The organism is Bacillus swezeyi (assembly GCF_030908325.1).
Classification (GTDB): Bacteria; Bacillota; Bacilli; order Bacillales; family Bacillaceae; genus Bacillus; species Bacillus swezeyi.
Window position 1 is genome coordinate 3385697 of sequence record NZ_CP133085.1, and the last position, 56783, is coordinate 3442479.

Here is a 56783-nt window from a genome sequence, read left to right on the forward strand (position 1 = left end):
CTTTAAATGTCTCGCTTTCGGTTTTCCCACGCCTGTCGCCGAAAGCCCAGTGGTCAATGGCAAGTGCAGCAAATCCCAAGGATGTCAGCTCATCCGCAAATGGCGGCGATTGCAAGTACTCCGCTCCTTCTACAAGCTCTTTCTTTCCCCTTTCATAATGCCCGCCGTGGGAATGGCAATAAAGTACGGCAGGGAGTCTGCCTTTTGCACTTTTCGGCTTTGCCAAATAAGCCGGCACAGGTTCAATCCCGTTTAATTCGAGAAGAAGTGTTTCAACAATGAATGACTCCTTTTCCTCCATTTTAAGGATATTCGCTTGAATATTGCTTTTTTCCGGCAAATCGCCGAGCAGCTTGAAAAGTTGGTCGCGCATAGTGTGCTCCTTTCTTTTTTCGTTTGATTCATTAATACGATTTGAAAGGGCCTTTTACCTTTTTCCAGCTGAAAACATGAGACTTGTTCAAAACAAAACATACGGTCATAAACAAGATCAACAGCAATACCCATGGTGAGGAAAACAAAAGAAGCAGCGAAAAACAGCACATTAAAAACAGGCAGGCCATTCGATAAACGGGGCCGGCTAACAGCCTGTAAGCAGCGGCCAGACCGCACAGCGCATTGCAGATGAAAAAGGCGTTTGCAATCGCAACCAGTGTCTCAACATTGAGAACATGAAAAAATAGACAGATGAAAACCATTGTATGGACGGTGAAAATCAGACCAAGCGCTGCCAGCGGCTGATTGCCCTTTGACCTGTATGCAAGAAATCCGCGGGCCGCCTGTGATGATATCAATCTGGCAGCTCCGCCGGACACCTGAAAATAGGCGCTCATGCATAGGACAGCAGTCAATGCCGCAATTACCGGCAATGCAAAAGATCCGAACAGCGGTGTCAGCATCATCGTCAGCTTCAATTGTCCGCCTTCAAAGCGCCCCGGATCAATCCATTGAGCGGCTCCGGCTGTCGCCAGGTAAATCGCCGTTACCGTCAGACTGCTGATCATGACGGCCCGGGGAATGGTTTTTTTCCGGTCTTTCACTTCCATGCTGTAATTGCCGACGATTTCCCAACCGACCAGCGCCCAGAACAGCAGAAGCAATCCCCAGCCAAAATCGGCAAACTGAAATGTCCCTTCCACGAGCGGCCCCTCCCTGAAATAAGGAACAGATGCCACACTGCTTCCAAACAGAACAAGAGCCGCCGCAGTTGAAAAGATGAAGGAAACCATCCCTACAAATGAAATATTAAAACACAGGACAATCATGCAAATAATGAAAAGCAGAAAACCATACACTTCGGCAGAGACTGCAAAATCGCCTGTAAGCGAATGAATATATTCGCTTGCCGTCATTAACACTGCGGCGGGGCCGAAGCTGGCGGCAATGATAAAATAAAAGACTGAAAGATTTCTTATCCGAGTGCCGAACGCTTTTTCAGCCGCATAGGCGACACCTGCATCATTCGGGTACTTGACGCTTAATCTTGCAAAGACCCAGGCAAATAAAAAACCGATTCCCATCATCAACAGCCACGCAAAAATCGCGTAATCCCCCGCTATCTTATGAATCATCGGCGGCAAAAGGATGATTCCCGACCCTAAAATAGGCCCTGTCATTAAACCGCTTAACAATAAAGGCCCAAGCTTTTTCTTTTTCATACAAGTACAATCCTTTCCAGAAACAATATAAAATGATTGTAATCTTGTTTGTTTAATCAGTAAAATAGATATTATTGATCCAGAACTTCGGATTTTTCGATTTAAAATAAAAAAGGAGATGGATTGAGATGGAGATCCGGAACTTGAAAACATTCAAAACCATTGTAGAAATCGGCGGCTATACCCGGGCAGCCGATTATTTGGGATATGCGCAGTCAACCGTGACATCGCATATCCAGGCGATTGAACAAGAATTAAGAAAGCCTTTATTCTACCGGCTGGGGAAAAAGATGCTGCTGACAGAAGCGGGGAAACACCTTCTCCCTTATGCAACAGAAATGATAGAACTGTATGAAAAAGCGCGGCACATTCCCGAAAACGACCAAGAGCCGTCAGGAAACCTTATCATCGGTGCATCCGAATCTTTAACCGTGTACAGACTGCCTACTATTCTTCATGAATTCACGAACAAGTATCCTCAGGTTACGGTGACCTTAAAGTCTTCGACATGCTGGCAGCTGAGGGATGAATTGAAGCAGGGCAAAATTGATGTCGCTTTTTTATTGGACAAGGAACGGAAGGAAGATGACCTTCATATTGAAAAGCTAGTTACAGAACCAATGGTGTTCGTCTTTCCAAAGGAGCATCCATCTGGGCAGACAGGCTTTGATGATTTGGCTTTTACCGCAAACGAAACGTTTTTATACACGGAACACGGCTGCAGCTACCGTGATTTTTTTGAAGACTTTCTGCATCAACAGGGTGTCATCACCGATCATACGATGGAGTTTTGGAGTGTAGAAGCGATAAAACAATGCGTGATGTGCGGTTTGGGTGTCTCACTTCTCCCTCTGATCACAACGCGTTCTGAAATCAGCGAAGGGAAGCTCCAAGGCACCATGGTCCGGGATGCCCTTTTTTCAACACAAATGTCTTATCATAAAAACAAATGGCTTTCTCCTGCAATGACAGCTTTCGTAGAGATTGTCCGCAGGCAGGCGAAGGAATGGGAACAGGCGGCATAAAGGGAATATTATATTCCCGCGGTATTCATCAGAACGATCCGCCATCCGTCAGGATCTTCGATCGTTGCCCCTTTGTCTTTCCAATACGGATTTTCCGGCGGCACCTCTTGGCAGCCCATATCAGCAAGCCGCTTCAAAATAGCCTTGATTTCATTCAGATCAGGCATGTAAAACACGAGCAAATTGTCTTTTGTCGGGGCGGGGCAAGGGTTCCCGCTGATATGGGAAGTAAACTCAAGATGGTACTCGGCATTCGGCAGGCCGAACATCACACCATCATACCCGTCATGCCCGGAAAATTCGCCAATCCTTTTCAATCCCAGACCATTTTCATAAAAAGCAATGATGTCGCCAAGACGGTTTGTAGGACGTGCGATTCTGATCTGCACGGCGGAAAAATCGGAAAAATTCATCATGATCAGCTCCTTTATCGATATTTTAATGCCGGAGAAAGCGGCTGACACCGGCAAAATGCCTGAAAAGACCTCAGACTTTTGATGGAAACAAGCAAAAACCCCTTCAATGGATGAAGGGGTTTTCGCTTTAATTTGCGACAATATTCACTAGTTTGCCCGGAACGGCGATTACTTTTCTGACTGTCTTTCCTTCGAGCTGCTCTTTTACTTTTTCATTGTTTTTGGCCAGCTCTTCAAGCTCTTCTTTTGTTGCATCAGCCGGTACGTTTAACTTTGCTTTTACTTTTCCGTTCAGCTGAACAACGATTTCTACTTCATCATCAACAAGCTTCTCTTCATCATAGGCAGGCCATGCTTCATATGCAATCGTGCCCTCATGGCCAAGGCGGCTCCAAAGCTCTTCAGCCAGATGAGGAGCGACAGGAGAAAGCAGCTTCACAAAGCCTTCCATGTATTCTTTCGGAAGCTCGTCAGCTTTATACGCTTCATTGATAAAGACCATCAGCTGAGAGATGCCTGTATTAAAACGCAAGCCTTCGAAATGGTCTGTCACTTTCATGACCGTTTCATGGTAGACGCGCTCAAGCGTTTCACCGGCTCCTTCTGTCATCTTGCTGTTTAATTGATCATTGTCATCGATAAACAGACGCCATACACGGTCAAGGAAGCGGCGGGCTCCGTCAAGACCTGTCGTTGACCAGGCGATCGATGCATCCAGCGGCCCCATGAACATTTCATACAAACGGAGAGTGTCCGCACCATGTGTCTCAACAATTTCGTCCGGATTGACGACATTGCCTTTCGATTTACTCATTTTTTCGTTGTTTTCACCAAGAATCATGCCTTGGTTGTAAAGCTGCTGAAACGGTTCTTTCGTCGGCACGACCCCGATATCATAAAGGAATTTATGCCAGAAGCGCGCATACAATAAATGGAGAACCGCATGTTCGGCGCCTCCGATATACATGTCAACAGGGAGCCATTCCTTTAATTTTTCCGGTGAGGCGAGCTCATTCGGATTTTTCGGGTCGATATAGCGCAGGAAGTACCAGCAGCTGCCGGCCCACTGCGGCATTGTATTCGTTTCCCGTCTTCCTTTTTTGCCTGTTTCAGGATCTGTCACTTCAACCCACTCTTTAATATTGGCAAGCGGTGATTCACCTGTGCCGCTCGGCTTGATTTCAGACGTTTTCGGCAGAATAAGCGGAAGCTCCTCTTCAGGAACAGGAGTCGATGTGCCGTCCTCCCAATGAATGATCGGAATCGGCTCGCCCCAGTAGCGCTGGCGGCTGAACAGCCAGTCGCGAAGGCGGTATGTCACTTTTTTCTCGCCTTTTCCGTTTTCCTCAAGCCACTGAATCATTTTTTCAATCGCCGCTGCTTTGTCAAGGCCGTTCAGGAAATCGGAATTGATATGTTCACCGTCTCCTGTATACGCTTCTTTTTCAATGTTTCCGCCTTTGACGACTTCTTTGATCGGCAGACCGAAAGCGGCAGCGAATTCATGGTCGCGCTCATCATGGGCAGGAACAGCCATTACTGCTCCGGTTCCATATGTTGCCAAAACGTAGTCTGCAATCCAGACCGGAATCTTTTCTCCGTTTGCCGGATTGACCGCATATGCCCCGGTAAATACGCCGGTCTTTGTTTTGGCAAGATCCGTGCGCTCCAGATCGCTCTTTGATTGAACTTCGTCGATATAAGCGTTGACTGCTTCTTTTTGTTCAGGCGCCGTGATTTTTTGTACCAAATCATGTTCAGGAGCAAGTACGGCATATGTAGCGCCAAACAGTGTGTCCGGACGTGTCGTGAAAACGGTAAACGTTTCTTCGCTGCCGTCGATTGCAAAATGGACATGTGCACCTTCTGAGCGGCCGATCCAATTGCGCTGCATTTCTTTAATGCTTTCAGGCCAGTCAAGATCTTCAAGATCTTCAAGAAGACGGTCGGCATAAGCCGTGATTTTCAGCATCCATTGCTTCATCGGGCGGCGTTCAACAGGATGGCCGCCGCGTTCGCTTTTGCCATCGATGACTTCTTCATTGGCAAGAACTGTTCCGAGTGCAGGACACCAGTTGACAGGCACTTCATCTACATAAGCGAGACCTTTTTCATAAAGCTTTAAGAAAATCCACTGTGTCCATTTATAGTAGCCGGGGTCTGTTGTATTCACTTCGCGGTCCCAGTCGTACGAAAAACCGAGAGCCCTGATCTGGCGGCGGAAATTATCGATATTCTGTTTTGTAAAGACGGCGGGATCGTTTCCCGTATCAAGCGCATATTGCTCAGCCGGAAGCCCGAATGCATCCCAGCCCATCGGATGCAGGACATCATACCCTTGCATCCGCTTCATGCGGGACAGGATATCTGTCGCTGTATAGCCTTCTGGATGGCCGACGTGCAAACCTGCACCGGACGGGTACGGGAACATGTCCAATGCATAAAACTTCGGTTTGGATTTATCTTCAAGCGTGGCAAACGATTTATGATTCAGCCAATAGTCCTGCCACTTTTTTTCGATTTTCTGATGATCAAAACTCAATTGTAAAAACCTCCTTTGAATATGCGTACGGCTTCTTTGTTTTCAAGTATGGACGGGACTGGCATGCTTATATTCAGATTATTCTAAAATCAAAAAAACTCTCCCATCCCTGAAAAGGGACGAGAGATTCGATTTCCCGCGGTACCACCCTTGTTAGTGTGCAAGCTGCACACTCACTTGATATCTTTAACGCAGATACGCGGCAGCAGCTCATCACTGCTGCAACTCTGAGGCGAGTTCGGAAGCGCATTTGATTGACTTTCACCAGCCGTCAACTCTCTTTAAACAAAATGGGCTTCTTACTGCTCCTCTTCACTGTTCTTGCCGTAACCGTAATCTTATTTGTATTTTATAGAATTCTGTTCATAAGTGCAAGCAGGTTTGTATACAATGGGAATGTGCTGAAAAAAGGGTAAGAGTGAGGATCTTAATCGTGTGGAGATTTGTTTTGCCGTTCGGAGTTCTGTACATTTGCCTGCTGTTCTCTGACAAAGTCAAAGCTTCTCAATACAGCTTCACCGCCATAGCCTGCAATAATCGATAACACCACAAGCTGAACTCCCGAGTCAGGTTCCGCAGATAACACAAGCAAAATAGAAGCAACCATACCGACAAGGATATCTTCAAAAAAACCAAGGTAAATGAATCGTTTCGTCGTTCTCGGTTTCTCAAGGCGCCCTCTTTTTTTAATGTGCCCGAGAACCCCCATAATCCCTCCAATCAAACAAGCAACCAAAACTTGATGCAGCATCTTCATCACCTTCCTAAAGCCCTTAGTTTAGTCAAGCGACTTCAGGCCATCGAGCAGCCCCCCTAGACCCCTTGCGATGATATTCGATACTACCATACAGAAAATGTGTTCTGTCTGAGAAGAAAAAAAGCTTGTTTCTTCCATTATATGTGAAGATTTAGGTAATAATCTTGATTCATTTGATTCATTTTTACGTAATTACAATTACCTATTTTTTCTATGTCAGTCTTGGTGCTGCTGGATGGGGAGCTGCTTCTCTTTCCTGCTGTATAAAAATGCCGTCCCGATACCGATCATCAATAAAACGATCAGTACCGCCAGCAAAGCCTGCATGCTGAAAAAATCAACAAGCATCCCGCCAAAAAGAGGCCCGACCATTCTTCCTCCGGTGGCCATACTGTTGACAATCCCTTGATAAAAACCTTCTTTTCCCTGTGGAGCGAGACGGTTTGCTATTGTAGGGACAGCCGGCCATACAAGCATTTCACCGATCGTCAGCACGATCATCGCAGCAAGGAATGCCTGAAATTGTTCTGCCGCAAACAGAATACCGTAGGCGAACATAAAAATAACAAAGCCGATCACGATCTGTTTTAACAGCGATTCGGCAAATCGTTTGACAAAGAAGCCGATAAGCGGCTGCCCAAAGACGATAAGCGCGCCGTTCACAGTCCATAACAGGCTGTACTGGCCAAGAGATACACCAAGCTCCTGAGTATGTGAAGCGATGGTGGAAGACCATTGAGAATAAGCGATCCAGCCCAGAAGATACCCCGTACATATGATCATGAGGGCGTGAAACCTCGGCTTCACGCTAACCGAATCGGCGTGATCCAAAACGGATGACTGAACGGTCTTTTCCGTCCGAATATGTTTAAATCCGAAAAATGCAATCAAGAAAAACACCGCGTAAAGCATCGCATTCGCAAGAAATACATAAGTGAAGGAAAAGGAAGCGACAAGTCCTCCGAGCGCCGAACCAACTGCAACCCCCGCATTTTGCGCCACATACACTGCATTAAATGCTTTTCTTCCGCCCTTAGGCCAAACCGAACCGGCCATTGCATAACAGGCCGGAAAAACAATGCCGGAGCCAAAGCCGGCTGCTGTCAACAAAAGAATGTAAGCGGTCCAGTCGTGAAAAAAGACAAGCCCTGACAGGCATGCAAACGTCATGACGATTCCTAAAAGAACCGTTTTAAAACCGCCGATCTTATCAAATAGAAATCCACCGCACAAGTTGCCGATGACATTTGCACCTGAGTTCAGCATTAACACGAATCCGGCAGCCGTTAATGACTTGCCCAAATGCTGATGGATATAGATGGTATTCAGCGGCCACAAAAAAGAAGCTCCTGTTACATTGATAAACATCCCGATGACCAAAAGCCATAACGTTCGCGGCATTGTGTTTCCTTCTTTCTGATTTTAGTTCCTCCTAGATTCTATTCGTTTCGGGCGGATTTTTCAATTGACAGGTTTTGATTTTCGGCCGCAAAAAATCCCCTTTTTGCTAAAGGAGATTTTTTGCACTTTGCTATTCCGTCATCCATTTCGGCTTTCCAAAACCCGCAAATGCTTGATCAATGGTTTCTTCAAAAGCCTTGGATTTGATCACTTCTTTTAAATCTTCGGCAAACTGCTTATCTTTGTTTTTTCCATCCACAACGACTTGATTGCGGTAGCGGTCAGGCATATTTTCAAGCGCCAGTGCATCCTGCAGCTTCATATTGGCCGACAGGGCGAAATTTCCGGGCACAGCGGCGATATCCAGATCTTCCACAGCCCGCGGCAGGTTCGCAGATTCAAGCTGTTTAAATGTCAATTTTTTTGGATTTTCCGCAATATCGTGAACCGAGGCCTTTAATGTATCGATATTATTTTTAAGCTTAATCAGCCCCTGATCCTTTAATGTTAAAAATGCCCTGGCGGCGTTAGCCGGATCATTCGGAATGGCCACTTCCGCACCGGCCTCAACATCTTTCAAATCCTGATATTTTTCTGAATAAAGCCCCATCGGCGCCGTCGGCACTGTCATCAGGCCGGTGAGGTTTTTATGATTTTCCCGATTGTATGCCTTCATAAAGACTTCATGCTGAAACAGATTGGCGTCAAGTTCGCCCTCGCTTAATGCTGTATTCGGCTGAACATAATCGGTAAATTCAATGGTCTCTACTTTATAGCCCTTTTTCTCAAGTTCAGGCTGAATCGCCTTTGTGACCATATCATAATACGGACCTGCGGTTGCGCCGATCCTGATCGTCTTGCCTCCGCTTTCCGCGCCGTTTCCGCATGCGGCAAGGAGTGTGATGATGCTCGTTAATACAAGTGCAGACGCCCATTTTACATATTTCTTCATGTTATTCTCCTCCTCCATCATAAAAAAAACTCTTTCAGCTAATCTGAAAGAGTTGTTCTTCAACTTATCTTTCAGAATGCATCTGACATTCTGCTGGATTTAGCACCTTGCATATGCAGGTTGCTGAGATTTCACAGGGCCAGTCCCTCCATCTCTCTTCATAAGCTCAATATTAATTTTTAAATGATTTCTCCATTTTACGTTTGAATATTTAGATTTGCAAGAAGTTTTTCATTGTAAACATTTTTTTCATAATGAGTTAAAATATGAATATCAAAACAGAAAGGAGAGGAATAATGGCATTCTTAATGATGATCGGGTTTTTATCTCTTATTTTTTCGATCGGCTATTTTGCATTTCATTTTATACGAAAGCTCTTTTCAAAAGATAAAAGGTTTTCCAGAAAAATCTTCTATCCTTGTTTTATCGGCGGGCTCCTCCTTCTCATCATCACAGCACCATTTAACGATCAAGAGACATATGCCGATACGAAAAAACCGGAAAATCTGACAGCACAAGTGAAAGAATTAACCTCTGAAAAGTCAAATTTACAAAAAGAACAAAAAGCATTAAAACAGCAGCTCAAACAAGCAAAAGAAAAACTAACAGCCACCCAAACAGAGAATGAAACGCTGAAAAAAGAAAACGAAAAACTCAACAAAGAAAAAGACGAGCTGACGAAAGACAAAACATCCCTGACTGAAAAACTGGAAAAAGCAGAAGTGAAAAGCGGGAATGCAAAAGCGGCGTCAAAAGAGAAGAGCGCTTCTGCTACAGCCCCGTCAAACAACAGCGGCGAATCTTCGGAAAACACCGCTCAAAGCAATCAAGAGTGCAAAATTAAGGGAAGCGTCAACCACATCTATCATACACCGGGAAGTACATACTACAACCGCACGAAAAACGTCGTCCAATGGTTCTGCTCAGAAAAAGAAGCCAGGGCAGCTGGATACAGTCCGCCTAAACGATAAAAAAGCCGGCATAGCGCCGGCTTTTCACCTTATAATTCTCTTCTTAATGCCGTCAGCACGTTCGTTTTTGTCGCTTTGACGGCCGGATTGAGGCCGGAAAGCATCGCGACGCCCGCGCTGATGGCGGTTGCGATGATGACAAGGCTCAACGGAATATAAGAGAATGTAATGTTGAACTCTTCCCCTCCGCCTTGAGTCATGGACGCCAGAATCGGCGGAACAATTTTGTTCACTAGAAAGCTGACGCCGTAAGAAATAACCACGCCGAAAACAGATCCGATGATGCCGATATAGGCGCTCTCCATCAAAAACATTTTCCGAATCACATTCGGGCTCGCACCGATCGCTTTCATAATACCGATCTCCTGCGTGCGCTCTTTGACGGCCATCGTCATCGTGTTGAAAATTCCGATCGCGGAAATGAGTACGGCAATGACGCCGACGAAAATCAGGCCGATTTTAAAAGCCATGAAAAACACATTGATACTATCAAGCTTTTTTGTCACTGAATCAACGTAAAACCCTTTGTCTTCCAAATCGCTTGTCAGCTGTCCAACATGCTCAAAGCTGTCCGCAAAAACAGACAACGTTTTTTGAATGGCACCATCATCTTTGTCCGTCTTCAAAAAACCGGTGAATTGTTTTGCCATTTCATCGCTGACATACACATGCGCATCGGTTGCCCAATCATATGAAGGCTTTTTTGTCACTCCGACAACTTTAAAATCGTACGTTTTTTCTTTGCCTTTTTCTCCTGTTTTCTGATCAATTCTTGAGACCTTTAATTCAATCGTTTTGCCGAGAATATCCTTTGTATAGCCTTTTGGCTCTTTTACATCTTCCGCATTACTGCTGAGCTGCTTTTCATATTCCTTCGCTTCTTTTTTCGTCCAGAATGTCTCTCCAAAATGATAGCCGACAACAATTTCATTCGGTGATTTCGCTACCCGTCCGCGGTCCAGGTCAATATTGGCCTTTTGCTCCGCTGCCATATCGGTAATCGTAACATATGGAATTTGCTGATTGGCCCGGCCGCCTAATTTGGCTTCAACAGGAACATTCACTTGTGTACGCTCAATGATGGCCGCTACATCATCTCGGTCTGCAAACTCATTTAAATCTTTCTTTTGAAGGGGTTTTTCACTTTGCCCCTCTTTACCGACAATATCGATTTTCGTCACAACCTGTTCCTTCATCAGCTGATCGGTCAATGATTTTTGCAGTCCGAATCCGACGGAAGAAAGCACGATTAAAAACGCGCAGGCCACTGTTGTCGCAAGGATTGTCATAAACACACGAAGGCGGTTTTTCTTCATATTTCTTCTGATGAATTTCAGCTGATCCTTAAACTTCAACAGTCTCTTCCCCTTTCTCTAACACACCGTCAGATAAATGAAATTTCGTATTGGCAATCGATGCCACCTCATCATCATGAGTGATGATGATGAATGTAATGCCGCGCTCTCTATTCAACTGCTGAATGAATCCGAGGATTTCCTTCTCTGTTTCCGAGTCCAAGCTTCCGGTCGGCTCGTCCGCCAAGATGATCGAAGGATTTAAAATCAGCGCCCGGGCGATACTGACGCGCTGCTGCTGCCCTCCTGACAGCTCGTTCGGATAATGGCCGGCATGGTTTTCAAGTCCGACGCGGCGCAGCATTTCATTCACCTTTTGTTTGCGCTCTGCTGGATGAACGCCTTTTAATGTGAGAGGCAGCTCAATATTTTCAAAAGTCGTCAAACTTGGTATCAGCTGAAAGCTTTGAAAAATAAAACCGAAATGTTCAAGACGAAACACTGCCCATTCTTTTTCACTGTATCCCGTTACATCCGTACCGTCGATGACAATCTTTCCTTTTGTCGGCGCAATATAGCCGGAGATCAAGTTTAAAAGCGTCGATTTTCCGGAACCGCTCCGCCCGACGATGCAGGCGATATCGCCTTTTTTGACAGTGAGCGAGACATCCTTCAATACTTTAATTTCATTTTCCCTTCCTTTTTTGCCAACTTTAAATGAATGGTGAATATGCTCTACATTGATCATATTTGTAAATTTCCTCCCCTTTAATGATTACAGCTGCTTTATTTTTTTGAAAATCAAGAAGTAACTGATTAAAAATCCGACAGCCGATCCGATGATCATGCCGAAAATATAGCTTAAGATGCTTGAAGATGCGGCCATGCCAAACCCAAAGATTCCAAATAAAATCACGAGGATTTGTATCGGCCGCTCTAATTGCTTCCAAAGGAAAAAGTGTCCGTTCCGCTCGATAGGCTGGTTGACAAAACAAAAGGATCCGATGATATAAAACAAGATGCCCATGACAAGCGGGATCAGCGTTATAAGCATGTTGCCCTCTTTGACACCGAAACCATCGAGATAAGCAACCGGTGTTATATAATTCATCATATTGCTTTCAAGAAAAAGGAAAGATTCATCGTTGCCTAAAAAGTGTAGAATAATTTGCACATTGGCTACCGGCAGCCCGATCAGCAAATACGGAAGAATCGATGCTGAAAAAGCTACGATCAGCTGTGCCAATGGATTGCCTGTCATCGCGCCCGCTGCCATGACGAGCGAGTAAACCATAAAGCAGAAAATCACAGACCCGATAAAATATGCATGAAAATGAATGACTTCTGCCTTTAATACAACAATCAAGGCATATGATAAAAAGTAAGATAATAGCTGTGCCGTCAAAAGGATTGACGTGCCAAAGAAATACTTTGTATTGAAAATGAGGCCGCGCTTATAAGGGAGGCCGAGTGTGAATTCAAGCGTTCCTCTGCTTCGTTCAAACCCGATCTGGCTCAGCGCAAGCGCGATTCCGCCAACCCAGAACATTCTCATAACACCGCTCATCTCATAATCTCTATAAAAAACGCATTCCAAATCAGGAAATTTTTTCTGATCAGCAAGGCAGCTTTGATACTGAAAATAATCATTCAAAATCGACAGCGGTTCACTCAGCATAACAGCTGCAAACACAACCAAAATGATCCAAAAATGCTGTTTCCATTCTTGATATAGCAGTCCGCGGTCTACCATCTTCGCTTCCCTCCAAACTTCGCGATAAATACTTCTTCTAGGCTGACCGGAAGCTCGTTCCAAACCTTTGGAGACAAACTTTTAAGAAATTGTTTGCTCACATCGTCTTCTTTCGGAATAAGCACTGTATAAAATACTCCTGTATGATCCAGGACAGGTATTTTTCTTTCCCTGATTTTCAAATGAACATCTTCTTCGAAAGCCATTTGAATTTTGATAAAATCGCCTTTCATATCATCAAGATCCATGACATTCGACAATGTATTGTCTTCAAGAAATCCGATTCGGCTGCACATCCGCTCAATATCTTCGAGACGGTGGGAGGTAATCAGGATCGTTGTATGGTGTTCGGCCACTTCATCAACCATCAGCTGGAGGACATCATGTCTTGTAACCGCATCAATGCCGTCTGTCGGTTCATCAAGCAATATGACGGCCGGACGGATGGCGAAAGAAAGAATGAGTGACATTTGTTTTTTCAGTCCTGTAGACAATTCCCTGTACTTTTTTGTTTCCGGAATATCGTATCTATTCATTAATTCATTTGCGTATGTAACATCAAAGTCCGGATAAATGTTACGCAAAATATTGACGAGCTGCTTGTAATTGTATTTGTCGAAGTACGTATTTTGCACCGGCATGTACACGATGTTGCGTTTTACAAGCGGGTGATCCTTTATTTTGACGCTGTCAAAATAGATGTCTCCCTGATCAGGCAGAAGGATTTGCTGGATGAGCCTGAGAAGCGTCGTTTTTCCGGAGCCGTTTCTGCCGAGCAGCCCGAAAATCTCTCCTTGTTCAAGCTTTAAAGAGATGTCTTTGAGCACTTCTTTTCCATCAATTGTTTTTGACACATGCTTTAACTCAATCATTCATTTCGCCTCCTTTCACTTCATCGCTGATTTCCGTCATCCACTCCTGCAGCTTTTTAATGTCAACACCGGCGTAATGCGCATCGATGATCAGCTGTTTTAACTGCTCTTTAATCATCGCGATCTTCCCTTCATCAAGCGTGACTTTTGCATTTTCTGAAATGTACGTCCCTCTTCCCCGCAATGTTTCAATAATCCCTTCGCGCTCAAGTTCTTTATAGGCTTTGCTGACCGTATTCGGATTTGCAATGATAATGGTTGCAAGTTCTCGGACAGAAGGAAGTTTATCTCCAGGCTTGATCATCCCTTTTAAACAAAGCTCTTTCATCTGCTGAATGATCTGCTCATAGATTGGGGTTGAGCTTCTCGGATCGATTTGAATCATCTATCTCCCTTCTTTCTCGTTCAATCTCATCAACTTTTCATAAAAAACACATTTCCTATGTTTTCTTGAATCGCAAAACCGAGGGATGCAAGAACAAACAGGAAGGAACAGGCGATGATAAACGCCAGTACCAGCATATGTGCATTTTCTTTTTTATTTTGTTTACTCATTAGAGATAGCTCCTTCTGATATGTGTATATATTGTATTACTTCAAATAGTACACCTAATACATTATAGACAACTGGCTCTATTGTCAACTGCTTTTTTAAAAATGCAAAGCAAAAAAAGACCCCCTTTAAAGGGGCCTTTCATACGATCTCTGCAGGATCATATTATTTTGAAGGGTTTGCAGCTGAAGCCTTTTGCGGTAAATTTCTTCCCTCTGCTGTTCATTGGAAAATAATGAAAGCTTATTTAAATCATTGACTGCGTCTTCAAGCATCAGCTGCGCATCGCTGTACTCTGTCTCATTGAAATGCTCCTGCTTGCTTGCTGTTTCAAATTGAGATAAAGCATACTCATAAGCATCTTCGCTTCTTTGGATGTGTTCTCCGACGGATTGCCTTGTAGCCAAAGAAAACCCCTCCTTAATGGAAAAATTCCATCGCATATAGTTTGGCCAGACGAGACGCTGATCAATAATGAAAATAATGGAGAAATTGATTTGTTCTCATCGTTTTTATTTGCTACAATTTTAGGATGGCATCTACTAAAAGGAGGATCTGCTAAATTTGCATCAGAACAACCCTTTTCCATATACGAACAGTGAAAAACGATATCATACATGGAATTATCATTTAAGAAATCATTTCGGACATAAAGTCTTTAAAGTGGCTCTTGACGGCGGCTTTGACTGCCCGAACCGCGACGGCACGGTCGCGCACGGAGGATGCACATTTTGCAGTGCCGCAGGCAGCGGCGATTTTGCAGGGAACCGTGCTGATGACCTCATCACTCAATTTAATGAAATTCGCGACAGAATGCATGAAAAATGGAAAGACGGCAAATATATGGCCTATTTTCAGGCATTTACAAACACGCATGCCCCTGTCGACGTTCTGCGCGAAAAATATGAAACCGTACTCGGCCTCGACGGTGTAGTTGGCCTTTCGATCGCCACACGGCCGGATTGCCTGCCTGATGATGTCGTCGAATATCTTGCAGAGCTGAATGAACGGACATACCTTTGGGTGGAGCTCGGGCTGCAAACCGTTCATGAACGGACGGCTGACTTGATCAATCGCGCCCATGATTTCCAATGTTATGTCGAAGGCGTCAATAAGTTGAGAAAACACGGTATACGCGTCTGCTCTCACATTATTAACGGCCTTCCGCAGGAAGACTACGGCATGATGATGGAAACGGCAAAAGCGGTTGCCGATTTGGACGTCCAGGGCATTAAAATTCATTTATTGCACCTTTTAAAAGGGACTCCAATGGTGAAGCAATATGAAAAAGGCAAATTGGCGTTTCTTTCTCAAGAAGAGTATGTCCAGCTTGTCTGCGACCAGCTTGAAATTCTGCCACCGGACATGATCATCCACAGAATAACTGGCGACGGACCGATTGAATTAATGGTCGGACCGATGTGGAGCGTCAATAAATGGGAAGTATTAAATGCGATTAACGGTGAGCTTGAAAAGCGCGGCAGCTATCAGGGCAGACGGTTCAACAAAATAAAAGAGGAAGCCGCAAGATGAAGCTAAAAAAAATTCTGCCATACTCAAAAGAACTGCTGAAAACAGCCGCCGGAGAAGGAGACATTGTCGTGGACGCGACAATGGGGAATGGTCATGACACCTATTTTCTGGCTGAACTCATCGGAGAAAGCGGACATGTCTATGCCTTTGACATCCAAGCGTCTGCTCTGGCAATGACCGCGGAAAGGCTTGGTGAAAAATACCGGGACAGGGTCACCTTGTTCCAAAAAAGCCATGATGAGCTGATCTCTTCGCTCCCGGCTGAGGTCACGGGTAAAGTGGCGGCAGCAATCTTTAACCTGGGATATCTGCCTGGGGGCGACAAAGCGGTGACGACGAGAAGCGAGTCAACCATCTCAAGCATCAAACAGCTTTTAGAGGTTCTAAAAGAGGAGGGGCTGATCGTTTTGGTCGTTTATCACGGCCACCCGGAAGGAAAGCGGGAAAAGAATGACCTCCTTGAGTTTTGTGCATCAATCGACCAGGACACGGCCCGCGTCCTTTCTTATCAATATTTAAATCAGCGAAATGACCCGCCGTTTATCATTGCCATTGAAAAGAAAGCTCAAATCAGCAAATGATTTGAGCTTTTTCTTTGCAGCCCGGGAACTTATGAGCTTTTAATCCAGGGCATTTTTTGAATTTTACGATAGGCTCTTCCATTGATATAGAAGAAGAAAGATGTTTTGCCGCTCGCTTTGATCAGCCTTTTCGCCAGCCGGCCGATCTCCTTTTGCCCGGCGACCTTATCATCTGATAAATAAACCCCTAGAAGGCCCCTGTTGATCAAGCGGTGAAAGTTTTCATGCGGAATGCCGCGCAAATGCTCATCGGCCATTTCGATGAAATATTCGAGCCTTTCCATCATCTCTGAATGGGATGGATAATATGTGCAAAAGTTCAAATCCCCGCCGATCAAATCTTCTTCTTGATCAATTAAATAATCAAGCAGGATGTGCAGCCCTTGTATGTACGGAAAATAACTGTCGCGAATTTTTCCGGCCATCTCTTTTGTAAAATCCTGATGTACGGAATACGATACTAAACAAAAAATCCCCAGCGTTGAACCGGCACATGCTGAAAACTCATACCATTCCATTTTAGGCAAAGCGGATTTATAATCGTTAAACCAGGCCTCAAGCCGCGGAACGCGCTCATGCTCAACGACGTGCTTATGGACTTGAAGATCACAGTAATAGCTGCAAAGTTCAAGCAGATGATCCTTGATTAAATCATAGTGTTCAATCTCAGCCAGCACATCTTGGCACGTTTTGACCAAATCGTGCAGATAGCCTTTGTCCTCCTGGTCTTCTCTGAATCGGTAATAATTTTTCAGCTCGGCTCCGACAGTCAAAGCGTCTTTCATTGACTGGTGAAGCATGGTGAAATCATCCGGATCAAGAGATGTGCTGCGGTCGCATAAATTATCGAGATAGTCGCTTATCGTTTGATAGGCGGTAATAAACCGAATCGACTGCCCGATTTGTTTGCCTGAAAGAAGCGCCATAATGCCGCCTCCTTCACAGTGAAAGGTTTTATCCCTGATGCTTGCCATCGCCTGCGATTTCAGCTCTGGATTCTGAATATTTTCAGCCTTTGCCCGCCATTTGTCCAATTCTTGATGGACGAGCGGAAAAACCTCTCTGTATACTTTAGCCATTAGTCCAAAAGGATGCTCCGGTACTGACAAAGAATGCACCTCCATTAAAGATATTGTTCTGCAAACGCTTTTGCCGCTTTAAAAACGTCCTCCCGTTCAGGCTCATTGAAAATTTCATGATACAAGCCATCCCATTCCCTATATGTCTTATTGTGTGAAACAAGCTGATCAAACCACTTGACCACCATGTTCTTATCGACGAGAAAATCCGTGCCCGCCTGCATGACAAGCAATGGGACGTTGAGAAAAACGTCGGTCGGCTCCATCGCGCTTTTCAAAGCTTTTAACATTTCCTGATACCATCTGACGGAAACTTTTGTGATATATAATGAATCGTTGATGTCGACTTCGATGATTTCTTTACTTCTCGTCGCTTTATCAGGTGTTATCCCTGATTCAAATCTGAGGGACGGAGCGACAACATTGAGCCCCTTTGACATGAAGTCAAGGAATTTGTTCGGCTTTAATTGCAGTCCGAGACAAGGGGATGATAAAATGAGACCGGCAATACCGTTCTCATGCTGTTTAAACCACTCGATCGCAATGAGCCCGCCCATGCTGTGGCCGAGAAGAAACACCGGCAGCTGAAAGGCTTTCGCCCTGTCTATCCATTTGTCTACTTCATCAATATATTCTTGAAATGAGCGTATATGTCCTCTTGCTCTCGTTGAAGTACCTTGGCCGGGCAGATCGCCCAGCACGACATTGTACCCGGATGAACGCCACATCTCAGAAAGCCATTTATACCGGCCGTGATGTTCACATGCACCGTGAACAATCACAATCGAAGCAACAGGTCTTTCCGCTTCCATGCACCACACGCTGACCACCTCACGCTATTTGATTGAAAAACACCGAATGAAAGGAAGAGATCGATGATCTACCCTTATAAAAATACAGAACCCGCTATTCATGAAACCGCATTTATTGCCGAAAACGCGTGCATCACCGGAGACGTGACAATCGGAGAGCAGTCAAGCATCTGGTTCTCCTCTGTTATCCGCGGCGATGTCGCACCTGTCCGGATAGGAAAAGGCGTTAATATTCAAGACCTTTCTTGTCTGCATCAAAGTCCGAACCGCCCTCTCTTGATCGAAGATGGCGTGACGGTCGGCCACCAGGTCACATTGCATAGCGCTGTGATTCGAAAGCATGCCCTTATTGGAATGGGATCGATTATTCTTGACGAAGCCGAGATCGGGGAAGGCGCTTTTATCGGCGCAGGCAGCCTTGTCCCGCCGGGAAAAAAAATCCCACCGTTTCATCTCGCTTTTGGCAGACCCGCCAAAGTGATTCGTCCGTTAACCGATCGTGACAAACAGGATATGGAAAGAATTCGCAAGGAGTATATTGAAAAAGGTCAGTACTACAAATCCCTTCAACAGAAAGATTAGCTTTGCTACAACTTTACCATTTTTTTAGTCATAAATTAAGCAAAAACCTTTCCGGCCGCTTCTGCGGCTTTTTTTTCACTTCGAAAATCTTTACAAATCCTTATCAATTGCTAAACATTCATTTTTTACAATAAAAGAGAAGCTACCATTCGTTTAAGGGGGTTATCACGCTGAATAAACTGATGATCGGCATGTACAACTTTGAATGCCGAATTTTCCTCGGTATGAACAGCTTGTTTCATCAAAAAACATTAAATTGCTACTTTCGCTCTTCAACCCATTTAGGAGGAGCTTTCTGCACGATTTTGGCTTCTTTATCGCTGATCATTTTCGGAGCGGGAAGCGTTCGCCTGGCCGGAGCCGCTGCCGCCATTGCACTCCTGATCGGCCATCTCCAAGTCGTGCTCATTAAAAAGCTCTATCCGAGAAAACGGCCGTATATGACGCTGAAACAAACACAGGTTTTAAAAGACCCGCTAAAAGATCATTCCTTTCCATCCGGACATACGACAGCTGTATTTTCTGTGATTACACCGATAGTCGTATTCTTTCCGATACTGGCGCTTTTATTAATCCCTCTTGGAATCAGTGTCGGTCTTTCAAGAATCTATCTCGGCCTTCACTATCCGTCAGATGTACTTGTCGGCATGATCCTGGGCGTTTCGGTCGGAGTGCTGTCATGTATGATGTTGTGAGCGAACCGTTTCTTCCAAGATTATGCAAGCCCTTTAGAAACAATCATCAGGAGGGGAAACGATGAGAATAGCGATTTTCACTGACACGTTTACACCAGATGTCAACGGCTGTGCCAAGACCTTAAAAAGGTACACAGACTATCTCGAGAACAAAGGAATACCATTTAAAGTGTTTGCGCCTGAAAGCACACATGAAACGCAATTTTCAAGCCACATCCGCCGTTTCACCAGTCTGCCGTTTTTCCTATACCCCGAATGCAGAATGGCTCTTCCAAACCTCATCCAAATGAAATCTGAACTTCGCGCTTTCCATCCCGATCTCATTCACATTGCTACACCATTCAACATCGGCCTGGCGGGGCTGAAACTTGCGAAAAAATGGAACATCCCCATTGTGGGATCGTATCATACCGATTTTGACCAATACCTTTCCTACTATGACCTGCAAATGTTTTCCAAAATTTTATGGAAGTATATGCACTGGTTTCATAAATCCTTTCAAAAAATCTTTGTTCCCTCACATGAAACGCTGAAGCAGCTGCAAGCTAAACAGTTTAGAAACCTCTCGATCTGGAAGCGGGGTGTGGATGGCTCGCTGTTCAACCCGTCTTTCACCTCTGAACGGGTGCGCATCCGGTACGGCATCAAGGAGACGTACATCCTCAGCTATGTCGGCAGGCTTGCACCAGAAAAAGACTTGGAGACACTGCTTAAGATCGCAAACCACCCTTCATTGAAAAAAGATGTCCACTGGCTGATCGCCGGAGACGGACCGCTAAAGAAAGAACTGGAAAAACAGGCTCCCGACAATATGACGTTTGCCGGCTATCTAAAAGGAGAAGAGCTGTCACGCATCTATGCCAGCTCAGATTTGTTTGTGTTTCCTTCCCCCACAGAAACGTTCGGAAACTCCGCCCTTGAAGCGCTCGCCTCTGGAACACCTGTGATCGGCGCAGACTCCGGCGGTCTGAAGGATTTTATTCGGAATGGCAAAAACGGATATCTAGCAGAGCAAAAAAACCCGGAAGCCTTCGCTAAACATATTTTGCATGTTCTCTTACATGCGTCATTAAAAAAACGAATGGAACAAGAAGCAAGAAACTATGCCCTTACTCAATCCTGGGAAGCCATTTTTGAAAACCTCCTCATCGAATGTGAAAGTGTGCTCGCCAAATGCTCCAGAGAAAGACCCGCATAAAAAGAAAAAAGGTTTTCGACTAGTCGAAAACCTTTTTTAATGTCTTAAACAATGATGACTTCTTTCGGCTGATGGTTTAATTCTTCCGGCACATAGCGCTTTTCGACAAAAATGCTGTGCCAAATCATAAAGATGAGAACCGTCCAGATTTTGCGGCTGTTATCCGCTTTGTTGGCGCAGTGGTCTTCAAGGAGCTGAAGCACATAATCTTTATGGATATATGCATCTGTTTCACTCTCTTTAATGATGCCCACGGCCCAGTCATGCATTTCGTTTTTCAGCCAGTGGCGGATCGGTACAGGGAAGCCGAGCTTCTTGCGGTTCAGCACATGCTCAGGTACGATGCCTTCCGCCGCTTTTCTAAGCAGATATTTTGTCGTGCCGTTTTTTGTTTTCAGCTCTTCCGGAATTTTTGCAGCCGCTTCAAATACGACTTTGTCCAAAAACGGAACGCGGAGTTCCAGGGAATTGGCCATCGTCATTTTATCGGCCTTCAGCAAAATATCCCCGCGCAGCCATGTGTGGATGTCAACATACTGCATTTTGTTGATTTCGCTGTAGGACTTGCTTTCTTCAAAATACGGCTTAGTCACGTCACAATAGGAGATATTTCCGTCATATTGGCGAAGAAGCTTTGATTTCATGCCTTCTTCAAAAATCTTCGCATTCCCGATATATCTTTTCTCAAGAGGCGTACACCCTCTCATTAAAAAGCTTTTTCCTTTCATTCCTTCAGGCATTGCTGAAGCAACGTGAAGAAGCATTTTTTTCAAAGGAGACGGAATCCGTTCAAACGGTTTTAACGACAGCGGCTCGCGGTAAATGTTATACCCGCCGAATAGCTCGTCTGCCCCTTCTCCTGACAGAACGACCGTTACTTGTTTTTTCGCTTCCTTCGCTACAAAATACAAAGGAATGGCAGCAGGATCTGCAAGAGGATCATCCAAATGCCAGACGATCTTCGGAAGCTCGTTCATGTATTCTTCAGGAGAAATGATCGCGCTGAAGTTTTCGACGCCGACTCTCTCAGCGGTCTCTTTTGCAACGTCAACCTCACTGAAGCCTTCATGTTCAAAGCCGACCGAGAACGTTTTTAAATTGGGGTGAAATTGCTTTGCAACAGACACGATAAAGGAAGAGTCAATTCCTCCGGACAGAAATGAACCGACAGGGACATCGCTTCTCATATGCACTTTAACAGAATCAAATATAGCGTCCCTTACTTCCTGAACAAGCTTGTCTTCTTCCGTCTGCACCGGCTTAAATTGAACTTTCCAGTACGTCTTAAACTGCATATCTTCTCCTGGGCGAATCGAAAACTGCTGCCCAGGCTCTACTTTTTGCACCTTTTTATCAAGCGTTTCAGGCTCTGGCACAAATTGGAAAGACGTGTACTGCTGAAGAGCTTTTTCGTTGAATTCCAAATCAGCTCCGACAGGCATCAGGCTTTTTCTTTCTGATGCAAAATAGACATGTCCGTCCGTTTTTGTAAAATAAAGCGGTTTGATTCCAAACGGATCGCGCGCACCGTATAGCAGCTGTTCTTTTTTATCCCAGATTAAAAAAGCGAACATTCCTCGCAGCTTTGATGCGGCTTCCTGTTTATAATGGCGGTAAGTCGCAAGCAATACCTCCGTATCAGAATCGGTTTGAAACTTATAACCCTTTGAAAGAAGCTCATCTTTCAGTTCTATATAATTATAGATTTCTCCGTTAAATATAATCCAGTAGGAATCATCTTCATAAGACAGAGGCTGCCCTCCGTTTTCAACATCAATGATGCTCAGCCTTCTAAATCCGAAGCCTACATGCTCATCATGATAGTACCCATCATCGTCGGGACCGCGGTGTACAATCATTTCATTCATTTGTTTAATCAGTTCTTCCTGGCCTGCTGTCTCGGATGATGGGCGATGATTGAATACCCCTACAAATCCACACATAGTATTGCCTCCGATTTTTAAAATTTCATGCAGACATTAAGATCTGCTGCTTGATTAGACATGTATTTAAAGAAAAACGTTTCAAAAAACTTGAAAAATGCTCAAATTAAAATACTTGTTTTCAATAAAAAAACAAACATATGAAATCCGGAAGTTTTTCAAGTTTTAATAGCAGCCCGTGCCGCCGTCGAAAAATAAAGCAAAGCCGCTTAGTTAAGCGGCTATGCGGTTGTTATTCTCCTAGCGCCTCTTTGCGAAGCTGATCTGCTTTATCTGTGCGCTCCCAAGGCAGATCAAGATCAAGGCGTCCAAAATGTCCGTAAGCTGCCGTTTGTTTGTAAATCGGACGGCGCAGATCAAGCATTTTGATGATGCCGGCAGGTCTCAAATCAAAGTTTCTGCGAACCACTTCAATCAATTTCTCTTCGCTCGCTTTTCCTGTGCCGAATGTATCAATTGAAATGGACACAGGCTGAGCGACGCCGATCGCATAAGCAAGCTGAACTTCACATGTATCAGCAAGCCCTGCAGCCACAATGTTTTTCGCTACATATCTCGCTGCATAAGCTGCAGATCTGTCAACTTTTGTCGCGTCTTTCCCAGAAAACGCGCCTCCTCCGTGGCGAGCATATCCGCCGTATGTGTCAACAATGATTTTCCGTCCTGTCAAGCCGGCATCTCCTTGCGGCCCCCCGATGACAAAACGGCCTGTCGGATTAATAAAATATTTGGTATTTTCATCGATCAAGTCTTTTGGAACAACCGGGTTAATCACGTGTTCTTTCAGATTGCGCTGAATCTGCTCAAGTGAAATTTCCGGATGATGCTGTGTTGAAATAACGATTGTATCAATGCGAATCGGTTTATTATTCTCATCATATTCAACGGTCACTTGTGTTTTGCCGTCCGGACGCAAATATGGAAGGATCTCCTCTTTCCGAACTTCTGTTAAACGGCGGGACAATTTATGAGCAAGAGAAATCGGCAGAGGCATCAGTTCCTTTGTCTCATTGCAGGCATACCCAAACATCAAACCTTGGTCCCCAGCTCCGATCGCTTCAATTTCAGCGTCGCTCATCTCTCCTTCACGAGCTTCAAGCGCTTGGTCCACTCCCATCGCAATATCAGGAGACTGCTCATCTATAGACGTTAATACCGCGCATGTTTCAGCATCAAAGCCGTACTTTGCGCGTGTGTATCCTATTTCTTTAATCGTTTCGCGGACTGTTTTCGGAATATCCACGTATGTTGACGTCGTAATTTCACCGCTTACCAGCACCAATCCGGTCGTCACAGATGTTTCGCATGCAACGCGGGCATTCGGATCTTTCTTTAAAATTTCGTCTAATATACTATCCGAAATCTGATCACAAATTTTGTCCGGATGTCCCTCCGTAACTGACTCTGAAGTAAATAACCGACGATTTTTGCTCATTTTATTTTCCTCCTGTATATGAAGATCAGCCGTGACCTTAAATATGATACGGAACTCATCCCTCTTATGTTCCCATGATGTACTCGGGCTTCATACCCTCTCATTTTGAAAGAATTTCCATATTCTCTATTCTTAACGAGATTCTGCGCCGGTATTCCCCTTCTGCAGATGCAGCTCAAGTCTTCTCCTGCACGGTTGTCCGGCTGCAGCTTTTCACGTCCTGTGAAAAACGCCCAGTACCTTCATCCTGCTAGGTGATACTCGGCTAAAACCTTTCACGTCCTGTGAAAAACGCCCAGTACCTTCATCCTGAAGGCATGATTTTTTTTCGGCAGTTTTTGTATATGGATTTATGCAATAAAAAAACCTTTTCCTATTCACTGAGGAAAGGGTCTTGTATTGCGTGCCTTTCACTCTTATCGCTCAAGGTATTCAACACCTTGCATCAGGTTAGCACCGTAGTTATCTCAAAAGCTGTTTACATCCTTTATATAGAGAGAAACCGGTTGCTGGGCTTCATAGGGCCTGTCCCTCCGCCAGCTCGGGATAAGAGTATCCGCTCAATGAAATATCTTATCTTAAAATGGCTTGCCATGTCAATATCGGCCGATAAAATTTGCGTCATCTCTTTAAAGAAAAAACCCGAACGAAATTTGAAGAAACAGTATAGACTATAAGAATAAATGTGTTATACTATTTCTACATTAATGTTATACACATTAAAAAATTCGCAAAGGAAGGTTTTTTATGAACTCTATAGATTTAACGACTGACTTACAAGCGTTATTAACGGGCAAAAACGTTCAATTAAATTTATCCGTTCCACACTTGGTTGAAAAAATCCTTGACCGCAAAGAGGGAGTATTGACCTCTTCAGGAGCCGTACGGGCGACGACCGGTACATATACCGGCCGTTCACCAAAAGATAAATTCATCGTGGAAGAAGAAAGCACAAAAGTGAAAGTCGACTGGGGCGCTGTAAACCAGCCGATTTCAGAAGCCGCTTTTGAACGGCTTTACACAAAAGTGGTCAGCTATTTAAAGGAACGTGATGAACTGTATGTATTTGAAGGTTTTGCGGGCGCGGATGAAAAATACCGGCTTCCGATCACCGTTGTCAATGAGTTCGCCTGGCATAACCTGTTCGCGAGACAGCTGTTCATCAGACCAGAAGGCCAGGAAAAAAATGAGAGTCAAAAACCTTTTACAATTCTTTCCGCACCGAATTTCAAAGCCGATCCGCTGATTGATGGCACAAGGTCTGAAACATTTATCATCGTATCGTTTGAAAAAAGGACCATCTTAATCGGAGGCACTGAATATGCCGGGGAAATGAAAAAATCGATTTTTTCCATTATGAACTTCCTCCTTCCAGAACAAAACATTTTACCGATGCACTGTTCGGCGAACATTGGCGAAGAAGGCGGCACCGCTCTCTTCTTCGGCTTGTCAGGCACAGGCAAAACGACGCTTTCAGCAGATCCGAAACGGAAGCTGATCGGTGATGATGAACATGGCTGGTCAAGTACAGGAGTCTTTAATATTGAAGGCGGCTGCTATGCAAAATGCATTCATTTAAGCGAAGAAAAAGAACCGCAGATTTATAAAGCGATCCGCTTCGGTTCTGTTCTGGAAAATGTCGTCGTTGACGATGAGACTGGAGAGCCGGACTACTCTGATACATTTTATACGGAAAATACAAGAGCCGCTTATCCGATAGATGCGATCGACAACATTGTCAAACCGAGCATTGCCGCGCATCCGCAGACCATTGTATTTCTAACGGCAGATGCATTCGGCGTGCTTCCTCCGATCAGCAAGCTGACGAAAGAACAGGCCATGTATCATTTCCTAAGCGGATATACGAGCAAGCTTGCCGGAACAGAACGCGGCATCACCTCCCCTGAAGCGACATTTTCAACTTGCTTTGGCTCGCCTTTCCTTCCGCTTCCGGCCCATGTATATGCGGAAATGCTCGGTAGAAAAATTGACGAACACGGCGTCAGCGTATTCCTCGTCAATACAGGCTGGACCGGCGGAGGCTACGGTATCGGTGAAAGAATGAGCCTGGCTCATACAAGAGCGATGGTGCAGGCCGCAATAGAAGGAGAGCTGGATCATACTGAGATGAGGACAGACCGGATTTTCGGACTTCATACACCAGTACACGTCCCAGGAGTCCCTGACCAGGTGCTTGAACCGGCAAAAACATGGGCAGATGAAAAAGCCTATGAGGAAAAAGCAATCCTTTTGGCAAATGAATTCAAAAAGAATTTCAAAAAATTTTCCAATACTGATGACATTGAAAAAGCCGGGGGCCCTCTTGTTTAAAGCAAATTCAGCAGCAGCGTGATCATGCGCTGCTGTTATTTGAAAATACAGACTTTTTTAATTTTTAACAAAAGAAAGCTTTCATATGATAATATATTAAAAACATTTGTATATTTCAGGAGGACACATCTATGAAATTTGGATTACTGCCGAGGATTATTACGGCAATTGTTCTTGGTGTTATCGTTGGAAGCTTTGCACCGCTTTGGTTTGTCAAAACCGCCGCCACGTTCAATGATATTTTTGGAAGCTTTATTAAATTTGTCATTCCTTTTATTATTATCGCTTTTATTATTCCGGGCATTGGACAAATCGGCCGCGGTGCGGGAAAAATCCTTGGCATTACCGCCGGCATCGCCTATAGCTCAACCATTATTGCAGGCCTTTTGGCATATCTGGTCGGATCAAATCTGCTCCCTGCCATTATTTCCGGACATCAGCTTCAAGAGTTTAAAAATCCGGAAGAAGTCCTGCAAAGCGGATTTTTCACTATTGAAATGACGCCTTTTATGAGCGTCATGAGCGCGCTGATTTTCGCTTTTATCATGGGTATCGGTATTGCCTACCTGCCTGGCAAAACATTAAAAAATGCGTTTGATGAATTTCAAACGATCGTTGAAAAGCTGATCTCATATATCATTATTCCTTTATTGCCCGTTCATATTTTCGGTATTTTCACAAATATGACGTACGGGGGCCAGGTACAGACCATCTTATCCGTATTTGCAAAAGTATTTATTATGATTATTGTGCTGCACTTCGTCATTCTCCTGCTTCAATACACGACTGCGGGTCTTGCCAATGGCAGAAATCCGCTCGCACTTTTAAAAATTGTGGCGCCGGCTTATTTTACAGCGCTTGGCACACAGTCATCAGCTGCAACAATTCCGGTGACGCTCAGACAAGTGAGGAAAACAGGAGCCAGCCAAAAAGTCGCTGACTTTGCGGTCCCGCTATTGGCCAATATTCATTTGTCAGGGAGTACGATCACTTTGACAAGCTGCGCAATGGGCGTCATGATCCTAAACGGTCAGACACCGACTTTTTCAATGATGATGCCGTTCATTTTAATGCTCGGTATTACAATGGTTGCGGCTCCCGGGGCACCAGGGGGAGCCGTCATGGCTGCGGCCGGACTTTTGCAGTCCATGCTCGGTTTTAATGAAACAAGCGTTTCCTTAATGATCGCCCTTTATCTTGCACAGGACAGCTTGGGCACTGCTACGAATGTTACGGGAGACGGCGCTCTCACGATGCTCATTCACAGGCTGACTTCCAAAAAAGGGCTTGGAAATGAAGAGGATGCGCCTGCATAATATACAAAAAAGCCAAGGACGTCATATACGCGCCTTGGCTTTTTTTTAATTCGTCGAATTTAAGGAAACGAGTCTGTATGTCAAATGAGTGCGCCCGTCCGACCATTCTAGACGCTCCGCATGGGCAGTTCCGGTTATATCGCCGCGCTTTGTCTTTCTGACTTCTATCGGTACATGAAGAGGGTAAACGCGATAGCCTTCTTTTTCAAGCGTAAATAAATTTTCCTCAACCCGTGTTTCTTTTCCTTTTGTCACGATCATCGTATTGAATTCAACTGGCATTCCCACTCTAAATCCCCCTCCTTTTTCTCTGTTCACTTCAGTTTATCATACCTTGTCCATGATCTGCTCTTCATCCATTGCGCGAGCTCTCTCACAATCCGCCTGTTTTCTCTCGGAGGAAAGTAATGGGTAAATGGATTGTAGTACCAAGTTTCAACTGATTTGCTTTTTTGGATCAGCTCGTGTTCAAGACGGCGGGCATGTTCGATCGAAACATTTTGATCATTCACTCCATGAATCAATAGCACCGGGGCTTCAATGCTGTCCAGCTTGTCAAACGGGCTCCGCCAAGCGTATGCAGACGGCGCTTTTTCAGGTGTGCCGCCGATGACCCGCTTCATCATCCGCCGCAAATCTTTGCGCTCGCGATAGGTCATGACCATATCGCTCACACCTCCCCATGAAACAAATGAAGCAGCAGCTGATTTCATTTCTATAGCCGTTAAAATGCCCATGATCCCGCCGCGGGAAAATCCAAATATGTGAACACGTTCATCTTTCACAAGTTCATGCTTTTGAAGCAGACGGAAAGCGGCAAAGGCATCTTCACGGTCATCTCCGGCAAAATCCTCATCTCCCTCACCGCCTTGATTGCCCCTGTAATATGGCGCAAGAACGACAAAGCCTTGTGATGCAAACTGCACGATCCGTCCTGGTCTGACCATACCGACATTTTTAATGCCGCCGCGCAAATACAAAAACCCGTCATAATGCCCGGAAGCGGCCGGTTCCGCCAATAAACCCTTGACCTTGAGTCCTTGCGAAAAATATGTGACGGAAAACAGTCGCACTTGTTTATTCGGTGATGGGAATCTTCTTTTTTCTATCCACATTAATCATGTCACCTCTTTTAATCCGCAGCTGTCCCTCACACCTGTTTTGCATTTAACATAAACTATTTTATGCCGAAAACAACCGAAATCAAAGGAGGGAAATCGGTTTGAAGCGTTTCTTTTTTACCATATTATCCTTCACCCTGATTCTGTTTATCCTCGCTTCCTGCGGCGGACAGAAAACCGAAAAAGTCCGGCTGGCGGAAGTGACCCGTTCTGTTTTCTATACACCTTTATATATCGCCTTATCAGAAGGTTTTTTTAAAGAAGAAGGCATCGAGGTCGATCTGAAAACGACTTGGGGCGGAGATAAAACGATGACTGCCCTGTTATCCAACGGCGTCGATATCGCGCTTGTCGGATCAGAAACATCCATCTATGTGAATGCGCAAGGTGCAAGCGACCCCGTCATTAATTTTGCTCAGCTTACCCAGACGGACGGAACGTTTCTTGTCTCCCGCGACAAAACAGATGAATTCAACTGGGATCAGCTGAAAAATAAAACCTTCCTCGGTCAGCGTAAAGGCGGAATGCCGCAGATGGCGGGAGAATTTGTCTTAAAACAGAAAGGCATTGACCCTAAAAAAGATGTCAACCTGATCCAAACGATTGATTTTGCCAATATCCCAAACAGCTTCGCTTCCGGAACGGGCGATTACGTTCAGCTTTTCGAACCTCAGGCCTCCATTTTTGAAAAAGAAGGCATCGGCCGCATTGTCGCCTCCTTCGGCAAAGAATCAGGCCGGATTCCCTATACGACATTTATGGCAAAAGAAAGCTACTTAAAGAAAAACGCGGAAACAACTGAAAAATTCACCCGCGCGATCTATAAAGCTCAAAACTGGGTTGAGTCTCATTCCTCAAAAGAAGCCGCCGCGAGCATTCAAGATTACTTTAAAGATACAGAGCTTTCAATTATCGAATCCTCAATTGAGCGGTATAAACAGCAGCAATCTTTTGCGCTGAATCCTGTTTTGGATGAAGAAGAATGGAATCAGCTGCAAGCCATTATGGATGAAGCCGGCGAGCTGCCGAAACAAACATCTCATCAAGAGCTGGTCAATACAAAGATCGCCGAAAAGGTCACAAAAAATCACTAGGAGGTGGCCGCATTGTCTTTTTTACAAGTTCAGGATGTCACACATACTTACTTTTCCCTGCAAGAAAAAACAACCGCACTTGAAAATGTCAGCATTGAAGTCGAAAAGGGACAATTTGTTTCTTTTCTCGGCCCAAGCGGATGCGGCAAAACGACGTTGCTTTCAATCATTGCCGGCATCGTGTCTCCAACTGAAGGACGTGTATTGATCGAAGGGCAGAAACCCGATGAAAGAGACCGGCAAATCGGTTACATGCTTCAGCAGGATTATTTATTTCCCTGGAAAACAATTGAGGAAAACATCTTAATCGGCTTGCATATTTCAAAAAAACTCAATGCAGAAACAAAGCAGACTGCGCTCCATCTATTGGAAAAACTCGGACTTTATCAAGTTGAAAACAAATATCCGAAGGAGCTCTCAGGCGGTATGAGACAAAGAGCGGCACTCGCCCGGACACTTGCCGTCGATCCGGATATCCTCCTGCTTGATGAACCTTTTTCAGCCCTTGACTATCAGACAAAACTAAACCTTGAAGACTTGGTTTTCAACACGTTGAATTCCTATCAAAAAACAGCCGTTCTCGTCACCCACGATATCGGAGAGGCCATAGCCATGAGCGACCGGATTCTGCTTTTTTCAAAACAGCCCGGCACCATTCATAAAACTTTTGCAGTTCCTGAATCTTTAAAGATACTGACACCGTTTGAAGCAAGGCAGGAGCCGGAGTTTCAGTCCCTTTTTCAGAACATATGGAAGGAGCTCAATCACCTTGAACAACACTAGACAGAAAGTTGACTTCCTTCATCAGGCGTTTTTAAAAAAGCAGCAAACCGAAAAAAGACGGGTTCGCTTTTATCAAACCGCGATTTTTATCATTTTTTTCTCACTGTGGGAAACGGCCAGCCGCATGGCATGGATCGATCCGCTCATCTTCAGCTCCCCTTCAGCCGTCTGGGCGCTTTTCCTGGAGAAAATGGGTGATGGTTCATTGCCTGGACATATCGGTGTCACTGTGTTTGAAACCATTCTCGGCTTTCTTGCCGGTACCTTGCTCGGAACTTTCCTGGCGGCTCTATTATGGTGGTTTCCAAGGCTCTCCAACATATTGGACCCATATCTTGTCGTCTTAAATGCAATGCCTAAAGTTGCGCTTGGCCCCATTCTTATCGTTGCCATTGGCCCCAGCCTCACGAGCATCATTGCGATGGGCGCCATCATCAGCGTCATTATTACGACTATTGTGGTCTATACTTCATTTCAGGAGATTGATGAAAACTATTTAAAGGTCATGAAAACATTCGGCGCTAAAAAAAGCGAGATTTTTAAAGAAGTGATTCTGCCCGCCTCCATTCCGACGATTATTTCCACATTAAAGGTAAACGTGGGGCTGAGCTGGGTCGGTGTCATCGTAGGGGAATTTTTAGTGTCTGGCCAAGGACTCGGCTATATGATTATTTACGGATTTCAAGTTTTTAATTTCACCCTTGTCATGCTGAGCCTTTTGATTATCGCCGTATTTGCAACAATCATGTATCAGGGCGTCGAGCTTTTAGAAAGAAAATGGATGAAAGGAAGAACGTAATCATTCAAAAAAGCCCCTGCTTGCGCGGGGCCTTTTCTTTAGACCATCCCTTCCTTTTTCAGCTTGTCAAGACTGATTGTCAGGACTGAATCTTTCATAATAAAACTATACTTTCTGTTCTTGGCAATATCTTCCGGAAGGTCATTCAACAAAACCGGACCTTTCGTTTCATAGTACGTGTCCTGTTTTTCAATTTTATCGATTTCAGCAAAATATATGTTCTTTACAATCACTTTTTCCCTGCCAAGAACTTTATATTGTCCGAGATATGTCAGCTTCCTTACCGCCGCACCTGTTTCTTCCTTCACTTCCCGCAAAGCCGCTTCCTCGGCGTTTTCCCTAGGCTCGACTTTGCCGCCGGGAAATTCGTAGCCTCTGTCCTGATGATTTGTTAAAAGCCATTGATTTTGATAGCGGCAGATCACCCATACATGCTTTGGTTTCTGTGAAAAAGGATGTTTTTCAAAAGAAAGCTGAACCGTATTACGGTAATAATCTTTAAATTCGTACATCATAATCCCTCAAATCCGTTTCCTTGCTTCTTCCACTCATCATATCATATATTGGTTCGTTCGGTTGTGATTTTATCCAGTTCCCAGCATGAAAATCTTTTTTGCTAAAAACGTGTGCACCTTTCGCTCTGCCCAATACATATGAGGAGGATACAAGGGCGGACAAACCCGGGCGGTATCGTCCTTTTCACGCTTTTTAAAATGCCTGAGTTCCTTTTAATCAACCGAATTCATTTCAGCAAGGCCGTGCTCACTGATGAATGATTTTGTTTCCTCATTGCCCAGACGATAAAGCATTGAATAAATGTCCTTCCGCAGCTCATCCATTTTGTCATTGGAGCTGTCATAATGGTACTCTACAGCAGGCACATGCGCCCGGAAAAAATTGCTCCAATCCTCAGAATGCATCTGATCAAAATACTCTCTTAAAATGATGACATCTTCATCGCTTGCCGTAATTTCAAACTCCCAAGGGGAAGCGTCCGCGCTTTGCGAAATCATTCCATCTTGAACTGAAACATAGTATGTCCTCTTTTTCAAAGCCAATCATCCTTTTTTTGTGTTAGTATTGCCAGTTGTTCTAAAATGTTACGGCCTTCCCCGCAGTTTTTCCTTAATGATTTCAAGAATATCCAAAAACACCTGCGGAACGGGTATTCCTAACGAATGGGCCGTGCTCACAATTTGAAACGCCTCATATAAAATATAAAACATGATGGCAAAATCGCGGATCGAATTATCGGTTTGGAGCAGCTGATCAAAAAAGTGAGCGACAGATATGAGAGAAAGCGTGACTAATTTTTTCGCCAGCCTTGTAAACAGTCTGTTGATCGCAAATTGATCGTTCACACATTCATTCAAGCTTTTGCTTACAAATTCAATTCCCATTAACGTAATTAAAATCATAAATAAATACTCGATCGTACCGAATAAAAACCCAATGGCCGATAAACCGGCCGCTAGCGAAAAGATGCCTAAGTCCCTAATCATGCGCTTCAACATCCTTTCAAAAAAGACTTTTCATAGCTTATCCTATGAAAAAGAGCTTTGAAAGGCTTGGATGAATTGTTTGACAATTCTCAAAAGAGGCTTTAAAAAGAACGAATAACACAAAAAAGCCGGGCCTGCGCCCGGACTTTTTGATTATCCCAAATATGCTTTCAGCATCCAGTTGTGTTTTTCGAGCGATTGATGGATCGAGAGAAACATGTCTCCCGTCGTTTCATCATTTACTTCCTCGGCAAGCTCGATCCCGCTTTTCAGCTCCTCGGCCACCGTTGAAAAGTCATCGTAAATATTTTGCACCATCTGCTCCGAAGACTCGCTGCCGTCCGCTTCTTTAATCGAAGACAGCTCGAGGCATTCCTTCATCGTTCCCACCGGCGAGCCTTGCATAGCCAGCAGGCGCTCAGCCAAATCGTCTATATAGACTGCGGCTTCTGTATACAGCTCCTCAAATTTTTCATGCAAAGTAAAGAAATCTTTGCCTTTCACATACCAATGATAATTATGTAGCTTCATATACAGCACGGTCCAGTTTGCGACTTGTTTGTTAACCGTTGCTTTCAACTTTTCCGACATGATGATCGTCCTCCTTTGGTTTACTTTTGTTTTACCCGTTTAGCTTGTGCAGGAAACATTTCTTTTACTCTTGATCCTGATTTTGTTTCTCCCATATGGTAAACTATTGGTAAAAGCATTCGGAGGTAAAGTATGATCCTGTTTTGGATTGTTGTGGGCATTTTAATTACAGGCGCCATTCTGGCGGTGTCACTAGTCACGACAGCAAAAGCATATGACTACAAGCACAAGGTCGATCCTCCGCCGTCAAAGGAAGAAGAACAGCCGCATCAGTGATGATGGGCTTCTTCTTTTTCGTCTTCCGCCTGCTTCTCATGGTCTCCCGATCCGACTTTAATGTCGGTTACCGGCATCGTATGCTGCTTCTTTGCCGTGACATGGACTTGAATTTTATAATCCGCGTCTTCAGAAAAGGATTTCTCCATGCTGTAGACTCCTTTTCCGTCATGTTTCGCTTTTTGAAGCTGGCTCTCTTCTTTGCTCCCCGCCTTCCAGTATTCAAACTCCACCTCATCTGCATCTGTCACCGGCTCGTCCCCGTAAAGCACAGACGCTTTTATGACAGCCTTTTCATCTTTAGCGATTTGTTCAGGCGCCGAAAGCTTGGCTGTCAGCACTTTAGGCTCTTCATCTGATGCCGCCGGCTTTTCAGTTTGTCCGCAGGCAGACAGGCCAATCGCTAAAAACACGAGAATCAACCATTTTCCCCAACGCATCCTATCACCCTTTTTGTCATGTTATGTACTACATATCAAGTGTAGCAAAGTTCAGGTATTAATGGCATTATTTTCTTTGTGAACAAAAAATGAAAAGCCGGCGCCATTTCTCTTCAAATGAAGAAAATTGGCACCGGCTGTTTTTGGCTTTATCCAAATACTTTTAATAAATCTTCTTTATTTTGCGAAAGCCAAAAGCGCATCATGCGTTTTGCACCTTCAAGGTCATGAAGCTTCGCCTGGCCGCACTGTTTTTCATTTGCCGCCGGAATGTCCGTCACTTCAACGGCTTCCTTAAACGTGTCCTCAAGCAAATCGACAATTTCTTCCGCTTTCGGCTCTCCGCTTACAACAAGGTAATAGCCTGTCTGGCATCCCATCGGTGAAATGTCAATAATGTCAAAATGGTCATATTTTTCCGCATAAGTGCGGATCGTAAACGCAAGCAAATGCTCAAGTGTATGAATCGTATCAGGTTTCATTGCCTGTTGATTCGGCTGGCAAAAACGGATATCGAACTTATTGACAACGCCGTCCGTTCCGACTTTATGCACACCGCAATGTCTGACATAAGGCGCTTTTACTGCATTATGATCAAGTTCAAAACTTTCAACTGAAGGCATGGTTCATCTCTCCCCTCTATTCGGTCTTTTTTGTATTATATCATACTTTACCGGTAAGTTTTCAGGTGAATGCTTTTCCTTTTTGTACGTTTTCTGCTTATATTATAATAAAGAAAAACAAAAAAGGTGCTGAAACCTATGAAAACTCTATTCATGCTGATCATCCGCATATATCAAAAATGGATATCTCCAATCCTGCCGCCCTCATGCCGTTTTTATCCGACATGCTCCAATTACGGACTTGAAGCAATCGAAAAGCATGGGGCGTTCAAAGGAGGATGGCTGACCATCAAGCGGATTCTGAAGTGCCACCCGTTTCATCCCGGCGGTGTTGATCCCGTGCCTGAAAAAAAGCAGAAAGATTAATGACCTTCCTGATAACCGTTGACAACAAGTTCAAGCTTTCCTGTTTCCGGATTGATGACAAGTCCGTGAACAGGCACGTCTTCCGGTGTAAGCGGATGGTTTCGAATGACATTTACACTGTCTCTGACGCTGTCCTCTACAGAATCAAAGCTTTTCAGCCACTGCTCAAAATCAACACCGGAATACTCAAGCGTTTCAATCCGTTCTTTTGGAATGCCGCGATGAACCGCTTTTTCCAAAAAGCTATCACTTTTCAGCTTACTCATTCCGCAATCATGATGACCGATCACACATACCTCATCTGCATTCAGCTCATAGACGGCGACAAGAATGCTTCTCATGATGCTTCCAAAAGGATGGGCCACGAGGGCGCCTGCGCTCTTGACGATTTTGACATCCCCGTTCCGCATATTCATGGCGTGCGGAAGAAGTTCGACAAGCCTTGTATCCATACAGGAAAGGATGACCACTTTTTTGTCGGGGAATTTGCTTGTTTCATATTTCTTATAGTCCTGGCGTTCAACAAACTGCTGATTATATTCTAGAATATTGTCCAAAAGTTTCATGACTCGATTCCTTTCTAAATGCTTTTTTATGTAAATATAACATATGGCTTGTCTTTTTTTCATCTATCACGTAATATTCTAATGTACAAATCGTAATTATTTCGTTTTAAGGAAGGGGATAAAAATGGCTTCTCAATTCATTCCGGTCACTGTTTTAAGCGGTTATCTCGGATCCGGAAAAACGACGCTTCTTCAGCACGTCTTGCATGAATCCCATGGATTAAACATTGCCGTGATTGTAAACGACATGAGCGAAATTAATATTGACGGGTCTCTTATTAAAAGAGAGGATGTCATCAGGACTGAGGAAAGGCTCGTCGAAATGCAAAATGGCTGTATTTGCTGCACGCTCAGAGATGATTTGCTGCTGGAAGTCAAAAAGCTTGCTGAAAGCGGCGGCATCGACTACATCCTCATCGAGTCTTCCGGGATCAGCGAACCGATTCCCGTCGCCCAGACTTTCACATACAAAGACGAGGAACTTGACATTGATTTAACCGAATACTGCCGGCTTGATACGATGGTAACGGTTGTCGACGGCAGCCGTTTTTTCGAGGATTTTGCTTCTGGTGAAAGCCTGTTGGAAAGAAAACAGGCCGCCGATAAAACCGACAGCCGGGAAGTGGCCGATCTATTAATTGAACAAATTGAATTTGCCGATGTGATCATTTTAAATAAAACCGATTTGCTGAGCGAAAAAGAGCAGGAAAAGCTTTTCTGGTCCTTAAAAAAATTAAATCCCGGCTGTGAAATGATCCCTGCCGCATTTGGAAAAGTACCGCTGCATAACATCATCAACACAAAAAAATTTGATTTTGAAAAAGCAAGCCAATCCGCCGGATGGATCAAAGAGCTGAATGAAGAACACACACCTGAAACAGAAGAATTCGGAATCTCTTCATTCGTCTATCAAAAAAGGCGGCCGTTTCACCCTGAAAGGCTGATGAGCTGGCTGGAAAGCTGGCCCGCTGAAATCATCAGGGCAAAAGGATTTTTCTGGCTCGCCAGCAGAAATGAAACAGCCGGCCTTCTTTCTCAGGCGGGTTCCTCCCTGATGATCCAAAGCGCCGGTCATTGGATTGCAGCGTGTTCTCAAGAAGAACAGCAGCTTGCACTTGAAGAAGATCCCGAACTGAAACAGGAATGGCATGAAACGCACGGTGACCGTAAAACAGACATTGTGTTTATCGGCATTCAAATGAACCGGGCGGATTTGATCCGCTCCCTTGATGAGTGTTTATTGAGCGAGGAAGAAATGGTTTCAGACTGGTCGGTCATGGACGACCCGCTTCCAGAATTTATTTAACTATGATTTCCTCTTTTCAAATCGTAATTATTACGATACAATGATACAGGATTCATTAAATCGGAACGACTTCAGTTTTTATATTGAGAGGAGAAATACGATGAAAAAAGCATTCGGATTAGCATCTGCATTCATTCTTGCTGCCGGATTAACCGCAGGCTGCTCAAGCAATGGAGCTTCCGGCGATCAAAAAGAAGATAAAGAAAAATTGGACATTTATACAACCATTTATCCGCTTGAAGATTTCACAGAAAAAATCGGCGGGGAATATGTGAACGTCAAAAGCGTCTACCCTCCTAACGTTGAGGCACATACTTATGAGCCAAGCTCAAAAACAATGGCGGAGATTTCGGACTCAGACGCCTTTATTTATTCCGGCGTTGGTGTTGAAGGCTTCGCAGAGAAAGCCGTCAATACATTAAAAGGCAGCAACGTTAAAATCCTCAAAGCGGGAGAAGGCATCGATCTCCTCTCCCACGAAGAAGAGCATGCACATGAAGAAGACGGACATGACGAGGATCACGGTCATGAGCATGCCGAATCTGAAGAACACGATCATGACCACGGAGATAAAGACCCGCACATCTGGCTTGACCCAGTTCTTGCTGAACAACTAGCGGAAAATATTAAAAATGAGCTCGTTCAATTAGACCCGGATCATGAACAAACCTTTACAAAAAACTATGAATCTCTAAAAAAAGATTTGGATCAGCTTCATCAGGACTTTAAACAAACAGTCGACAAGGCCGACAAAAAAGAAATCCTCGTCTCTCATGCCGCATATGGCTACTGGGAAAAGCGCTATGGAATTGAACAAATGAGCGTGCTTGGCCTTTCACCGACAGAGGAGCCTTCCCAAAAAGAGCTTGAAAATATCGTTAAAACCGCAAAAGAACACAATATTAAATATGTGATCTTTGAAAGCAATGTGAGCAGCAAAATCTCAGAGATCATTAAAAAAGAGATCGGTGCTGAAAGCTTGACGATGAAAAACCTTGAATCCGTTTCTAAAGAGGACATCGAAAATGGTGAAGACTATGTCAGCATCATGAAAGAAAACCTATCTGTATTGAAAAAAGCTTTATCAAATCAATAGCTATAACTTCTGGCGCGCATGCCTGCATGCGCGTTTTTTTAATTGTATTGCAGAAAAAAAGACCGGATGCCCCGGCCTTTTAGTCCATGTTGAATCTTTTCTTAAACTGCTCAACCCTTCCGCCTTTTTCATTGAATTTTTGTCTGCCTGTGTAAAACGGATGGGTGTCAGAACTCACTTCAACTTTAATCACCGGATACGTTTTGCCGTCTTCCCACTCTGCCGTTTCAGAAGACGTTTTTGTTGAACTGCTCAAAAAACGGTATCCGCTGTTTACATCCTGAAAGATCACTTTATGGGTTTTAGGATGAATATTGGGTTTCATTGATCCATTCCTCCTTTAAAACGTAACAATTACGTTTTATTATAAACCTTCCATTTCTCCATGTCAAAAAGCAACGCTTCCTTTTTACATATTTTAAGCATTTTACAATTTTGATATTCAAGAGGAAGAATAATCTAAAAAAGGAGGTAAACAATAAAAGCAAAATGGTGTGCATGAAAGGTGGCTTTCCGGATGAATGATTTAATTTTTGCAAGAAGCCTTTTCGGAACAACGATGGGATTCCATATTATCTTCGCATCTTTGGGCGTCGGAATTCCTTTGATGATCCTTTTGGCTGAGCTGATTTATCAAAAAACAAAAGATCCCCATTACGGCATTATGGCTAAAAGATGGACAAAGGCGCAAGCCGTTTTGCTGGGAGTTGCGATCCCGACCGGAACCATTGCAGGAACACAGCTGGCGCTTCTTTGGCCTGGATTCATGGAAGTGATCGGAAAAGTGATGTCACTGCCTTTTCAAATCGAAATTTACGCATTTTTTATCGAGGCTTTGTTCATGTCTATTTATGTATATGCGGCAGACCGCTTGACACCTCTCATGAGAATCACAGCCGTTATCTTTATCGTCATCGGGGCGGCCGCTTCAGCCATCTTAATTACGAACGTTCACGCTTTCCAGGGAACGCCTGAAGGCTTCAAGATTGTGGGCGGTGAAATCACAGACGTTCAGCCATGGACAGCCTTTTTTAATAAAAGCTTTGCAGTGACGGCCGGCCATGTCGTTGTTTCTGCTTTTATGACAGGCGCTTTTATCATTGCGACAATCGCGGCATACAAAATGCTCCGCAATCGCGGGAACGAAAAAGTGTATACCCTGCATAGAAAAGCGCTTCTGCTCGGACTGCTCGTCGGAGGCGTGTTTTCTCTGATCACTGCAATAAGCGGGCATGAATCCGCACAATATCTTCACCATTATCAGCCTGAAAAGCTGGCCGGTGCGGAAGGGTTATTTGAAACCCAGTCCCATGCGCCCCTGGCAATCGGCGGTATACCTGATGAAGCCACACAATCGATTAAGTGGGCGATTGAAATTCCGTGGGCTCTGAGCTTTTTGGCAGGTAATCGGTTTGATACCGTCGTTAAAGGTTTGAATGAATTTCCGAGGGATGAGTGGCCGCCTCTGTTCATCCATACGCTGTTTAACGGGATGGTATTAATCGGCAGCCTCTTGATCGTTTATGCCGCAGCCGGCTTAATATGGAGAAAGGTTTTAAAAAGAGACCATTTTCCGCGCTGGATGCTGATTTTTTTTACGACGGCAGGACCGCTCAGCCTGCTTGCGATTGAATTCGGCTGGGTCTTTGCATGTACCGGAAGACAGCCTTGGGTGATCTATCACATGCAGAAAACGTCTGAAGTGGTCACGACATCGGGTTCAATCGGCATATTATTTCTTTTGTTCTTTATTGTCTATGTCATTTTAGGAGCAGCGGTGGTGTTCGTTTTGCAATATTATTTTAAACGCCATCCTGTCGAAGAAGACCTTAAAACCTCTGAAGCATAAAAATCACGGGACAACAGAAGGGAGTCATATGATGCTATTGGATGGAACAACAGATGCCCTGCTGGCTATTTCGATCGTCTGGGGATTCATATTCATCTACGCCGTCATGGCGTCCATGGATTTTGGAGCCGGCTTTTGGTCGATGATTTATATGAATAAAAAACAGTTAAAAGCGACAAACATCGCAAACCGCTATCTCTCTCCGACATGGGAAGTCACAAATGTCTTTATCGTCGGAATTGTCGTTGCCCTCTTCAGCTTTTTTCCCGGGGGGACTTTTGTGTTGGGAACGGTGCTTTTGATTCCCGGCAGCATTATTTTATTGCTGCTCGCCATTCGAAGCGGCTTTTTGGTATTTTCCCACGCCGCGAAAGGGTATGAAAGAGCGTTGACTTATGTTTCAGGCATCAGCGGTTTTATCATTCCCGCCGTTTTAATCCTTGTGCTGCCCGTCACTCACGGAAATGTTGTATATCGGCAAAACGGCAGCCATCAATTGGATTTCACCAATTTATTTTTAAGCCCGCATGCTTATTCATTTATGGGATTTGCCATTTTCAGCACCCTGTTTTTGTCTTCATTATTGCTTGCTGATTTTTCAAATGTAGCCGATGAAAGAGACGCATATCAAGTTTATCGCCGCAACGCTCTGATTACCGGGCCGCTCGCTCTGCTTTTGTCTTTCAGCATTATGATGACAATGAGAACTGAAGCAAACTGGCTATACACGAAAATGATGAACGGTCTTCCATGGCTGATTCTGTCTTTTCTGCTGTTTCTTATCGCATTTGTCGCTCTGTTTTTGCCGAATACTGACAATAAAGATCGTCTGGGAAAGCCGCGTCTCGCCGTTATTGCCATTACACTCCAGTATTTTACGGCCAGCTACGTCTACGGAAGAGCCCATCTCCCATATATGATCTACCCTGATGTCACGATTCAATCCGGCTTCACCGCTCCGGAAACGTTCAGAGCGCTGTTCATCTCATACATCATCGGTTTTATTATTTTGTTTCCCGGCTTCTATTACTTCTGGAAATTATTCATGAAAGACAAGCGGTATATTAAGCAGCCTGAATAAGTATGAACCCGGCGTATTCGGTTAAGCTAAAAAACGTACACTATTTTTAAGGGGGCCAAACCAGATGGACCAAAAAATACTGTGTGAAGTCAACAACTGCACATACTGGGATAAAGGAAACAAATGTACAGCAGACGCCATCTATGTCGTCAGCCATGCAGAAGGCGAAAAAGCTTCATCAAGCGAAGAAACAGATTGTAAAACATTTAAACCTGAACACCATTAAACCAGAGTGATGAAGGAGGAACAATCATGAATAAAGAGTTGCTGCTAAAGGCTTTTTATCAAGAAGTTCAGGGAGCCGATGAAACCTCTTTCCAAAAGGCTGCCCGCTCCTTCATGAACTTATGGGATTATGAATACGGCTGTCTTGACGGTTTGCCTGAACAGGCAGATCGGCTGATCGGACAGACCGAGCATGAAGACCTGCTGTTGGGGGAATAAGAAAGAGCTGTCATCAGGACAGCTCTTTCTTTATTCAGGAGATAAAAAAACCGGCTCCATGATGAAGCCGGCCCAAACGAGAAGGGAATAATGTACATATTCAATATACAAGAAAGCTAACAGCTAAACAAATCTTGAAAATGCGGATATTTGCAGGCTAAAGGCGATTTTTACTGCTTAAATACATCCATTTTAGACGAATTTTTTCTCAAAATATTTGCGTCCACTTGAAATCCCATTCCGGGGCGGTCCGGAACCTTTATAAATCCATTGTCAATCTGAATTTCCGGTTTTACTATGTCCTCTTCCCAATACCGTGAAGATGAGGAAATATCACCTGGTATTAAAAATTGCGGAAGAGAGCTGAGTGCGATGTTATGCGCTCTGGAAATGCCTGTTTCAAACATGCCGCCGCACCAGACTGGCATGTTATGCTCTTTGCAAAGATCGTGAATCTTCAGCGCTTCCGTTAGTCCCCCGACCCGCGAAGGCTTGATATTAATGATTTTGCAGCTTCCAAGTTCGATTGCCTTTCTCGCATCTTCGGCAGAACGTATGCTTTCGTCAAGGCAAATCGATGTTTTTATATGCTTTTGCAGATGACGATGGTCTACGATATCATCATCTGCCAACGGCTGTTCGATCATCATCAGCTTGAATTCGTCCAGCTCTTTTATCCGGCTGATATCTTTCAGGTTATAAGAAGAGTTCGCATCCGCCATCAGGGGAACCCTCGGAAAATGTTTACGGATTTCTTTTAACAGCTCTACATCCTGTCCAGGCTGAATTTTGAGTTTTATCCTTTGATATCCTTCTTTTACATATTGGGCAATTTCCTGAAGCATATCCTCAAGCGGTGCAAGTCCGACGACAACGCCGGCAGGCACCTCTGTTTTCACTCCGCCAAGCGCCTCTCTTAAAGAGATGCCTTTTCTTTGGGCATAAATGTCCCAAAAGACAGCCTCAAGTCCTGCCTTCGCCATTCGGTTGCCTTTAAATCCGCGAAGGCTGTCGGGAATTTCTGAAGGATGTGTGAATGATTCTCGGAGCACAGCCGGAATAAAAAAATCTTTCAGCATGTGGTAGCATGTCTCCGTTGTTTCTTCCGTGTACCACGGCGATGCAAAAGCGGAGACTTCTCCCCAGCCAGTCACACCGCTTTGGTCTTCCGCCTCGATAATGATAAATTTACGTTCTTGAAAGGTTTCCAAGCTTGATTTAAAAGGCTTTTTCAACCGCATGCTGAGGTGATACAATGTCAGCTGTCTGATTTGAATCATGGCGATCTCCTTCTACAATTTGTGTCTCATCAATTTATTTGAAGCATTGCGCGGTAATTGGCCGACAACATGAAAAGCTTTCGGCACCTTATATGAAGCAAGCCGTTCTCGGCAAAATCGGAATAGTTCTTGTTCATCGACAGGCTCATTGACAACGAGATAGGCGTGAGGTACTTTTCCCCATGTCTCGTCATCGGCCCCTTTCACTCCCGCTTCAGCTACTGAAGGGTGTGCAATGAGAACCGCTTCAATTTCTGCGGGATAAATATTTTCCCCGCCTGAAATCATTAAGTCTGAACGTCTGTCCAAAACATATAAAAATCCGTCATCGTCAAAATACCCGATATCTCCGGTTTTAAACCAGCCTTCCTCGAATGACTCTTGGTTTGCCGCCTCATTTTTCAAATAGCCCTTCATTACCGCAGGCCCTTTTACAGTAATTTCACCGTGTTCCCCGCTTTTGCAGACCGCCCCGTTTTGTTCGATTCTGATGCTTGAAGCAAACAGCGGTTTGCCGGCTGATCCAAGCTTTGTGATACTGTATTCGGGAGCGAGTGTCGCAATCTGTGAACACGTTTCCGTCATTCCGTATGATTGAACGACAGGCATCCGTTTCTTTTTGCATTCTTCAAGCAATGCATACGGTGCAGGCCCTCCTCCCAGCAAGAGGCATCTCAGCGGTTCCGGACAGTTGTCCACACTTGCAGCCAGCCGGGAAAGCGTCGTCTGAACGACCGAAATGATGGTCACTTGATTGTCTTTGATCGAATGAAGAACATCTTCCACATCAAATTTTTGATGCAGCACAACTGTCATTCCGTAAATCACGGATTTGAAGAGGGCTGATAATCCGCTGATATGAAAAAGCGGAAGGGCGATCAGCCAGCGGTCATTTTCTGCGAGACCAAGATTCAAGGCAGAGGAAACTGCGCTGAAATAATGGTTGGCAAATGTCTGCATAACCCCCTTCGGACGTCCGGTCGTACCTGAAGTGTACATGATCGTGGCCGTATCGTCTAAATGGATATCGGCAGCATCTGAAAGCGGTTCAGCCGGAATCTGTTGGACGTCTTCTATTGCAAAAGTGCGGACAAAATGATCTTTTTTATGCTCTTGTGCGAAGGGCTGTTCCGTCATAAGCAGCTGCGCTTCTGAATGTTCAAGTTGATATGTTCTTTCCGCTTTTGACAGCTTTGTATTCAGCAAAACGATACGTACGCCAAGAAAGAAGCAGGCATGCACGGCGATGACCATTTCGATCCGGTTTGTCAGAAGGATGGCGGCTGTATCTCCTTTTCTGATAGAACAGCTTTTCAGCTGTGCGGCCATTTTTTTTGTTTCTTTATGTAATTGCAGGAAGGTAAGCTGCTGATTGCCCTGAATCACAGCCACCCTGTCAGGTGTCAGCTCTGCACGCTGTTGAAGCCAATTTGGCTGGTCCATTAGCATGTCATCATCTCCAAAGAACAAAATTTCTTGAATGATAAAAGAAAACAGCTCAGTCGCACCAAGCTGTTTCTTTTATCATGTTTAAGGAAAACGCGGGAACTGTCCAAAGTCAGGACGGCGTTTTTCTTTAAACGCATCGCGGCCTTCTTTTGCTTCATCTGTTGTGTAGTAAAGGAGCGTTGCATCCCCGGCAAATTGCTGGATGCCTGCAAGTCCGTCTGTATCGGCGTTAAAGGCTGCTTTGAGGAATCTAAGCGCTGTCGGACTTTTCTCAAGCATTTCTTCACACCATTGAATCGTTTCTTCCTCAAGCTTTTCAAGTGGAACAACCGTGTTGACAAGGCCCATTTCCTTAGCTTCCTGTGCATTATATTGACGGCACAGATACCAGATTTCACGGGCTTTTTTATGGCCGACGATCCGCGCTAGATAGCCTGAACCGTATCCAGCATCAAAGCTTCCCACTTTCGGGCCGGTTTGTCCGAAAATCGCGTTGTCAGCGGCAATCGTCAAGTCGCATACGATATGCAGCACATGGCCGCCGCCGATTGCATAGCCAGACACCATTGCAACGACAGGCTTCGGTATCACACGAATGAGACGCTGCAAGTCAAGTACGTTCAAACGAGGGATTTCGTCTTCTCCCACATATCCTCCATGGCCTCTGACCTTTTGGTCTCCGCCTGAACAGAACGCTTTATCTCCCGCCCCGGCAAGAACAATGACGCCAACATTTGCATCATCCCTTGCATAAGCAAAAGCATCGATTAGCTCTGATACGGTTTTCGGACGAAACGCGTTATGTACATCAGGCCGATTAATCGTGATTTTCGCTATTCCGTTGTATGTTTCATATAAAACATCTTCGTATTGACGTTCGCTTTTCCATTCTACAGTCATGAAATGTGACCTCCTATTTTAAAATAAATTCACTTACTATTTTACCAAAAAAATCGGGTTCTTCCACATGAACCGCATGGCCTGCTTTTTCAGCCACGACTAGACGGCATTCGGGGATGTGCCGATTCATCTTTTGATTGATCCCGACAAACTTTTGATCAAGGCCGCCGGCAATGAGAAGAGACGGATATGTGATTTCACCAAGCCTGTCCCACCAGGAAGGCTGTGAACCGGTTCCCATGCCGATTAAACTGTTGGCAAGTCCGAGCGGATTGTTGTTCAGCCGTTCTTCGCGGATTTTGTTTCTTTCGGATTCAGCCAACAAAAGCTGGGAAGCAAACAGCGGAATGCTCTCCCAGTAATTGACGAAAGGTTCTATCCCCTCTTTTATAATCCGCTCGCTGAGACGGCTGTCCTGCTCCCTTCGTTTTTGTCTTTCATCAGGTGTTTGAAGACCCGGAGAGCTGCTTTCTAAAACCAAGGCTGTCACGCGGCCGGGATGAGTCATCGCAAAGGATAAGGCAAGCCTTCCCCCCATGGAATAGCCGATCAAATACACCTGCTTCAGCTTCAACAGATCAAAAATCTCCGCAAGATCGGCGATTTGCTTCTCCGTGCTGTAGCGGCTTTCATTTTCAGGCGAATCGGTTCGGCCGTGTCCGAGCAGATCGACTTTGATGCGGCGGATTCCCTGAAAGTATCCGTCAACTTCGTCCCAAGTTTTTGCGCTTCCTGTAAAGCCGTGCAGAAAAACCGCCGTTTTTTCTGCTGGTAATCCGTCGGTGTCTTCGATTGCATAAGAGACGCCGTCTTTTAATGTCAATTTCAAAACGGCCACTCTTTTCTGATTTCATGAAGCGCCGAATCAAGCATATGGCGATGGTGCTGAACACGGTCATCACGCTTCGTCTTCACTTCAATAATATCGAGGCCGCGGCGGTTGACGGAAGATAAATAAGCGTCGGCAAAATGAGCGGAGGATTCTGGACATACATATCGTCCCCCGTAAAGTTTGGCGGCATGTTCAAATTCCAGTCCTGTAGGCGTTCCGAATAATTGCTCGAAATATTTCTCTTCAGCAGACTGAGGAAGAAATGAGAAAATGCCTCCCCCGTCATTGTTGACAAGAACGACTGTCAACGGGATGCCGAGCGTTTTGCTGACAAGCAAGCCATTTAAATCGTGATAAAAAGACAAATCTCCAATCACAAGGGTGACCGGTTTTTTTGTTGCGGCATAAATGCCGAGGGCGGTCGACACCACTCCGTCAATTCCGTTGGCTCCCCTGTTGGCAAAGATCCGAAAAGACCGCTCCTGATTTTCAAAAAATGTATCCACATCACGAATCGGCATGCTGTTCCCGACAAACAGAGAACTGTTTTCCGGGATATAATGCTGCAGGTGTCGATAAACATTTCCTTCAAATGTAAGATCCTCAGCTTCAAGATTTCTTAAATGATGGCGGAATCGCTTGTTGGCAAACTGCCATTTTTCGAGCCAGCCGAAAGATTTCTTTTCGGTAAGCGAGGCTTCCATAAAGGCGGCAAATTCCTGTTCAGCAGCATGCAGCATGTGGGAGCTTTGCTGTGTCGGGTCGCGCCAGCCGCCATCAGGATCAACGACGATTTGCCGGATAGCTGGATTTTGTTTTAATAGCTGGAACAGCGGTTTTGATACCGGCATCGGCCCAAAACGGATGACAAGCTCAGGCATGAGATATTGCTTCAATTCTTCATCTTTCAAAAATGAATCGTACGCATCGATGACCGTTTCTTTAGAATGGCTGCCGTTTCTCAAGTTTGACAGCGGATCAGCCAAAATCGGGTACCCCAATGCTTTTGAAAGAGATAAAATATGCGGGGCCGCGTCTTCATTTTGAAGCTCTCCGCAAACAATCACACCTTTTTCAGTCTCACGGATCAAAGCGCTTAAAGCTTCAAGCTCGTTTTTGTCAGCGGAGGCGTGACCGCTTGCGGCCGACACATGGCCGCGGTTTCTCACTCTTTGGAACGGCTCATCATCTAGGTTTGGCATCAGCGGCTCTCTCAATGGAAAATTGATATGGACCGGACCGCACGGCGCTTTTGCCGCTTCTCCGGCAGCCCGCCCCGCCAAAGAACGAATATATGCCAGCATATCCGGATGGATATCAGGGAGAGCCGAGTCTGTGAAATACTTAACAAAGTTGCCGAATAAGAATTGCTGATCAATCGCTTGAGGTGCTCCTACTTCGCGAAGCTCGTGCGGCCGATCAGCCGTTAAAATGATGAGCGGTATTCTTGAATAATGAGCTTCAACCACTGCCGGGTAAAAATTGGCCGCTGCCGTTCCGGACGTACAGATCAAAGCGACGGGTTTTCGTTTCGCCTTTGCCATTCCCAGCGCAAAAAAGCCGGCAGATCTTTCATCAACATGAACATGAACGTTCAAATCCGGATGAGCAGCCGCCAGAATCGCAAGCGGCGTTGATCTTGATCCCGGGCAGATGACCGCTTCAGTTACGCCTGCAAGTGAAAGCTCATCAATAAAGTTTCCTATATATTTTGTAATCGGATTTTCAGTCAACGGGTATCGCCTCCAAGAGCAGACAGCATTGGCTTCAGTTTCATTTGCGTTTCTTCGTACTCCAGCGCGGGGTCGGAATCGGCGACAATCCCGCAGCCCGCAAAGAGCCTGGCCTCTTTCGACTCAATCAGCCCTGACCTGATCGCAACCGCAAATTCTCCATTGCCGCGCATATCAATCCATCCTGCCGGCGCCGCATACCATCCTCTTGACATCGGTTCAATATTCCGGATGACCTCAACTGCTTTGTGCTGAGGCGCTCCTCCGAGGGCTGGTGTTGGATGGAGCTGCTCGATTAAATGAAACAGGGAGGATTCCTCATTCATTTTGCCGACAACCGGTGTATAAAGGTGCTGTACATTTTTTGTTTTGTACAATCCCGGCTTGTCCGGCTTTTTGACATGGCTGCAGTTTGATAAAAACGCCTTGAAAATCATGTTGACGACAATGTCGTGTTCAATTAAATTTTTCTCATCGTTTAACAGCTCAAGACCGAGCATCTGGTCTTCCTGTTCATTTTCGCCTCTTTTGATCGAGCCCGCGAGACAGGTGGAGAGCACCTTGTCTGCATCTTTTTTAATGAGCCGTTCAGGAGAAGCGCCGACAAAGCTTTTGCCGTTTTCCTCAATAGCGAAAATATAGCTTGTTTTTTGTTCAGACATAAGATTACACAATACGTCATGAAGCTGAACAGGTTTGTTAAACGTCAAAAGGGTTTCTCTTGCCAGTACGACTTTTTCATATTTGCCTGTTTTGATGTCATCTGTCGCCTGGCGAATCGCGTCAAACCACTGCGGAAGGTGCAGCTCTTCCCTGCCCTCACACAGAGGATGTTCCTTCTCATTTTCCTGAAGAACATTTTGTTTTAAGATCTGAGAAGCAGCGGACTTTAGATGAGCAAGAACAAATCGAACATCTTCACTGGGAGCTTTCCATTGATTTAGTGTTAAAAATGATTCCTCTCCGTCCTGCGTCAGCATGACAGAGGGAATAAAAAAAGCGCCTTCCTGGTAGCCATTCCAATGTTGATCTCGTTCTTCCAATGGGTCGAAAGAAAAACCGCCGAACAGCAAAGGCCCTGCTGGCGTTTGACTCCTTCTTTCACCTTCATGGAAATGATATGCTTTCTCTTTTAAGCGCTCCCATTTTTCATGTATATCCCGATAGCGGCCGGCATCCTTTTGATCAGTGGAAACCGTTATTTCTTTTCCCAGGCCGACAAGCGTCATTTCCCCTTCAGGATCAGACCAAAAAAACCGGTTGCCGGCATATTTTTCTTCTCCGCTTTTGAAAAAGGAAAGGGCTTCTAGGCCTTCTATTTTTCTGGAATAACTTATTAAAACAGCATGGTTGACTTTTTTGACTACATTTAATGCTTCAGGCGCTTCCCGAAGGAAGGTGCGCTGCACTGTTGTCACCATGATACATTCCTCCAAAATCCGTAAAATGCTTTTATAACCATACACCTGTGTACGATGTGTGTCAACAAAACGACACTTTGTTAACAGGTGCCCTTACTATTATAAACGTAATCGGCCAATTGAAAAAGACAAGGTGGTTTATTATTTTTCACCAGTGTTCCGGCTGCTTTTTTTCTAACAATATCACCCATTATATTGACACCTTTTTTAACTTTTTCTAAACTTAGTATGGACGTGTACGTATTAAAACTAAAGGAGTCAAACTTTATGCAGCATCAATCACTTTCAGGGAGTGTTTCTGAAATAAAGCCGGAAAAATGGCGTGTATGGTGGATGTTAACAAGACCGCATACACTGACAGCCGCATTTGTCCCTGTTACACTTGGGACGGTCATGTCCCTTGAGGCAGGGCGAATTGATATATGGCTGTTTTTAGCTATGTTATCAGCCTCGATCCTGATACAAATTGGAACAAATTTATTTAATGAGTATTTCGATTACGTGCGCGGGCTCGATAATGAAAACTCGGTCGGCATCGGAGGAGCCATCGTCCGCTACGGAATGAAGCCAAAAACGGTATTATATCTGGCATACGGCCTCTTCTTGGCAGCCGTTGTGCTCGGTGTGTATATATGTGTGTCTTCAAGCTGGTGGCTGGCGCTCGTCGGATTAATTTGCATGGCCGTCGGATACCTTTATACAGGCGGCCCTCTTCCCATTTCTTATACGCCATTCGGCGAAATCATGTCCGGCGTCTTTATGGGGATGATGATTATCCTCATTTCCTACTATATCCAGACCGGCGGACTGGCTTGGAATGTCTTTCTGATTTCGCTTCCGATCACGATTCTAGTCGGGGGAATCAACCTTTCCAACAACATCCGCGATTTGGTCGGAGACAAGGAAAACGGAAGAAAGACGCTTCCGATTTTGGCAGGAAGAAAAAATGCCGTACAGATATTAAGCTGGGTATTCATTGTTTCTTATTTATTAATCGGTCTGTACATCGTGTTCGGGATCATTTCTTTTTGGAGCTGCCTTGTTCTTTTAAGCCTTCCGAAACCGATTAAAGCGATCAAAGAATTCAAGGTGAAAGAAAAACCGGCCGATCTGATGGTCGCGATGAAATCAACGGCGCAGACGAACACATTTTTCGGCCTTCTGCTTGCGCTTGCCTTGGCCATTCAATATATTTTCTAAAAAAAGAGCCCTTAGCAGGCTCTTTTTTTTTGCTTTTTTTACAATGAAAGTTCTGTTTAAATTCGTTCATACTAAAAAGGCAGCACTTTTTAGAAATGGGGCGATACATGTGCTAACAAAGGAACAGTTGACAAAACTTGAAAATGAACTGAAAGCCGGCAAAGAACAGATTGTGAGCCGGTTTAAAGACAGCGGCCATTTTGGCATGGATATCACATATCCTTTCAACTCAACAGGGGAGCTGTCCTCTTACGACAATCACCCTGGAGATGAAGGGACAGAGCTTTACGAGCGGGAAAAAGATCTTGCCCTTTACGAGCATGAAAGGGAGCATTTACACGATATTGAGCATGCGTTATCTTTGATTGAAAAAGGAGAATACGGCCGTTGTGAAGTATGCGGAAAAGACATTCCTTACGAAAGGCTCTCCGTGCTGCCTACGGCAACGACATGCAGTGAGCATTCTTCAACAGTATCTGTATCAAAAGACCGTCCGATCGAAGAAGAAGTGTTAAACCCTCCTTTCGGCCATTTTGAACGAGATGAAGATGATGAAAATGTGGCATACGATTCAGAGGATGCTTATCAGGATGTCGAGCGCTACGGCAATTCGGAAACACCGCAGGATTTAGCTGTCCCTCCGCTGTCATACAGCCAAATGTACATGGAATATGAAGAGCCGCTTGGTTATGTCGAAGATTACGAAAATTATGCCGCGACAGATATTACGGGAAAAGAAATCACGGTCTATCCGACGAAAGAGCATGAAAAATATGAAGAACTGCTTGATGAAGAGGGCATCATGACCTCATTCGGAGACCTGCCTCCGGCGGAAAAAGAACCATATACAGAGGATGACTAAGCCCCCGGCAGAAGGGGCTTAGCATTTTGCCGTTAGCGGGGGTGCGGCTTAATGCCCCAGATATCGTCCGCGTATTCCCTTATCGTGCGGTCACTTGAAAAATAGCCAGCATGGGCAATATTTGTGACGGCCTTTTCAGCCCAAAGCCGTTTATCCCGGTAATCCTTTTGAATTCTTTCCTGGGCTTCTGCATATGACGCAAAATCCTTTAACACAAAATACTCGTCATTATGTGCGAGAAGGGAATCATAAATCTGTTCAAATTCATCTGCTTCACCTTCAAAAAATCCGCTGATCAGCTGATCTGCCGCCTGTCTGATTCTTGCATCATGCTGATAGTATTCCCGTGATCGGTAACCGCCTTTTTCGCCATAATGAAGCACTTCATCCGCCTTTAAACCAAACGTATAAATACAGTCGGGACCCACTCTCTCCAGCATTTCAATATTGGCCCCGTCATGCGTTCCGATCGTTAAAGCCCCGTTAATCATGAATTTCATGTTTCCGGTGCCGGAAGCTTCTTTGCTTGCCGCAGAGATTTGCTCACTGACATCTGAAGCCGGAAAAATCCGTTCAGCTGAAGACACACGGTAATTTTCCAAAAAGATGACGTTCATTGAGTGTCTGACTTCAGGGTCATGGTTGACTTTATGTGCGACAGAATGGATCAGCTTAATGATTTTTTTGGCATAATGGTAAGTCGGCGATGCTTTTGCTCCAAAAATAAATGTTTGCGGATAAATGGAAAACGCGGAATCATCCTTCAGCCTGTTGTAAAGGTACATCATATGAATCACATTTAAAAGCTGCCGCTTATAGGCATGCAGCCGTTTCACCTGAACGTCGAAGATGCTGTCGGGATGAACGGCAAAGCCTGTGCTGTTTTTTATGATGTCTGACAGAATCTGTTTTCGTTGCCTTTTTATTTTTTGAAACGATTCGATAAAAGAGGCATCATGGGCATACGGCTGGAGTTCAAGCAGACTTTCCGGATCTTTGATCCACTTGTCCCCTATCGCTTCGGTAATGAGGTCAGCCAGCGGCGGATTTGCTTTTAAAAGCCATCTTCTATGTGACATGCCATTTGTTTTATTGTTGAATTTAGAAGGAAAAACGGTATAAAAGCCGTTCATTTCACGCTCTTTTAATATGTTGGAGTGAATATTGGCAACGCCGTTTACACTATAGCTTCCGACAATCGCCAGATGTGCCATTTTCACTTCTCCGTGAGCGATAATCGCCAGTTTTTCAATCCTGTCCCAATCTCCCGGGTATTTTTCCCACAGCCATTCGCAAAACCGTTCATTGATCTCTTCAACAATCATAAAAATTCTTGGCAGAAGCGGTTTAAATAAGTCAATCCGCCATTTTTCAAGAGCCTCGGCAAGCGTCGTATGGTTCGTATATGAGATCGTATGTACTGTTATATACCACGCTTCCTCCCAGGTCATTTTTTCTTCATCGAGCAGGATTCTCACCAGCTCCGGCACTGCTAAAGCGGGATGTGTGTCATTAATGTGGATCGAAACTTTTTTGTGGAAGTCGTATAGAGACCGGTGATTTTTTTTGTAGCTCTTCACAATGCTTTGCAGGCTTGCGGATACTAAGAAATACTGCTGCTTGAGCCGGAGGACTTTCCCTTCGTCATGTGTGTCATCCGGATATAAACATTCTGATACGGCCTCTGTATCCAGCTTATACTTCAAGATATTCTGCTCGTGCTGGAGACTGCAAGGCTCGGCATTCCACAGCCTGAGGGTATTGATCGTCTTTGTTTTATAGCCGATCACAGGAATATCATGAGGCACGGCTGTGATGACTTCGGCATTTTCATTCCAAAAGCGCAGACGGCCGCCTTCCTGGGCCATCTTAACCTCACCGCCAAAATAAACACAGACTGCTTGATCCGCATTGCGGATTTCCCAGACATACCCGTGCTTCAGCCATTGTTCAGGAAGCTCGACCTGATGGCCGTCAACGATTTTTTGTTCAAAAAACCCGTGTTTATAGCGAATCCCCATCCCGTGCCCTGGAAGGTCAAGCGATGCCAGCGAATCCAAAAAGCAAGCCGCAAGCCTGCCCAAGCCCCCGTTTCCGAGCCCCGCATCTATTTCGGTCTCTTCAATGTCATCAAGAGAAATGCCAAGCTCGCCAAGACCCCTTTGGACAATGCCGCGTACGCCGAGGTTAAGCAAATTTTGCCCGAGAAGCCTGCCCAGCAGAAATTCAATCGATAAATAGTACGTTTGTTTGTTTTGGTTGGAACGGCTCTGCTCATTCGTCCCGATCCAGTTTGAGCTGATATATTCTCTGACCATCATGCTGAGCGTCTGGTACTGATCAAGTTTTGATGAATCGTGAAAGCTTTTGCCGCACAGCCTCTCAAGCCGTTTTAAAAAGCTTTGTTTAAAGCTTTCTTTACACGAGAACATGACGCTTCCCCCCTTGTCACCCGGTCGAATATCTGCTGATACTGCCGGGCTGATTCGGCCCAGCCCACATTCTGTGTCATCGCTTTTTGGACAATGTCATTCCAAATATCTTTTTGATGATAAAAGGACAGCGCTCTTTTGATCGTGTACTTCATATCGTGGGCATTAAAATGGGTGAATGTAAATCCGTTGCCTTCCCCGGTTTTTTCCTGGTAAGCCGATACGGTGTCATGAAGACCGCCTGTTTCCCTGACGACCGGAACCGCTCCATATGTGAGGGCGATCAGCTGTCCAATCCCGCACGGCTCGAATTTAGAAGGCATTAAGAAAAGGTCGCTTCCGGCATAAATCTTATGGCTGAGCGGTTCGCTGAATCCGATGTATGCCCTGCATTTTCTCGGGAATGCGTACTCCATATAGCGGAAATAGCTTTCGAATTCTGTTTCGCCGGTCCCTAAAACGATGATCTGCATCTCTTCTTCTTCAAGCAATTCGTGCAGAACTCTTTTGATCAGGTCAATGCCTTTTTGTTTTGTAAGCCTTGTGACCATACTGATGACCGGAATTTTTTCATTTTCAGTGAGCCCCAGCATCTGCTGAATCACGGTTTTGTTTTTCCGTTTTCCGGCAAGATTTTCTGCGTCATAGTGATAATCGATGTGGGGATCATGCAAAGGATCGTATATTGTCTTATCGATCCCATTTAAAATTCCTGTCAGGACATCCTGCCTTTCGGAGAGGACGCCTTCAAACCGCTCGCCATAATAAGGCGTCAGAATTTCATTGCGGTATGTCGGACTGACTGTTGTCACTTGATCAGCCGCCATGATTCCGCCTTTCATATAATTGGCGTTTCCATAAAACTCAAGCCTGTCAGTGGTCATATGGGATAAATCAAGTCCAAGCAGATCATGAACGGTCTCCTTCGGAAAGACTCCTTGAAATTGAAGGTTATGAATCGTCAGTACGGTTTTCATGTCTTGGTAAAATGGCTTTTTCCCATATTCCTCTTTCAATAAATAATTGATCATGGCTGCATGCCAATCGTGTGTATGAATGATGTCAACGGCCAGATCCAGCGTGTATAAAGCTTCTAAGACGGCCCGCGAAAAAAAAGCGAACCGTTCTCCGTCATCATAATGGCCGTAAAGTGTACTCCGCTTAAAATAATATTCATTGTCGATAAAATAATAATGAATACCGTCATGCTCAAGGACTTCAATACCGCAATACTGCCTGCGCCAACCGACGGATACTTCGCACTCGGCGATTTTGTTCATGCGCTTTTTGAAGTCTTCGGCAATCAAGCTGTATTTCGGCATCATCACCGCCGTTTCAACTCCTAAAAGGGCAAGCTCCTTCGGAAGAGCCCCGGCTACATCTGCGAGCCCCCCCGATTTTACAAACGGCACACACTCAGAAACAGCGAATAATATGTTCAAGAGTTCATCAGCGCTCCTTGCACGGCTCCTTTTTTCAGCATAAACGGAAGGTTCATTGTCCCGGACATTTCGATGTCATGGCCGATCTTGACGTCTTTGTCACAGATGACATGTTCTAAACGGCAATTTTCTCCAATCTGTGTTTTTTGCATCACAATGCTGTTTTTAATTTTTGTTCCTTTGCCTACATAAACCCCGCGGAACAGCACCGAATTCTCGACTTCCCCATCGATCACGCAGCCGTTTGCGATGATCGATTGTTTCACACTGCTATTTTGTGAATATTTCACTGGAGGTTCATGTTTCACTTTTGTGTAAACAGGGTGCTCCAAATGAAAAATCTGCTGCCAAAACACCGGATGAATCAGTTTCAGACTGTGAAGCAAATAGGTTTCCGGCGTATCGATAACAGCGGTATATCCCGAATGCTCATAACGGCAGATAGAAAGCGAGTTCCGCTCCTTTTCGACGGCTTCTTCAAATGACCGCAGCCCTGTTTCCTGATGACCCTCAATCATTTCTTTTAATAGCTTTTTGGCCGTCACGTACATGCCAAGAGGCTTACCTTCCTGACATATTTCAGTCAGATCACAGCCTGATTCAAGATGTTTTTTTAGAACAGATTGAAACGGAATTTGACAGACTGTATAGCTGTTGGTGATGACTGCATATTGTTGTGTGCTTCTCTTAAAATAATCAAGATGCTCGGCAAACTGATGAAATGATCCCAGCCCGGCATTTTCATCATGAGAAAGTGAAGCAGGCAGAAAGAACAGACCGTCTCTTTTCCGATTTAAATCCCACTCCTGACCAGATCCCAAGTGATCCATTAAGGAGCGGTACGGAGGCCTGGAAAATACCGCAACACTTCGAATACCTGAATTGACCATACTTGATAAAGCAAAATCAATCAGCCGGTATCTGCCCGCAAACGGGACAGCTCCAATGGAACGTCCGGCGGTTAAATCTTGAAGAGACTGCTGATTTACGGCTGCATCAATAATTCCCAGCATTTGATTATTCATTGGCATCCCCGCCTCTCCCAGTTGATTAGACAACCTTATGTTTTTCTACAAACTCCTCTGTGATAAGCAGAACCTCATCATTCTCAGACTTGGCGCGAAAGCCGTCCGGAAGCCGCATTCCGGGTGGAACAATGGCATTTTCTAGTTCAACATGATCTCCGATTTCGGCATCGTGCATAATCACCGAATGTTTGATTTTGGAGTGCCTGCCGATACTGACGCCTTGAAAAACAACCGATCGGGCTACCGCCCCATAGACGGCGCACCCCTCACTGATGAGAGATTCTTTTACTTCCGCTTGTTCAGCAATAAATTGGGGCGGAAGGTCAGGCGTGACCGAGTAAATTCGCCAGTTTCGCTCAAACAGATCAAGCGCGGGATGGTCTCCAAGCAAATCCATATTGGCCTCCCACAAGCTTCTGATCGTCCCGACATCCTTCCAGTAGCCTTGAAACGGATATGCATTCAGCTTCTTTTTTTCATGAAGAAGAGCAGGAATAATGTCCTTGCCGAAATCATGGCTGGAATCCATTTTTTTCTCATCTTGTTCCAATGCCTCTTCAAGCACGC

Annotated in this window: 60 protein-coding genes, 2 riboswitches and 1 other annotated feature (2 of these 63 running past the window's edge); of the genes, 22 read left to right on the top strand and 38 right to left on the bottom strand. The window is 44.8% G+C overall.

The features are described 5' to 3' along the window. Together RBH91_RS16755 and RBH91_RS16760 are read right to left on the bottom strand one after the other, a co-directional pair. On the bottom strand, positions 1–373 hold the start of the coding sequence (locus RBH91_RS16755; protein WP_307892282.1) for a dienelactone hydrolase family protein. It extends 515 nt beyond the left edge of the window; the window shows 373 of its 888 coding nt (coding positions 1–373); its start codon is at positions 371–373; its stop codon lies beyond the left edge, outside the window. Between the two features lie 31 nt (positions 374–404). Then, a complete protein-coding gene (locus tag RBH91_RS16760) occupies positions 405–1658 on the bottom strand; it encodes an APC family permease (protein WP_307892283.1) in 1254 nt (417 codons plus the stop codon). A gap of 128 nt (positions 1659–1786) precedes the next feature. On the opposite strand from RBH91_RS16760, the gene RBH91_RS16765 reads away from it, so the two are divergent. After that, a complete protein-coding gene (locus tag RBH91_RS16765) occupies positions 1787–2683 on the top strand; it encodes a LysR family transcriptional regulator (protein WP_076761383.1) in 897 nt (298 codons plus the stop codon). A gap of 8 nt (positions 2684–2691) precedes the next feature. On the opposite strand, the gene RBH91_RS16770 is transcribed toward RBH91_RS16765, so the two are convergent. The 5 genes from RBH91_RS16770 to RBH91_RS16790 form a co-directional block, all read right to left on the bottom strand. Next, positions 2692–3099 carry a VOC family protein gene (locus RBH91_RS16770; RefSeq protein ID WP_307892284.1) on the bottom strand — a complete coding sequence of 136 codons (408 nt, stop codon included), beginning with the start codon at positions 3097–3099 and terminating at the stop codon, positions 2692–2694. A 127-nt stretch (positions 3100–3226) separates the two neighbouring features. After that, positions 3227–5641: a leucine--tRNA ligase gene (gene leuS, locus RBH91_RS16775; RefSeq protein ID WP_307892285.1), complete on the bottom strand. Its 2415-nt coding sequence runs from the start codon at positions 5639–5641 to the stop codon at positions 3227–3229. 112 nt (positions 5642–5753) lie between these two features. Continuing rightward, positions 5754–5966 (bottom strand) — a binding site (T-box leader). 102 nt (positions 5967–6068) lie between these two features. Next, complete coding sequence (locus RBH91_RS16780) at positions 6069–6398, bottom strand: DUF4257 domain-containing protein (RefSeq protein WP_125921368.1); 330 nt, start codon at positions 6396–6398, stop codon at positions 6069–6071. Between the two features lie 216 nt (positions 6399–6614). Then, positions 6615–7799, bottom strand: a complete 1185-nt coding sequence (locus RBH91_RS16785; RefSeq protein ID WP_076761379.1) for an MDR family MFS transporter — start codon at positions 7797–7799, stop codon at positions 6615–6617. Between the two features lie 130 nt (positions 7800–7929). Further along, positions 7930–8751 carry a MetQ/NlpA family ABC transporter substrate-binding protein gene (locus tag RBH91_RS16790; RefSeq protein ID WP_307892286.1) on the bottom strand — a complete coding sequence of 274 codons (822 nt, stop codon included), beginning with the start codon at positions 8749–8751 and terminating at the stop codon, positions 7930–7932. A gap of 61 nt (positions 8752–8812) precedes the next feature. Beyond that, a riboswitch (SAM riboswitch) is annotated at positions 8813–8918 on the bottom strand. A 129-nt stretch (positions 8919–9047) separates the two neighbouring features. On the opposite strand from RBH91_RS16790, the gene RBH91_RS16795 reads away from it, so the two are divergent. After that, positions 9048–9722 carry a coiled-coil domain-containing protein gene (locus RBH91_RS16795; RefSeq protein WP_307892287.1) on the top strand — a complete coding sequence of 225 codons (675 nt, stop codon included), beginning with the start codon at positions 9048–9050 and terminating at the stop codon, positions 9720–9722. 29 nt (positions 9723–9751) lie between these two features. Here RBH91_RS16795 and RBH91_RS16800 read toward each other — a convergent pair whose 3' ends face one another. From RBH91_RS16800 to RBH91_RS16830, 7 genes are all read right to left on the bottom strand, one after another. Continuing rightward, the gene (locus RBH91_RS16800) at positions 9752–11077 is read right to left on the bottom strand and encodes an ABC transporter permease (protein ID WP_307892288.1); all 1326 of its coding nucleotides are present in this window, start codon (positions 11075–11077) and stop codon (positions 9752–9754) included. Beyond that, positions 11067–11765 (bottom strand): ABC transporter ATP-binding protein, encoded by a 699-nt coding sequence (locus RBH91_RS16805; protein ID WP_307892289.1) that lies wholly within the window; start codon positions 11763–11765, stop codon positions 11067–11069. Before RBH91_RS16805 ends, RBH91_RS16800 begins: the two co-directional genes overlap by 11 nt. A gap of 27 nt (positions 11766–11792) precedes the next feature. Continuing rightward, positions 11793–12770: a permease gene (locus RBH91_RS16810; protein ID WP_307892290.1), complete on the bottom strand. Its 978-nt coding sequence runs from the start codon at positions 12768–12770 to the stop codon at positions 11793–11795. Beyond that, positions 12764–13642, bottom strand: a complete 879-nt coding sequence (locus RBH91_RS16815) for an ABC transporter ATP-binding protein (RefSeq protein ID WP_076761373.1) — start codon at positions 13640–13642, stop codon at positions 12764–12766. The genes RBH91_RS16810 and RBH91_RS16815 overlap by 7 nt, the downstream gene beginning before the upstream one ends. Then, on the bottom strand, positions 13635–14027 hold the full coding sequence (locus RBH91_RS16820) for a GntR family transcriptional regulator (RefSeq protein WP_076761372.1): 393 nt from the start codon (positions 14025–14027) through the stop codon (positions 13635–13637). Before RBH91_RS16820 ends, RBH91_RS16815 begins: the two co-directional genes overlap by 8 nt. 29 nt (positions 14028–14056) lie before the next feature. Beyond that, positions 14057–14197 (bottom strand): hypothetical protein, encoded by a 141-nt coding sequence (locus RBH91_RS16825; protein WP_307892291.1) that lies wholly within the window; start codon positions 14195–14197, stop codon positions 14057–14059. A 126-nt stretch (positions 14198–14323) separates the two neighbouring features. Continuing rightward, positions 14324–14602, bottom strand: coding sequence for a YtzC family protein (locus RBH91_RS16830; protein WP_307892292.1), 279 nt, complete (start codon positions 14600–14602; stop codon positions 14324–14326). A 157-nt stretch (positions 14603–14759) separates the two neighbouring features. Here RBH91_RS16830 and RBH91_RS16835 point away from each other — a divergent pair, with 157 nt between their 5' ends. Both RBH91_RS16835 and RBH91_RS16840 read left to right on the top strand, forming a co-directional pair. Continuing rightward, the gene (locus RBH91_RS16835; protein WP_076761370.1) at positions 14760–15728 is read left to right on the top strand and encodes a tRNA modification radical SAM protein MnmL/YtqA; all 969 of its coding nucleotides are present in this window, start codon (positions 14760–14762) and stop codon (positions 15726–15728) included. Next, on the top strand, positions 15725–16309 hold the full coding sequence (locus tag RBH91_RS16840; protein WP_307892293.1) for a tRNA 5-(aminomethyl)-2-thiouridylate-methyltransferase MnmM: 585 nt from the start codon (positions 15725–15727) through the stop codon (positions 16307–16309). The genes RBH91_RS16835 and RBH91_RS16840 overlap by 4 nt, the downstream gene beginning before the upstream one ends. A 29-nt stretch (positions 16310–16338) precedes the next feature. On the opposite strand, the gene RBH91_RS16845 is transcribed toward RBH91_RS16840, so the two are convergent. Further along, entirely contained in the window at positions 16339–17418 is a 1080-nt protein-coding gene (locus RBH91_RS16845; protein ID WP_076761368.1) for a tetraprenyl-beta-curcumene synthase family protein, read from the bottom strand. A 14-nt stretch (positions 17419–17432) separates the two neighbouring features. Continuing rightward, positions 17433–18200: an alpha/beta hydrolase gene (locus tag RBH91_RS16850; RefSeq protein ID WP_404802518.1), complete on the bottom strand. Its 768-nt coding sequence runs from the start codon at positions 18198–18200 to the stop codon at positions 17433–17435. A gap of 63 nt (positions 18201–18263) precedes the next feature. Here RBH91_RS16850 and RBH91_RS16855 point away from each other — a divergent pair, with 63 nt between their 5' ends. The 3 genes from RBH91_RS16855 (at position 18264) to RBH91_RS16865 (ending at position 20675) form a co-directional block, all read left to right on the top strand. Beyond that, complete coding sequence (locus RBH91_RS16855) at positions 18264–18782, top strand: gamma carbonic anhydrase (protein ID WP_307892294.1); 519 nt, start codon at positions 18264–18266, stop codon at positions 18780–18782. 182 nt (positions 18783–18964) lie between these two features. After that, positions 18965–19477, top strand: a complete 513-nt coding sequence (locus RBH91_RS16860; protein WP_076761365.1) for a phosphatase PAP2 family protein — start codon at positions 18965–18967, stop codon at positions 19475–19477. A gap of 61 nt (positions 19478–19538) precedes the next feature. Beyond that, the gene (locus tag RBH91_RS16865) at positions 19539–20675 is read left to right on the top strand and encodes a glycosyltransferase family 4 protein (RefSeq protein WP_307892295.1); all 1137 of its coding nucleotides are present in this window, start codon (positions 19539–19541) and stop codon (positions 20673–20675) included. Positions 20676–20719: 44 nt separating this feature from the next. Here the strand turns inward: RBH91_RS16865 and asnB are convergent, their stop codons facing one another. Next, positions 20720–22618, bottom strand: coding sequence for an asparagine synthase (glutamine-hydrolyzing) (gene asnB / locus RBH91_RS16870; protein WP_307892296.1), 1899 nt, complete (start codon positions 22616–22618; stop codon positions 20720–20722). A gap of 232 nt (positions 22619–22850) precedes the next feature. Next, positions 22851–24053 (bottom strand): methionine adenosyltransferase, encoded by a 1203-nt coding sequence (gene metK / locus RBH91_RS16875; RefSeq protein ID WP_307892297.1) that lies wholly within the window; start codon positions 24051–24053, stop codon positions 22851–22853. 413 nt (positions 24054–24466) lie between these two features. Continuing rightward, positions 24467–24606: riboswitch (SAM riboswitch) on the bottom strand. Positions 24607–24800: 194 nt separating this feature from the next. Between metK and pckA the strand changes: the two genes are divergently transcribed. Further along, on the top strand, positions 24801–26384 hold the full coding sequence (gene pckA / locus RBH91_RS16880) for a phosphoenolpyruvate carboxykinase (ATP) (protein ID WP_307892298.1): 1584 nt from the start codon (positions 24801–24803) through the stop codon (positions 26382–26384). 131 nt (positions 26385–26515) lie between these two features. Next, entirely contained in the window at positions 26516–27700 is a 1185-nt protein-coding gene (locus RBH91_RS16885; protein WP_307892299.1) for a dicarboxylate/amino acid:cation symporter, read from the top strand. Positions 27701–27745: 45 nt separating this feature from the next. Here the strand turns inward: RBH91_RS16885 and RBH91_RS16890 are convergent, their stop codons facing one another. Together RBH91_RS16890 and RBH91_RS16895 are read right to left on the bottom strand one after the other, a co-directional pair. Further along, the gene (locus RBH91_RS16890; RefSeq protein ID WP_076761359.1) at positions 27746–27988 is read right to left on the bottom strand and encodes a DUF2584 domain-containing protein; all 243 of its coding nucleotides are present in this window, start codon (positions 27986–27988) and stop codon (positions 27746–27748) included. A 26-nt stretch (positions 27989–28014) separates the two neighbouring features. Further along, positions 28015–28815, bottom strand: coding sequence for an alpha/beta hydrolase family protein (locus tag RBH91_RS16895; RefSeq protein WP_307892300.1), 801 nt, complete (start codon positions 28813–28815; stop codon positions 28015–28017). A 107-nt stretch (positions 28816–28922) separates the two neighbouring features. On the opposite strand from RBH91_RS16895, the gene RBH91_RS16900 reads away from it, so the two are divergent. The 3 genes from RBH91_RS16900 to RBH91_RS16910 are packed head-to-tail and all read left to right on the top strand — an operon-like array spanning position 28923 to position 31497. Further along, positions 28923–29915, top strand: a complete 993-nt coding sequence (locus tag RBH91_RS16900; protein WP_307892301.1) for an ABC transporter substrate-binding protein — start codon at positions 28923–28925, stop codon at positions 29913–29915. Between the two features lie 12 nt (positions 29916–29927). Further along, complete coding sequence (locus RBH91_RS16905; RefSeq protein ID WP_307892302.1) at positions 29928–30698, top strand: ABC transporter ATP-binding protein; 771 nt, start codon at positions 29928–29930, stop codon at positions 30696–30698. Then, positions 30685–31497: an ABC transporter permease gene (locus RBH91_RS16910; RefSeq protein ID WP_307892303.1), complete on the top strand. Its 813-nt coding sequence runs from the start codon at positions 30685–30687 to the stop codon at positions 31495–31497. The genes RBH91_RS16905 and RBH91_RS16910 overlap by 14 nt, the downstream gene beginning before the upstream one ends. A gap of 38 nt (positions 31498–31535) precedes the next feature. Here RBH91_RS16910 and ytkD read toward each other — a convergent pair whose 3' ends face one another. The 4 genes from ytkD to RBH91_RS16930 all read right to left on the bottom strand — a co-directional run bounded on the left by ytkD (position 31536) and on the right by RBH91_RS16930 (position 33590). Continuing rightward, positions 31536–32009, bottom strand: coding sequence for an RNA deprotection pyrophosphohydrolase (gene ytkD, locus RBH91_RS16915; RefSeq protein ID WP_307892304.1), 474 nt, complete (start codon positions 32007–32009; stop codon positions 31536–31538). Positions 32010–32225: 216 nt separating this feature from the next. Next, on the bottom strand, positions 32226–32549 hold the full coding sequence (locus RBH91_RS16920; protein WP_307892305.1) for a hydrolase: 324 nt from the start codon (positions 32547–32549) through the stop codon (positions 32226–32228). A 48-nt stretch (positions 32550–32597) separates the two neighbouring features. Next, a complete protein-coding gene (locus tag RBH91_RS16925; RefSeq protein ID WP_076761353.1) occupies positions 32598–32999 on the bottom strand; it encodes a phage holin family protein in 402 nt (133 codons plus the stop codon). 153 nt (positions 33000–33152) lie between these two features. After that, positions 33153–33590 carry a Dps family protein gene (locus RBH91_RS16930; RefSeq protein WP_307892306.1) on the bottom strand — a complete coding sequence of 146 codons (438 nt, stop codon included), beginning with the start codon at positions 33588–33590 and terminating at the stop codon, positions 33153–33155. Between the two features lie 132 nt (positions 33591–33722). Between RBH91_RS16930 and ytzI the strand changes: the two genes are divergently transcribed. Further along, positions 33723–33866: a YtzI protein gene (ytzI, locus tag RBH91_RS16935; RefSeq protein WP_076761351.1), complete on the top strand. Its 144-nt coding sequence runs from the start codon at positions 33723–33725 to the stop codon at positions 33864–33866. Here the strand turns inward: ytzI and RBH91_RS16940 are convergent. Continuing rightward, entirely contained in the window at positions 33860–34306 is a 447-nt protein-coding gene (locus tag RBH91_RS16940) for a FixH family protein (RefSeq protein ID WP_307892307.1), read from the bottom strand. The genes ytzI and RBH91_RS16940 overlap by 7 nt on opposite strands. Positions 34307–34455: 149 nt before the next feature. After that, positions 34456–34929, bottom strand: a complete 474-nt coding sequence (locus RBH91_RS16945; RefSeq protein ID WP_307892308.1) for an S-ribosylhomocysteine lyase — start codon at positions 34927–34929, stop codon at positions 34456–34458. 138 nt (positions 34930–35067) lie between these two features. Here RBH91_RS16945 and yidD point away from each other — a divergent pair, with 138 nt between their 5' ends. Beyond that, positions 35068–35295, top strand: a complete 228-nt coding sequence (yidD, locus tag RBH91_RS16950; RefSeq protein WP_307892309.1) for a membrane protein insertion efficiency factor YidD — start codon at positions 35068–35070, stop codon at positions 35293–35295. Here the strand turns inward: yidD and RBH91_RS16955 are convergent. Further along, positions 35292–35861 (bottom strand): beta-class carbonic anhydrase, encoded by a 570-nt coding sequence (locus RBH91_RS16955; protein WP_307892310.1) that lies wholly within the window; start codon positions 35859–35861, stop codon positions 35292–35294. The two genes, yidD and RBH91_RS16955, sit on opposite strands and share 4 nt — an antisense overlap. 124 nt (positions 35862–35985) lie before the next feature. Here RBH91_RS16955 and RBH91_RS16960 point away from each other — a divergent pair, with 124 nt between their 5' ends. Then, positions 35986–37167, top strand: coding sequence for a GTP-binding protein (locus tag RBH91_RS16960; RefSeq protein WP_307892311.1), 1182 nt, complete (start codon positions 35986–35988; stop codon positions 37165–37167). A gap of 100 nt (positions 37168–37267) precedes the next feature. After that, entirely contained in the window at positions 37268–38263 is a 996-nt protein-coding gene (locus RBH91_RS16965; protein WP_307892312.1) for a metal ABC transporter substrate-binding protein, read from the top strand. 79 nt (positions 38264–38342) lie between these two features. Here the strand turns inward: RBH91_RS16965 and RBH91_RS16970 are convergent, their stop codons facing one another. Continuing rightward, complete coding sequence (locus RBH91_RS16970) at positions 38343–38588, bottom strand: type B 50S ribosomal protein L31 (protein ID WP_076761344.1); 246 nt, start codon at positions 38586–38588, stop codon at positions 38343–38345. A 192-nt stretch (positions 38589–38780) separates the two neighbouring features. Here RBH91_RS16970 and RBH91_RS16975 point away from each other — a divergent pair, with 192 nt between their 5' ends. From RBH91_RS16975 to RBH91_RS16990, 4 genes are all read left to right on the top strand, one after another. Beyond that, positions 38781–40112, top strand: coding sequence for a cytochrome ubiquinol oxidase subunit I (locus RBH91_RS16975; protein ID WP_307892313.1), 1332 nt, complete (start codon positions 38781–38783; stop codon positions 40110–40112). Between the two features lie 37 nt (positions 40113–40149). Next, the gene (locus RBH91_RS16980) at positions 40150–41193 is read left to right on the top strand and encodes a cytochrome d ubiquinol oxidase subunit II (protein ID WP_307894782.1); all 1044 of its coding nucleotides are present in this window, start codon (positions 40150–40152) and stop codon (positions 41191–41193) included. Positions 41194–41257: 64 nt separating this feature from the next. Then, the gene (locus tag RBH91_RS16985) at positions 41258–41419 is read left to right on the top strand and encodes a DUF1540 domain-containing protein (protein WP_076761342.1); all 162 of its coding nucleotides are present in this window, start codon (positions 41258–41260) and stop codon (positions 41417–41419) included. A gap of 26 nt (positions 41420–41445) precedes the next feature. Next, positions 41446–41637 (top strand): hypothetical protein, encoded by a 192-nt coding sequence (locus RBH91_RS16990; RefSeq protein ID WP_076761341.1) that lies wholly within the window; start codon positions 41446–41448, stop codon positions 41635–41637. Between the two features lie 170 nt (positions 41638–41807). On the opposite strand, the gene menC is transcribed toward RBH91_RS16990, so the two are convergent. The 6 genes from menC to RBH91_RS17020 form a co-directional block, all read right to left on the bottom strand. Next, positions 41808–42917, bottom strand: coding sequence for an o-succinylbenzoate synthase (gene menC / locus RBH91_RS16995; protein ID WP_307892314.1), 1110 nt, complete (start codon positions 42915–42917; stop codon positions 41808–41810). A gap of 12 nt (positions 42918–42929) precedes the next feature. Then, complete coding sequence (locus RBH91_RS17000; RefSeq protein WP_307892315.1) at positions 42930–44366, bottom strand: o-succinylbenzoate--CoA ligase; 1437 nt, start codon at positions 44364–44366, stop codon at positions 42930–42932. A gap of 81 nt (positions 44367–44447) precedes the next feature. Beyond that, the gene (gene menB, locus RBH91_RS17005; RefSeq protein ID WP_076761338.1) at positions 44448–45266 is read right to left on the bottom strand and encodes a 1,4-dihydroxy-2-naphthoyl-CoA synthase; all 819 of its coding nucleotides are present in this window, start codon (positions 45264–45266) and stop codon (positions 44448–44450) included. Between the two features lie 13 nt (positions 45267–45279). Next, positions 45280–46104 carry a 2-succinyl-6-hydroxy-2,4-cyclohexadiene-1-carboxylate synthase gene (gene menH, locus RBH91_RS17010; protein ID WP_307892316.1) on the bottom strand — a complete coding sequence of 275 codons (825 nt, stop codon included), beginning with the start codon at positions 46102–46104 and terminating at the stop codon, positions 45280–45282. Next, positions 46092–47831, bottom strand: a complete 1740-nt coding sequence (gene menD, locus RBH91_RS17015) for a 2-succinyl-5-enolpyruvyl-6-hydroxy-3-cyclohexene-1-carboxylic-acid synthase (RefSeq protein WP_307892317.1) — start codon at positions 47829–47831, stop codon at positions 46092–46094. Before menD ends, menH begins: the two co-directional genes overlap by 13 nt. After that, a complete protein-coding gene (locus RBH91_RS17020) occupies positions 47828–49252 on the bottom strand; it encodes an isochorismate synthase (protein ID WP_307892318.1) in 1425 nt (474 codons plus the stop codon). Before RBH91_RS17020 ends, menD begins: the two co-directional genes overlap by 4 nt. A 267-nt stretch (positions 49253–49519) precedes the next feature. Here RBH91_RS17020 and RBH91_RS17025 point away from each other — a divergent pair, with 267 nt between their 5' ends. Both RBH91_RS17025 and RBH91_RS17030 read left to right on the top strand, forming a co-directional pair. Next, positions 49520–50452 (top strand): 1,4-dihydroxy-2-naphthoate polyprenyltransferase, encoded by a 933-nt coding sequence (locus RBH91_RS17025; RefSeq protein WP_076761334.1) that lies wholly within the window; start codon positions 49520–49522, stop codon positions 50450–50452. Between the two features lie 109 nt (positions 50453–50561). Next, the gene (locus RBH91_RS17030) at positions 50562–51314 is read left to right on the top strand and encodes a TraR/DksA C4-type zinc finger protein (protein WP_187444676.1); all 753 of its coding nucleotides are present in this window, start codon (positions 50562–50564) and stop codon (positions 51312–51314) included. Between the two features lie 32 nt (positions 51315–51346). Here the strand turns inward: RBH91_RS17030 and RBH91_RS17035 are convergent, their stop codons facing one another. The 4 genes in view from RBH91_RS17035 to RBH91_RS17050 are tightly spaced (at most 25 nt apart) and all read right to left on the bottom strand, a layout consistent with a single transcriptional unit that may run on beyond the window. Then, positions 51347–53746 (bottom strand): glycogen/starch/alpha-glucan phosphorylase, encoded by a 2400-nt coding sequence (locus RBH91_RS17035; RefSeq protein WP_307892319.1) that lies wholly within the window; start codon positions 53744–53746, stop codon positions 51347–51349. Continuing rightward, positions 53707–55188 carry a glycogen synthase GlgA gene (glgA, locus tag RBH91_RS17040; RefSeq protein ID WP_307892320.1) on the bottom strand — a complete coding sequence of 494 codons (1482 nt, stop codon included), beginning with the start codon at positions 55186–55188 and terminating at the stop codon, positions 53707–53709. The genes RBH91_RS17035 and glgA overlap by 40 nt, the downstream gene beginning before the upstream one ends. After that, a complete protein-coding gene (locus RBH91_RS17045; RefSeq protein WP_307892321.1) occupies positions 55185–56213 on the bottom strand; it encodes a GlgC family sugar phosphate nucleotidyltransferase in 1029 nt (342 codons plus the stop codon). Before RBH91_RS17045 ends, glgA begins: the two co-directional genes overlap by 4 nt. 25 nt (positions 56214–56238) lie before the next feature. Further along, on the bottom strand, positions 56239–56783 hold the final stretch of the coding sequence (locus RBH91_RS17050; RefSeq protein WP_076761329.1) for a glucose-1-phosphate adenylyltransferase. 595 nt of this gene lie beyond the right edge of the window; 545 of the gene's 1140 nt are visible here — the last part of the coding sequence; its start codon lies beyond the right edge, outside the window; the stop codon is at positions 56239–56241.

What these genes read in the sequence shown, in the direction of transcription:
- RBH91_RS16965 (WP_307892312.1), top strand. Translation starts at nt 37,268, where the DNA reads ATGAAAAAAGCATTCGGATTAGCATCTGCATTCATTCTTGCTGCCGGA.
- RBH91_RS16790 (WP_307892286.1), bottom strand. Translation starts at nt 8,751, where the DNA reads ATGAAGAAATATGTAAAATGGGCGTCTGCACTTGTATTAACGAGCATC.
- RBH91_RS16785 (WP_076761379.1), bottom strand. Translation starts at nt 7,799, where the DNA reads ATGCCGCGAACGTTATGGCTTTTGGTCATCGGGATGTTTATCAATGTA.
- RBH91_RS17035 (WP_307892319.1), bottom strand. Translation starts at nt 53,746, where the DNA reads ATGTTCTCGTGTAAAGAAAGCTTTAAACAAAGCTTTTTAAAACGGCTT.
- ytzI (WP_076761351.1), top strand. Translation starts at nt 33,723, where the DNA reads ATGATCCTGTTTTGGATTGTTGTGGGCATTTTAATTACAGGCGCCATT.
- RBH91_RS16975 (WP_307892313.1), top strand. Translation starts at nt 38,781, where the DNA reads ATGAATGATTTAATTTTTGCAAGAAGCCTTTTCGGAACAACGATGGGA.
- RBH91_RS16780 (WP_125921368.1), bottom strand. Translation starts at nt 6,398, where the DNA reads ATGAAGATGCTGCATCAAGTTTTGGTTGCTTGTTTGATTGGAGGGATT.
- RBH91_RS16860 (WP_076761365.1), top strand. Translation starts at nt 18,965, where the DNA reads ATGATCGGCATGTACAACTTTGAATGCCGAATTTTCCTCGGTATGAAC.
- RBH91_RS17045 (WP_307892321.1), bottom strand. Translation starts at nt 56,213, where the DNA reads ATGAATAATCAAATGCTGGGAATTATTGATGCAGCCGTAAATCAGCAG.
- RBH91_RS16895 (WP_307892300.1), bottom strand. Translation starts at nt 28,815, where the DNA reads ATGTGGATAGAAAAAAGAAGATTCCCATCACCGAATAAACAAGTGCGA.
- RBH91_RS16760 (WP_307892283.1), bottom strand. Translation starts at nt 1,658, where the DNA reads ATGAAAAAGAAAAAGCTTGGGCCTTTATTGTTAAGCGGTTTAATGACA.
- RBH91_RS16865 (WP_307892295.1), top strand. Translation starts at nt 19,539, where the DNA reads ATGAGAATAGCGATTTTCACTGACACGTTTACACCAGATGTCAACGGC.
- RBH91_RS16985 (WP_076761342.1), top strand. Translation starts at nt 41,258, where the DNA reads ATGGACCAAAAAATACTGTGTGAAGTCAACAACTGCACATACTGGGAT.
- RBH91_RS16810 (WP_307892290.1), bottom strand. Translation starts at nt 12,770, where the DNA reads ATGGTAGACCGCGGACTGCTATATCAAGAATGGAAACAGCATTTTTGG.
- RBH91_RS16820 (WP_076761372.1), bottom strand. Translation starts at nt 14,027, where the DNA reads ATGATTCAAATCGATCCGAGAAGCTCAACCCCAATCTATGAGCAGATC.
- RBH91_RS16840 (WP_307892293.1), top strand. Translation starts at nt 15,725, where the DNA reads ATGAAGCTAAAAAAAATTCTGCCATACTCAAAAGAACTGCTGAAAACA.
- RBH91_RS16960 (WP_307892311.1), top strand. Translation starts at nt 35,986, where the DNA reads ATGGCTTCTCAATTCATTCCGGTCACTGTTTTAAGCGGTTATCTCGGA.
- RBH91_RS16990 (WP_076761341.1), top strand. Translation starts at nt 41,446, where the DNA reads ATGAATAAAGAGTTGCTGCTAAAGGCTTTTTATCAAGAAGTTCAGGGA.
- RBH91_RS16795 (WP_307892287.1), top strand. Translation starts at nt 9,048, where the DNA reads ATGGCATTCTTAATGATGATCGGGTTTTTATCTCTTATTTTTTCGATC.
- RBH91_RS16970 (WP_076761344.1), bottom strand. Translation starts at nt 38,588, where the DNA reads ATGAAACCCAATATTCATCCTAAAACCCATAAAGTGATCTTTCAGGAT.
- yidD (WP_307892309.1), top strand. Translation starts at nt 35,068, where the DNA reads ATGAAAACTCTATTCATGCTGATCATCCGCATATATCAAAAATGGATA.
- RBH91_RS17000 (WP_307892315.1), bottom strand. Translation starts at nt 44,366, where the DNA reads ATGCTAATGGACCAGCCAAATTGGCTTCAACAGCGTGCAGAGCTGACA.
- RBH91_RS16925 (WP_076761353.1), bottom strand. Translation starts at nt 32,999, where the DNA reads ATGATTAGGGACTTAGGCATCTTTTCGCTAGCGGCCGGTTTATCGGCC.
- pckA (WP_307892298.1), top strand. Translation starts at nt 24,801, where the DNA reads ATGAACTCTATAGATTTAACGACTGACTTACAAGCGTTATTAACGGGC.
- menC (WP_307892314.1), bottom strand. Translation starts at nt 42,917, where the DNA reads ATGATTCAAATCAGACAGCTGACATTGTATCACCTCAGCATGCGGTTG.
- RBH91_RS16945 (WP_307892308.1), bottom strand. Translation starts at nt 34,929, where the DNA reads ATGCCTTCAGTTGAAAGTTTTGAACTTGATCATAATGCAGTAAAAGCG.
- RBH91_RS16770 (WP_307892284.1), bottom strand. Translation starts at nt 3,099, where the DNA reads ATGATGAATTTTTCCGATTTTTCCGCCGTGCAGATCAGAATCGCACGT.
- RBH91_RS16815 (WP_076761373.1), bottom strand. Translation starts at nt 13,642, where the DNA reads ATGATTGAGTTAAAGCATGTGTCAAAAACAATTGATGGAAAAGAAGTG.
- RBH91_RS16825 (WP_307892291.1), bottom strand. Translation starts at nt 14,197, where the DNA reads ATGAGTAAACAAAATAAAAAAGAAAATGCACATATGCTGGTACTGGCG.
- ytkD (WP_307892304.1), bottom strand. Translation starts at nt 32,009, where the DNA reads ATGTACGAATTTAAAGATTATTACCGTAATACGGTTCAGCTTTCTTTT.
- RBH91_RS16930 (WP_307892306.1), bottom strand. Translation starts at nt 33,590, where the DNA reads ATGTCGGAAAAGTTGAAAGCAACGGTTAACAAACAAGTCGCAAACTGG.
- menB (WP_076761338.1), bottom strand. Translation starts at nt 45,266, where the DNA reads ATGACTGTAGAATGGAAAAGCGAACGTCAATACGAAGATGTTTTATAT.
- RBH91_RS16885 (WP_307892299.1), top strand. Translation starts at nt 26,516, where the DNA reads ATGAAATTTGGATTACTGCCGAGGATTATTACGGCAATTGTTCTTGGT.
- RBH91_RS17025 (WP_076761334.1), top strand. Translation starts at nt 49,520, where the DNA reads ATGCAGCATCAATCACTTTCAGGGAGTGTTTCTGAAATAAAGCCGGAA.
- RBH91_RS16805 (WP_307892289.1), bottom strand. Translation starts at nt 11,765, where the DNA reads ATGATCAATGTAGAGCATATTCACCATTCATTTAAAGTTGGCAAAAAA.
- RBH91_RS17020 (WP_307892318.1), bottom strand. Translation starts at nt 49,252, where the DNA reads ATGGTGACAACAGTGCAGCGCACCTTCCTTCGGGAAGCGCCTGAAGCA.
- RBH91_RS16855 (WP_307892294.1), top strand. Translation starts at nt 18,264, where the DNA reads ATGATCTACCCTTATAAAAATACAGAACCCGCTATTCATGAAACCGCA.
- RBH91_RS16940 (WP_307892307.1), bottom strand. Translation starts at nt 34,306, where the DNA reads ATGCGTTGGGGAAAATGGTTGATTCTCGTGTTTTTAGCGATTGGCCTG.
- RBH91_RS16955 (WP_307892310.1), bottom strand. Translation starts at nt 35,861, where the DNA reads ATGAAACTTTTGGACAATATTCTAGAATATAATCAGCAGTTTGTTGAA.
- RBH91_RS16765 (WP_076761383.1), top strand. Translation starts at nt 1,787, where the DNA reads ATGGAGATCCGGAACTTGAAAACATTCAAAACCATTGTAGAAATCGGC.
- metK (WP_307892297.1), bottom strand. Translation starts at nt 24,053, where the DNA reads ATGAGCAAAAATCGTCGGTTATTTACTTCAGAGTCAGTTACGGAGGGA.
- asnB (WP_307892296.1), bottom strand. Translation starts at nt 22,618, where the DNA reads ATGTGTGGATTTGTAGGGGTATTCAATCATCGCCCATCATCCGAGACA.
- RBH91_RS16850 (WP_404802518.1), bottom strand. Translation starts at nt 18,200, where the DNA reads ATGGAAGCGGAAAGACCTGTTGCTTCGATTGTGATTGTTCACGGTGCA.